Below are 53,121 nucleotides of genomic sequence, written 5' to 3'. Positions count from 1 at the left end.
GGCTGCCCAACGCCCTGCCCAACGCCCTGGCCGACGCCGGGGCCACCGGTGCCCGGTTGCACGCCCGGACCGGGCTGCCCAGGTTGACCGGAGCCCGGCTGTCCGCCGGCCTGGCCGGCGCCCGGGCCACCAGCGCCCGGCTGCCCCGAGCCCGGCTGGCCGGCACCCTGGCCTGCGCCGTGCGGGCCGGGGTGGCCGCCCGGCTGTCCCGGCGGGTACGGCTGCATGCCGGCCTCCCGTGTCGCGACCTGGGGCGGCCCCGGCGGCGTCGTCGAGGCGGCGGCCGGGCCGAGGGCCTTGCGCGCCGCCGTGATCAGCTCGACGCAGTTGTCGTAGCGGTCCGCCGGGGCCTTGGCCATGCCCTTGCGTACGACCTCGTCGACGGCGGAGGGCAGCCCGACCACGCCCGACACCGCGGGCGGTTCGACGGCGAGGTGCCCCTTGATGACCGTCGGCACGTCGCCGCTGAACGGGGGCTGCCCGGTGAGGCACGCGTACAGCACGCACGCCAGCGCGTACTGGTCGGTGCGCCCGTCCAGTGGCTCCCCGCGCAGGTGTTCCGGCGCGGCGTAGGTCGGCGACCCGAGGAAGTCGCCACCACGGGTGCGGTGACCGGTCGCGCCGCGCCGGGTCAGCCCGAAGTCGGCGACGTAGACGTGCTCGCGCGCCGACTCCCGGCTGGTGACCAGCACGTTGGCCGGTTTGACGTCGAGGTGGACCAGGCCGCGTTCGTGCAGGCAGTCCAGCGCGTCCGCGACCTGGTCCAGCAACCGCAGGGTGCGGTCGGGGGAGATTGGTCCGTCCGCGATGAGACTCGCCAGATCCGCCCCGTCGACGAGGCGCATGGCGATGTAGAGCATCCCGTCGAGCTCACCGAAGTCGTACAACGGCACGACGTTCGCGTGATCCACGGCGGAGGTGTTGCGCGCCTCGTCCACGAACCGTTCGCGGAACTCGGCGTCGGCACCGAGGTGCTCGCCGATCACCTTCAAGGCCACCTTGCGGCCGAGCCGCACGTCGGTGGCCTTGTACATGACGCTCATGCCACCCTTGCCGAGCACTCCGTCTATGCGGTAGTTGCCCAGCCGGCGACCGGTGAGGTCCCCCGACACATCGCCTGTCACACGGGGCAGCCTACTGCCGGCTTCCACAGCGACGCGAAGCGTCTCCGTTGAGGGTGGTGGCGGGGAAGCGGCCGCCCCCTAGGACACTTTGCGGACGTCCGCTGCCTGTGTCCGGCCGTCCCGGCCGGCCTCGATCTGGAACTCGACTTGATCGCCCTCGTCCAAAGTGCGGAATCCGTCCGACTGGATGGCCGAGTAATGCACGAACACATCAGGTCCCTCGGGGGACGCGATGAACCCGTAGCCTTTTTCGGAATTGAACCACTTGACCGTGCCAACAGCCACGGTTTCCTCCTTGCGAAAACCACCGAGAGCCGTGCCCGCCCGGCTCCCGAAGTGGAAGTCACGGTACCGGAGAAACGCGAAGGATCAATAAGATTCAGCGAGATTTACGCGCTTGCACCAAAAGCGTGCCCGGTCCCGCGAAGTCGATCATGAGCCCGTCGCCCGTCCGGATCGACTGTTGCCCCGAAGGATCCAACGCCCGCAGGCGGCACTGGACGCTGTCCGGGTAGGCCAGCAGGTGCCCCGGCCGGACGGAGATCAGCTCGCCCGCCGCGAGCTGGAACTGGTCCACCGGCCCGGCGCAGGCGAGCACGAGCGGGCCCGTCCCGCTGTAGTGCTCCAGGAACCCGTGCTCGGCGCCGAACATCGCCTGCAGGCCCGGCCACGAGTCGGCGCGCACCGACGCCGGGCGGGCGAGCACGGCCTGCCGCGCCACGCACCAGCCGGTGCGGCCGTCGAACTCCAGCGGGTAGACGTCGCCGGCTTCGGCGGGCGCGAGGTCGAGCCAGCCGCCTTCCTTGGGCGCGGTGAACACCGACGGCGACTTGCGGCCGCCGCCCACCTCGGTGAGTCCGAAGCTGCTCGCGAACATCGACTCGCCCCGTGCCTGCACGGCTTCGCCGGGACCCAGGATCACTCGGGCGACGCCGAACGCTGGCGTGTGCCGGGTGCGGACCTGCATGCCTCCCCCTCCAGATCAACGAGCGGGGGAAGTGTTGCACGGCCACCCCGGCGAGGCAGGATGGTCCGCGTGATTTCCGTCGACACCTACCGCGCCGCCGTCACCGAGCTGCTGGGCACCGCCCCGGCGACCGCGCTCCCGCTGGCCGAGTGCCCCGGGCTGGTGCTGGCCGAGGACGTCCCCGCCGGCGTCTCGCTGCCGCCGTTCGACAACTCGGCCATGGACGGCTACGCGGTGCGCGCGGTCGACGTCGCGTCCGCCACCGCCGCGACCCCGGTCGAGCTGCCGGTCGCCGAGGACATCCCGGCCGGGCGCACCGACGTGCCGCCGCTGCTGCCGGGCACCGCGCACCGCATCATGACCGGCGCGCCGATGCCGCCGGGCGCGGACGCGGTGGTGAAGGTCGAGGACACCGACGGCGGCACCGAGAAGGTGTCGATCCGGGAGCCGGCCGCGGTCGGCACGCATCTGCGCCGCACGGGCGAGGACGTCACCGCGGGCACGGTCGCGCTGCATGCCGGCACCGTCCTCGGGCCGGCGCAGCTCGGGCTGGCCGCCGCGGTCGGCCTGGACCGGCTGACCGTGCACGCTCCGCTGCGGGTGCTCGTGGTGTCGACCGGTTCGGAGCTGGTGACCCCGCCCCAGGAGCTGCGGCACGGGCAGATCTACGAGTCGAACAGCATCATGCTGGCCGCCGCGATCCGTGCGCTGGGCTGCCGGGTCGAGGTGGTGCGCAGCGTGGTCGACGACGTCGAGGAGTTCCGGTCGGCCATCGAGCCGCGGCTCGCGGACGCCGACCTCGTGGTGACCTCCGGCGGGGTCAGCGCGGGCGCCTACGAGGTGGTGAAGGACTCCCTGGCCGGCGCCGGCGTCGAGTTCGTCAAGGTGGCCATGCAGCCGGGCGGCCCGCAGGGCAACGGCCGGTGGCACGGGGTGCCGGTGGTGACCCTGCCCGGCAACCCGGTGAGCGTGCTGGTGTCGTTCGAGGTGTTCCTGCGGCCGGCGATCCTGACCGCGCTCGGCCACCGGCAGGTGGACCGGCTGCGGGTGCGGGCGCGGCTCACCGAGTCACTGCGCTCGCCTGCCGGGCGGCGTCAGTTCCGCCGCGGGTTCTACTCGCAGCACGACGGCGAGGTGACCGGCGAGGTCGGCCCGCGCGGCGGACCGGGCTCGCACCTGCTGGCTGCGTTCGCGCAGGCCAACTGCCTGATCGAGCTGCCGGAGGACGTGGTGGACGCGGCGGAGGGCAGCGAGGTGGACGTGCTCCTCCTGCCGACTGGTACCTCAGTGTGACTTCTTGTAACAGTTGGCCTACGACTGGTTACTGATTCGCTTGCGGAGGCTAAGATTCAGCCCCTACGGCACCAGCCCGTCACGCCGGGCCGCTGGGCCGTCGGGGGGTTCAGCGGCCCGGCGCGACGAATCGAGGGCTCGCGCGCAACGCACCAGCGCCACCGCGGTTTCGGTGGACACCAGCCGGGGTAACGGAACGCTGTCGATGTCCGCGCGCCATGCCTGGAACAGCTCGGAAAGGCGCTCTTCGCGGATGCGCTCCGGGGCCGACATGACGGTTCCTCTCTGCTGTTACTACGGTCTGCATCGGCCGTCACCACGAATCGTTAGCAACGCCCGCCCCGCACGGGGGCCCGTTCGGCGGGATGCGGAACGGGCCACGCGGACCTGGCGGTAGCGTGGATACCCGGATCGGCGAATCAGCACGCCTCGCCTGGCGTCACGGACCGGTCACACCTTGGACACGAACCAATCGGGACACCGCTTCGATGAGCAGCACTGCGCCGGACAAGGCGAGCAATCCGATCACCCATGCCCTGAACCTCGCGCGCGAGACGTTGCCGCCCATGCACCCCGCCGGGCGGCCGTTCGTCGCCGGCGGGGTCGCGGCCACGCTGCTGCTGCGGCGGGCCTGGAAGCCGCTGGGCGCTGTCGGCGCGCTGGCGACCCTGGCGACCGCCGCGTTCTTCCGCGAGCCCAAGCGCGTGCCGCCGGAGCGGGACGACCTCGTCCTCGCCGCGGCGGACGGCATCGTCTCGCTGATCGAGGAGGCCACCCCGCCCGCGGAGCTGGGCCTGCCGGCCGAACCGCGGATGCGGGTCAGCGTGTTCCTGTCGGTCTTCGACGTGCACGTGCAGCGCGTGCCCGCCACCGGGGTCGTGGAGCGCGTCGCCTACCGGCCGGGCAAGTTCCTCTCCGCCGACCTGGACAAGGCCAGCGACGACAACGAGCGCAACTCGGTGCTGCTGCGCACCGAGGCCGGGCACGAGCTGGTGGTCGTGCAGATCGCCGGGCTGGTCGCGCGCCGGATCCTGTGCCAGGTCGCCGACGGTGAGAAGGTCAGGGCCGGGGACACCTACGGCCTGATCCGGTTCGGCTCGCGGGTGGACATCTACCTGCCGCCGGGCAGTGAGGTGCTGGTGCGCAAGGGCCAGCGGACGATCGGCGGCGAGACGCCCCTGGCTTCGCTGCCGGAGCGAGGAGCCTGATCATGGTCCGGGTGATGACACCGTCGGTGCGGCTGCTGCCCAACGCGATCACCGTCCTCGCGCTGTGCGCGGGCCTGTCCGCCGCGCAGTTCGCGCTCAACCGGCAGTTCGTGCTTGCGATCGGCGCGATCGGCGTCGCGGCCGTCCTGGACAGCCTGGACGGCCGCATCGCCCGGCTGCTCGACGCGACGTCCAAGATGGGCGCCGAGCTGGACTCGCTGTCCGACGCCATCTCCTTCGGTGTCTCCCCGGCGCTCGTGCTCTACATCTGGTTCGGCGACACCTCGGGCATCGGCTGGATCGTGTCGCTGACCTTCGCCGTGTGCATCGTGCTGCGGCTGGCCCGCTTCAACACGCTCCTGGACGTGGAGAAGCCGCCGTACGCGAAGGAGTTCTTCGTCGGCGTGCCCGCGCCCGCGGGCGGCCTGTGCGCGCTGATGCCGGTGATCCTGACGCTGGAGTTCGGCGAGGGCTGGTGGTCGTCGGCGCCGGTCGTCTACGTGTGGACGGTGGCGATCGCGCTGCTGCTGATCAGCAGGCTGCCGACGCTGTCGCTGAAGTCGGTCAAAGTGCCGGCGAAGGCCGCCGCGCCCCTGCTGGTCGGGGTCGGCCTCGCGGCGGCGGCGATCATCCAGTATCCGCTGATCGCGCTGGCCGTCGCGCTGCTGCTGTACCTGGCGCACATCCCGTACGCCGTGCGGCGCTACCAGTGGCTGGCCAACCACCCCGAGGCGTGGGGCGTGCCGCTGCGCGAGCGCCGGGCGATCCGGCGCAGCACGAGCCGCCTGCGGCTGCGCCGGCCACGGATCCGGGTCGCGGGCAACCAGCGGCTCGGCGTGCGCCGGACGACGGACCACGTGGTGCGCGGGGTGCGCACGTACCCGGCGGCGGAGAGCCAGGACCGCTCGCGGCGCCGCAGCTGGCGCCGCATCGGCCTGCGCCAGCGCAACCGCTAGCTGTATCCGGTCAGGACGTTGGTAGCGGCGTGTCTGGCTGAGTAAACGAGAACCTCCGGTTGGGATGTGGCTTGTCTAAGGCCCACTCCGATCCGGAGGTTCTCGTGTTCCGCGGTAGTGCCCGGCTGACGGTTCACGGTCGGCGACTGATCGTTCAACGCCACCAGGCCGACTGGAAACAGGCCCACATCGCCGAAGCGATGGGCGTGTCCCGCACCTACGTCACCGCGAACGCCGCGGACAGGACTGGATCGGCCTCGAGCTCGGACTCCCACCCCGCACCGTGTCGCGGATCCTGCACCGCCACGAGGTGCCCTACCTGGCCGAGTGCGACCCGATCACCGGCGACGTCATTCGCGCCTCCCGCGCAACCGGCGTCCGTTACGAACGCGAACGACCGGGCGAGCTGGTCCACCTGGACGTCAAGAAGCTCGGCAAGATCCCCGACGGCGGTGGCTGGCGTGTCCACGGCCGCAGCGAACAGGTCCGTGCTCGCGGCATCGGCTACGACTACGTCCACTCACTCCTCGACGACCACTCCCGCCTGGCCTACTCCGAGATCCTGCCCGACGAGAAGGGCTCGACCTGCACAGCGTTCCTACTGCGTGCCGCCGCCTACTTCGCCGATCACGGGATCTCCCGTATCGAGCGCGTGATCACCGACAACCACCTCAGCTACCGACGATCACGCGACATGGCCGCCGCGGTCGCAGCACTCGGCGCAACACACAAGTTCATCCGACCCCACTGCCCCTGGCAGAACGGGAAAGTCGAGCGCCTCAACCGCACCCTGCAGGCCGAGTGGGCCTACCGGCACGCCTTCACCAGCAACGAGGCACGAGCAGCAGCACTTGCAGCCTGGATCGAGCACTACAACACTGAACGCCGCCACAGCGCACTCGGAGGACGACCGCCCATCAGCCGGCTACCAACCTAACGGCCGGATACCGCTAGCGCAGGCCCCGGACGAACAGGTCGAGCTGGTAGCGGAAGTCCTGCACGCAGTCGATCCCGGCCAGCGCGGGCATCACCCGGTGCAGGTTCGGGTGCCGCTGCGGCGTGACGGTGCGGCGGAACCACTCGACGGCCGGCTCCGCCCGTTCGGCGGCCAGTCCGCCCGCGCCGACCAGCACGGCGCCGAACACCATCCCGATCAGCGACCGGTAGCCGCGCGCCGCGTGGTGGTCGTCGAGCCCGGCGTCCAGCAGCGCGCCGAGGATCGCGTCCATCAACCGGACCGCGCCCTCGGACAGCGGGTTGGCCTGCTCGGCGGTGAGGGCGCGGACGACGGCCGGGTGGCGGTTGAGCGTCTCGAACGCGTTCAGCCCGAGGGCGCGCAGCCGCTCGTCCCACGGCAGCCCCGGGTCCGGTAGCTCGACCTGCTCGAAGACCCGCGCCGCGATGCCGTCCAGCAGGTCCTGCTTGTTCGCCACGTGGTTGTAGAGCGACATCGCCTCCACGCCGAGCTCGGCCGCGAGCTTCCGCATCGACAGGCCGGTGAGGCCGTTCTCCCCGACCAGCCGCAGCGCGGCGTCGAGCACCTTCTCCCGCGTCAGCGCCATGCCTTACAGTGTAAGTACTTACAGCGTAAGTCCCTGGGAGGACGCAGATGGACGCGGACGAACTGCTGACCACCACCCGCTCGGTGCGGCGCAAGCTGGACCTGGACCGGCCGGTCGAGCAGGAGGTGATCACCGAGTGCCTGCGCATCGCGATGCAGGCGCCCATCGCGGGCAACCAGCTGGACGCGATCCGCTGGCTCGTGGTCCGGGACCCGGAGCTGAAGGCCCGCGTCGCCGGACCGGTCCGCGAGGTGGGTGAAGCCGCCCAGCGCCAGTACGGCCACCTGGTCCCGCCCCGCTCGCTCGCGTCGGCGAAGTTCCTGCTGGACAACATCCACCGCGTGCCGGCGCTCGTGCTCGCCTGCCTGGCCGGACGACCGGACGGCGGCAACGCCGAGCTGACCGGGTTCTACGGGTCGATCTACCCGGCGATCTGGAGCTTCCAGCTCGCGCTGCGCGCCCGCGGCCTTGGCAGCACGATCACCGGCTACCACCTGTTCGGCCACGAGGCGGAGGTCGCGCGCCTCCTCGGCATCCCCGAGGGCTTCACGCAGGTCGCGTTGCTGCCGGTCGCCTACACGACGCAGAAGGACTTCCGGCCGGCCGCGCGACCACCGGTCGAGGAGATCACCTACCTCGACCGGTGGGGCGCCCGCGTCAGCTGAGTTCCAGGACGGCCTTGCCGCGCAGCCGGCGGCCGAGCAGCGCCGCGGTCGCCTCGGCGTGCCGGGACCAGTCGCCGCGCCAGGTGATCCCGGCGTCGAGGCGGCCCGCGGCCACCTCGGCGGCGAGCCAGGTGAGGTCCTCGGTGAAGTCGGTCCGCGGGTCGGCGAGCAGGAAGAACGTGCTGATCGACCGGTCGTGGCGGCCGTCGGTGGGCACGAACGCGCCGACCGGGAACACGACGTCCTCCCCCGCCGAGTGCCCGACGCTGACCAGCCGGCCGCCGGCGCGCAACGCCTTGAACGCGGCCACCATCTGCTCGCCCTCCACGTTGTCGAGCACGCCGTGGACGGGCCGGCTCACCTCGGCCGGGTGCTTGATCACCTCGTGCGCGCCGAGCGCTTCGAGCACGCTCACCTGAGCCGGGTCGGCGCTGACCGCGACGACCTCGGCGCCCGCCCGCGCCGCGAGCTGCACCGCGAAGCGGCCGACCCCGCCGGACGCCCCCGTGATCATGATCCGCTTGCCCAGGGTCTGCCCGAACCGCCGCAGCACGTGCAGCGCGGTCAGGCCGGCCACCGGGATCGTGCTGATCGCGCCACCGTCCGCCCCCTCCGGCACGGCGCCGATCGCGGTGGTCCGCACGGCCCGCAGTTCGGCCCAGGCTCCGGTCATGCCCAGCGTGATCACGCGGGTTCCGGCAGCCGGTCCCGAACCATCGTCGGCGGCCCGCACCACCACGCCCGTCGCGTCCCAGCCCGGCACGCTTCCCTCGGGCAGCTGGCCGGTGTCCACCATGAAGGCCTCGCCGTAGTTGAGCGAGACGGCCTCGACCCGCACCAGGGCCTCGTCCGGCGCGGGCACCGGATCGGGCGCCTCGGCCAGCGCGAGGCGGGATTCCGCGGATTGGTCGACGACGAGCGCACGCATGTTCTCTCCTCCGAAAGCGATCTTGCGACCATAGTGCCACTGAGTGGCACTTGCCATCAAGGCGCATCAACTAGACTGATCGTGATGACCACGACCGAGCAGTCGCTCCCGCTTCGGGAACGCAAGAAGCTGCGCACGCGCCAGGCGCTGGCCGAGACCGCCGTCGCCATGTTCACCGAGCGTGGCTTCGACGCGACCACGCTCGACGAACTGGTCGACGCGGTCGAGGTCTCCAAGCGGACCTTCTTCCGCAACTTTTCGTCCAAAGAGGACGTCGCGCTCACCGCGATCAAGCAGCTGTGGGAGACCTACCTCGATGTGCTCGCGGAGCAGCCGCCGTCCGGGCCGCTGCTCGGCGTGCTGAAGGACGCCCTGCTGACGACCCTCGGCAGGCTGGACGACCACTGGTACCGGCAGTTCCTGCCGACGGTCCGGCTGACCGAGGGGTGCGCGGCGCTGCACGCGCACTCGCTGCGGTACTGCGCGGAGGTCAAGGCCCAGATCGTCCACATCCTCGGCGGCGGCCCCGATCTCGGGCTGCGGCTGCTGGTCGAGGTCGTGATCGGGACGTGGAACTGCGCGCTGGCCGAGTGGAGCCCGTCCGGCGAGCGGGATCTGCTGCCGGTCCTCGTCAACCGCGCGTTCGACACCCTTCCGGCCGCGCTCGCCCTAGAGTGAGGGCGTGAGCGCGCCCCAGATCACGTTGACCATCCGGCACACGCCGTCCGCACTCGACACCCGGCGCGGCATCGTCCGCCTGCACCCGGAGGTCCTCGACGCGCTCGGCCTGCGCGCCTGGGACGCCGTGCATCTCACCGGCGCCCGGGTGAGCGCCGCGCTCGCCGCGCCCGGCGACGCGGCCGGGACGCCCGGGTTCGTCTTCGCCGACGACGTGACCCTGTCCAACCTCGGCGTCACCGAGGGCTCGGAGGTCGTGGTCGCGCCGGCGGACGTCACGCAGGCCCGCTCGGTCACCGTCGCCGGGTCGCGGCTGGCCAGCGCGTCGGTGTCGCCGAACACGCTGCGGCTCGCGCTCACCGGGAAGGTCCTGACGGTCGGCGACGCGGTGTCGCTCCTCCCGCAGGATTTAGCGCCGGCTCCGGGCTCGGACGTGACGACCGTCCGCGGCCAGTTGTCCCGCGCGATCGGCGCAGGCTGGACCACCGAACTGCTCACGGTCACCGCGACCGAGCCCGGCGGGCCGGTCGTGATCTGCCCGTCCACGGTGGTCAGCTGGCGGGACGGCGCCCAGTCGAACGCACAGTCGAGCGCCCACTCGAGCGCACAGTCGAGCGCACCGGCGACGGCAGCTCCGGTGGCCGCCCCGCGGGCGGAACCCGAGGCGACCCCCGAGCCGGAGGAGCCCGCCCCGCCGGTCAGCGACCTGTGCGGCGCGCACGACCAGGCCCGCACCCTGGCCGAGTGGGTCGACCTGACGTTCCGGCGCCCCGACCTGCTGGCCCGGTTGGGCACCTCCGCCCGGCTGGGGGTGCTGCTGTCCGGCGCGGAGGGCGTGGGCAAGGCGACGCTCGTCCGGTCGGTCGCGGCGGCCGAGGACCTCCGCCTGGTCACGCTGGCCGCGCCGTCGATCGCCGTGCTGGAGCCGAACGCGATCGCCACCCGGCTGCGTGAGGCGATCGACCAGGCCGCCGCGGGCGGTCCGGCGGTGCTGCTGATCACCGACATCGACACGTTGCTGCCGGCGACCCAGCCGCCGCCCGTCGCGACCGTGGTGCTGGATGAGCTGCGCGGCGCGCTGACGCGCCCGGATCTCGCGGTGGTCGCCACCACCGCCCGCCCCGAGGCGTGCGATCCGCGGCTGCGCGCGGCCGATCTGCTCGACCGCGAACTCGCCATCCCGCAGCCGGACGCCCGGATCCGCACCGAGCTGCTGCGCGTGCTGCTGCGGGACGTGCCGCTGGAATCCACTGTGGACCTCGGCGGGATCGCCGACCGGACACCGGGTTTCGTCGCCGCGGACCTGCTGGCGCTGCGCCGGGACGCCGCGGTGCGGGCGGCGCTGCGGCAGCGGGACGTCGAGGAGCCGCGCATCTCGCAGCAGGACCTGCTGGACGCCCTGCAGTCCGTGCGGCCGATCTCGATGTCCACTTCGGACAGCCTGGCGACCGGCGGGCTGACGCTGGAGGATGTCGGCGACATGACCGACGTCAAGCAGTCGCTGACGGAGGCGGTCCTGTGGCCGCTGCGGTACCCGGACTCCTTCGCGCGGCTGGGGATCGCGCCGCCGCGCGGGGTGCTGCTGTACGGGCCGCCCGGTGGCGGCAAGACGTTCCTGGTGCGCGCGCTGGCGGGCACCGGCGCCCTCAACGTGTTCGCGGTCAAGGGCGCCGAACTGCTGGACAAGTGGGTCGGCGAATCGGAGCGTGCGGTGCGGGAGTTGTTCCGCAAGGCCGCCGACGCCTCGCCGTCGCTGGTGTTCCTCGACGAGATCGACGCGCTCGCGCCGCGCCGCGGCCAGTCCGGTGACTCCGGGGTGTCGGACCGGGTGGTCGCCGCGCTGCTCACCGAGCTGGACGGAGTCGAGCCGATGCGGGACGTGGTCGTGCTCGGCGCGACCAACCGGCCGGAGCTGGTCGACCCGGCCCTGCTGCGCCCCGGGCGGCTGGAGCGGCTGGTGTACGTGCCGCCGCCGGACGCGCAGGCGCGGGCCGACATCCTCCGCGCCACCGCCAGGCACACGCCGCTGGCGTCCGATGTGGACCTGGACGCGGTCGCGGCCGAGCTGGACGGCTACTCGGCGGCGGACTGCGCGGCGCTGATCCGGGAGGCCGCGCTCACGGCGATGCGCGAGTCGCTGGAGGCCGCCGAGGTGAGCGCGGCGCACCTGGACACGGCGCGCAAGACGGTGCGGCCCTCGCTGGACCCGGCACAGCTGGCCGCGCTGGAGGCCTACGCGAAGAACCGGGCCTGACACGCGGAAGGGCGGCCGGGAGCGCCGGCCGCCCTTCCGAAAGCCCGGGTTCAGGAACCCTTGACCTGCGAGCCCTTGTAGTCGTTGGTGACGATCACGATGACACCGGGGCTCGCGTCCTGGATGCCCGCGAACCGCGGCTCGACCTTCATGCCGAACGCGATGGCCAGCGAGCGCGCCGCGGTTTCCTCGTCCGTGCCCGGCGTGAAGTACACCGTGGTGGTCGGGATGATGCCCTGCGGGTAGTTACCGACCTCGACGACGTTCCAGCCGTTCGCGCGCAGCTCGTCGGCGGCACGGGCGGCCAGGCCGTGGATGGTGCTGTTGTTGTAGACCCGCACCGGCACCCACTTGGCCGCGGTCTGGTCGGCTGGCACCCCGCCGTCACCCGCGCCAGGGGCTCCCGTCGTGCCGCCCGGCTGGGTCGCCGTGCCACCGGGCGCGCCGGGCGTCGCGGTGTCCGTCGGCTGCCCGGGCGGCGGTGTCTCGGAGGCCGGCGGGACCGGGCTCGACGGCGCCGGCTCCGTGGGGCTCGCGCCCGTGGTCTCGGTCGGCGCGGTCGTCCCGTCCGTGGCCGTCGGGCTCGGCGCCGCGGTCTGGCCGTTGTCCCCGTCGCCGTTCAGCGCGGTGATGCCACCGATCACGACCGCCACGAGAGCGACCCCGATCAGCACCACACCGGCCAGGCGCAGCGGGCGGGACAGGCCCTGCAGAAAGTTCATAGCGCCTCGATCCCCAGTCGCCGGGCGACCCGCTTGCGCTGCCGCGCGGTGCGCATCTTGCGCAGCCGCTTCACCAGCATCGGGTCGGCGCGCATCGCTTCCTCTTTGTCGAGGAGCTGGTTGAGCAGCTGGTAGTACCGGGTGGGCGAGAGGCCGAACTCTTCGCGGACGGCCTGTTCCTTGGCCCCCGCGTAGCGCCACCACTGGCGTTCGAACGCCAGCACCTTGAGCTCACGGGGCGTGAGCCCGCCCTCGTCGCCGGTGGGCTCGGGCGACGGCCGGTCGCCTCCGGCCATCGACTCCGCGGCGTCCATCTGACTCCTCAAATCGCAAACCACACGGTTGTGATCCCGCGGGCGTCATTCAACCACGGGTCGAGGGTCTGGTTGTGGGATCACGGCCCGGCGCGTCACGGCTCGTCCGCTGGGTACGATCGCGGATTGTGACCATCCACCCGATCCGGATCGCCGGTGACCCGGTGCTGCACAACCCCACCCGCGAGGTGGAGAAGTTCGACGACGAGCTGCGCACCCTCACCGACGACATGTTCGAGACCATGTACGCCGCCGAAGGGGTGGGGCTGGCGGCCAACCAGATCGGCGTCGACCTGCGCGTCTTCGTCTACGACTGCCCCGACGACCAGGGTGTGCGGCACAAGGGCCTGGTGGTCAACCCGAGGCTGGAGACCTCCGAGATCCCGGAGACCATGCCCGATCCCGACGACGACTGGGAGGGCTGCCTGTCCGCGCCCGGCGAGTCGTACCCGACGGGGCGGGCGAGCTGGGCCAAGGTCACCGGCTTCGACCTGGACGGCAACCCGATCGAGGTCGAGGGCACCGGGTACTTCGCGCGCTGCCTGCAGCACGAGACCGACCACCTGGACGGCTACATCTACCTGGACCGCCTGGTCGGCCGCCACGCGCGCGACGCGAAGCGCATGCTCAAGCGCAACAAGTGGGGCGTGCCCGGCCTGTCCTGGCTGCCCGGCTCGGAGTGAGCTTTCGCCCTCGGTGAACGAGAGGGCTTTCCGCGTGCCCGCGAGCGCACACTGGTTATTGATGTAAGTGTGTAATCGCGGGGTGGTGGTGGCGGTGGATGACGCCGATGCCCTCGACGCCTATTCACGCTCGGTGAGCACGGTGGCCGCCGAGGTGACGCCGCACGTGGCGAGTGTGCGGCTGTCCCGGGGCAGCGGTTCGGCGGTCGTGTTCGCCGACGACGGGCACCTGGTGACGAACGCGCACGTGGTCGGCGGCGGCACGCACGGCACGGCGACGTACTCGGACGGCACCGAGGCGCGGTTCACGGTGGTCGGCGCGGATCCGTTGTCGGACCTGGCCGTGCTGCGCGCGTCGGAGGCGCCGAGCGCGGCCCGGATGGGCGACGCGGACAAGCTGGTCGTCGGGCAGCTCGTGGTGGCGATCGGCAGCCCGCTCGGGCTCGCCGGTTCGGTGACCGCGGGTGTGGTCAGCGCGCTGGGCCGGTCGCTGCCGGTGCAGACCCGCAGCGCCGGGCGGGTGATCGAGAACGTGATCCAGACCGACGCTGCCCTGAACCCGGGCAACTCGGGCGGCGCGCTGGCGGATTCGGCAGGCCGGGTGGTGGGGGTCAACACCGCGGTCGCCGGGTTCGGACTCGGTCTCGCGGTGCCGATCAACGACACCACCCGGCGGATCATCGACACGCTGCTGGTGGAGGGCCGGGTGCGGCGGGCGTACCTCGGGGTGGTCGGGGTGCCGGCGCCGTTGCCGGACGAGGTCGCCGAGCACACCGGGCAGCACGCCGGGCTGCGGATCGTGGAGGTGGTGCGCGGCGGGCCGGCCGAACGGGCGGGGCTGCGGCCGGGCGACCTGGTGCTGACCGTGGGGCGGTCGCGGATCACGGACGCGCAGGACATCCAGCGGCAGCTGTTCGCCGAGGTGATCGGCACGCGGCTGGCCATCACGGTGCTGAGGAACGGCGCGATGGTCGACGTGTTCGCGACGCCGAGCGAGCTGGTGAGCTAGAAGGCCGCGGTGGCGAGCACGAGGTCGAACGGCGCGGGCAGGCGGATCTCCTCGCCGAAGGACACCTGCTCCGAGCGGCGGTAGTGCCCGTCGACGGGATCCGAGAACAGGGTGACCGACGGCTTCGGCTCGGCGTACCGGTCGATCAGGAGGTAGATCTCCACCACCAGTTCCGCGGCCTCCGCCGGAACGGGCACGTTGTCCGGACGGGACAGCAGTTCGTGGTGCGGAACCACGACCAGGCCGGGCACGTAGAGCCGGCTCGCGCTCCGAATGGAGACGCCGAGCTTCTGCAGGATGGCCCGATCCTCCGGGACCGACCGCACCAGGGTGCGATGGACCGACGCGGCGATCCTGCTGTGCCCGTTGTCGACGGGCGGCGTCAGTGTCACCCCTGCCGGGGTGATCTCCGCCCGCCAGCCCTCGGGCACGTCGAGGTTCTGCCACTCGCGAAGCCGAGTTTCCCAGTTGCCCATCCGCCGCAGCCTAGAAGGGCGTTTCCCGTGGTCAACCGCGGTCCGGCACGCCTGCCCGCGGCCCTCAGGCGAGCTTCAGCAGCAGCTCGCTCAGCTCCACCGGCATCGTGATCATGCAGTCGTGGCCCGTGGGCAGTTCCCAAACCTCCGCGGGCGTTCCGTTGGGCTGCACGGCGGGCACGGGGCGGCGGGAGAAGCCCTCGGGTTTGACGGTGCAGTGGATGTGCGTCCGCGGGATCGCTCGCGTCGCCGGGTTGTCCAGTCGCACCGGTTGCTGCAGGCAGCGCACCGGCTGGTCGGACAGCATCGTGCGCAACCAGGCGACGTCGTCGGGATCGGTGACGCCGAACAGGCCGGCCGGCGGGGGCAGCTCGGGCATCGGCGGAACGCGCCAGCCACTTTCGGAGGCCAGCGCCAGATCGATCAGCCCCTGGGTGACGGGCAGGACGTCCGCCGCGGATTCGCCGTCCTCCGGGACCATCGCGTCCAGGTACACCAGCCGCGCGATCCGGTCCGGCAGCTCGTTCGCCACCGACGAGATCACCAGCCCGGCGTAGCTGTGCCCGACGAGCACCACGTCGGTGAGGTCCTCCTCGCGGATCAGCCCGGTCACGTCCGCGACGTGCGTGTCGAGGCCGACCTCGGGGCCGGCCAGGTGCGCCGTGTCGCCGTAGCCGGTCAGCGTCGGCGCGAGCACGCGGTGCCCGGCCGCCTCCAGCAACGGCGTCACCCGCGTCCAGCACTCCCCGGTGTGCCACGCGCCGTGCACCAGCAGGTAGGTCGTCATCGTTCGCTCCGATCAGAAACGGGACACTGTCCCGGTTAACATACGGGACAGTGTCCCGCTTAGCTAGCACCGGGTGGGAGAATGGGGCCGTGGACGACAGCGCACCCAAGCGGGCCGACGCGCGGCGCAACCAGAAAGCCCTGCTCGACGCGGCGGCCGCGGTCTTCGTCGCGTCCGGGGTGGAGGCGCCGATCCGCGACATCGCGGCCAAGGCGGGCGTCGGGACCGCCACGATCTACCGCCACTTCCCCACGCGGGCGGACCTGATCATCGCCGTCTACCGGCACCAGGTGGAGGCGCTCGCCGAGGCCGGTCCGGCGCTGCTCGCCGCGAGCGCGACCCCGTACGCAGCCCTCGCGGAGTGGCTCGACCGGTTCGTCGACTTCGTGATCACCAAGCAGGGCCTGCCCGCGGTGCTGCAGTCCGACGACCCCTGCTACGACCCCCTGCACTCCTACTTCCTGGAGCGGCTCGTCCCGGTCTGCACGGGACTACTCGAAGCCGCGGCGGCCGAGATCCGCGGCGGCCTCGACGCCTACGAGCTGATGCGCGGCATCGGCGGCCTGTGCGCGGGCGCGAACAGCAAGCACCCCTACGACGCACGCCGCCTGGTCGGCCTGCTCGTCGCCGGGCTGCGCCGGCCGGACTGAAGGCCTCCGCCGCGGTGGAGGGCCGACACCGCCAGCCCGCCAAGCACGCCGACCGCGCCCAGCAACGGCAGCGCGCCCAGCGCGACGCCGGCCGACAACGCGCGCCCGCCCAGCCACGCGCCCGCGCTGATGCCCAGGTTGAAGATCGACGTGTAGACCGCGACCGCGAGTGTCGGCGCTCCGGCGGCGGCCACCACCACCCGCGTCTGCAGCCCGGGGACCAGCGCGAACGCCACCGCGCCCAGCGCGAACACGCCCACCACCGCCCCGGCTCGCACCGAAGCGATCACCGCGAAGAGGACCAGCGCCGCCGCCAGCACCGCGATGAGCACCCGCAGCGAAGCCCACGGCCACCGGTCCGCGAGCCGCCCACCGGCCAGATTCCCGCACAGCGCGCCCGCGCCGAACACCATGAGCAGCACGACCACCCCGCCGGGCGGGAAGACCCGGCCGAGGATCGGCGACAGGTAGGTGTAGGCCACGAAGAACCCGGTCTCCGCCACCAGCGTCACCGCCAGCAGCACCAGCACCGGCCGTGTCACGAGCGCCCGCAGCTCCGGCCCCAGCCGCGGCGGCTCCGCGGTCCGGGTGGCCGGCACCAGCAGCGCGACCGCCGCCATCGCGGCCAGCGCCACGACCGCCAGCAGCCAGAACGACGTCCGCCACCCGTACGCCTCGCCCACGAGGGTGCCCAGTGGCGCGCCGAGGACGGTCGCGAGGTTCAGTCCGGTCGACACGAAGGCGATGGCCCACCCGCGCTTCGACGGGTGGACCATCGACGCGGCCAGCACGAGCGCGATCGCGAAGAACGTGCTGTGCGTCAGCGCGGTGACCACCCGCGCGGCCAGCAGCACGCCGAACCCGGTCGCACTCGCCGCGAGCGCATTGCCCGCCGCGAACACCGCGACCAGCCCCAGCAGCGCCGCCTTGCGCGGGACCCGCAGGGTCGCGGCCGTCACGAGCGGACCGCCGATGGTCACCGTCAGCGCGTACCCGGCCACGAGCAGGCCTGCCGAGGGCACCGGCACCCGCAGGTCGGCCGACAACGCGGGGAGCAGTCCGATCACGAGCGTCTCCGCCGTGACGACCACGAAGAGACAGGCGCCGAGCGCGATCAGCGCGGCCGTGGTTCGCATGATCGTCAACCTAGGGGCTGACATCGGTGTGAATCTCCAGCGCGGGTGAGCGGTCTCACCGTCGTGCTCTTGAGGTCTGCCGCGGGACGTGGCATGGTCGGACGGACAACCGAACACGCGGGAGCTCGCGCCTTGGCGGGCTGAGAGGGCGGCTGGTGTCCGTTGGGACCCGGCGCCGCCGACCGCTGAACCTGACCGGGTAATGCCGGCGTAGGGAGTATTTCTAGTGACGACGCTGGAAAACGGCAAGAACGTCGCGCCGACCGTGACCACCGGGCCGATCACCGGGTCCCGGAAGGTCTACCACCACACCGAAAACGGGCTGAAGGTCCCGGCCCGCCGCATCGAACTCAGCAACGGCGACCACTTCGACGTCTACGACACCTCCGGCCCGTACACCGACCCCGACGTCGCGATCGACGTCCACAGTGGACTTGCGCCGCTGCGCGCCGAGTGGATCGCGAACCGGGAGCACAACACGCAGCTGGGCTTCGCGAAGGCCGGCGTGATCACCCGCGAGATGGAGTTCATCGCCGCGCGCGAGCGGGTCACGCCCGAGTTCGTGCGCGACGAGGTGGCCGCGGGCCGCGCGGTCATCCCCGTCAACCGCAACCACCCGGAGAGCGAGCCCGCGATCATCGGGAAGAACTTCCTGGTGAAGGTCAACGCGAACATGGGCAACTCGGCCGTGTGGTCGTCGGTCGAGGAGGAGGTCGACAAGATGGTGTGGGCGACCCGCTGGGGCGCCGACACGATCATGGACCTGTCCACCGGCAAGCGCATCCACGAAACCCGCGAGTGGATCATGCGGAACTCGCCCGTCCCGGTCGGCACCGTGCCGATCTACCAGGCGCTGGAGAAGGTCGACGGCGATCCGGCGAAGCTGTCCTGGGAGGTCTACCGGGACACCGTGATCGAGCAGTGCGAGCAGGGCGTGGACTACATGACCGTGCACGCCGGCGTGCTGCTGCGCTACATCCCGCTGACGGCGAACCGGGTCACCGGCATCGTCTCCCGCGGCGGTTCGATCATGGCCGCGTGGTGCCTGGCGCACCACAAGGAGTCGTTCCTCTACACGCACTTCGAGGAACTCTGCGAGATCCTGCGCGCCTACGACGTGACGTTCTCGCTCGGCGACGGCCTGCGCCCCGGCTCGATCGCGGACGCCAACGACCGCGCCCAGTTCGCGGAGCTGGAGACGCTCGGCGAGCTCACGCACATCGCGCGCGCCCACGACGTCCAGGTGATGATCGAGGGCCCCGGCCACGTGCCGATGCACAAGATCAAGGAGAACGTGGAGCTGGAGGAACGGCTCTGCGGCGAGGCTCCGTTCTACACCCTCGGTCCACTCACGACGGACATCGCGCCGGCCTACGACCACATCACCTCGGCCATCGGCGCGGCGCAGATCGGCTGGTACGGCACGGCGATGCTGTGCTACGTCACGCCGAAGGAGCACCTCGGCCTGCCCAACCGGGACGACGTGAAGGCCGGCGTGATCGCCTACAAGATCGCCGCGCACGCCGCGGACCTCGCCAAGGGCCACCAGTACGCCCAGGACTGGGACGACGAGCTGTCCAAGGCGCGTTTCGAGTTCCGGTGGACCGACCAGTTCAACCTCTCGCTCGACCCGGACACCGCGCGCTCGTTCCACGACGAAACGCTGCCGGCCGAGCCCGCCAAGACGGCGCACTTCTGCTCGATGTGCGGGCCGAAGTTCTGCTCCATGCGGATCACGCAGGACGTCCGCAAGTACGCCGAGGAGCACGGGCTGTCCACTGTGGATGCTATCGAGGCCGGGATGCAGGAGAAGTCGGCCGAGTTCGCCGAGAACGGCAAGCAGGTCTACCTCCCGGTGGTCCAGCCGTAATGAGCGTCACCCCGAAGACCGCGCTGACCATCGCCGGGAGCGATTCCGGCGGCGGGGCGGGGATCCAGGCCGACCTGCGGACGTTCTTCGCCTGCGGGGTGCACGGGATGACCGCGATCACCGCGGTCACCGTGCAGAACTCCGTCGGCGTGCAGGGCTTCACCGAGATCCCGCCGGACGTGGTGTCGGCGCAGATCAAGGCCGTTGCCGGGGACATGGGCGTGGACGCGGCCAAGACCGGCATGCTGGCGACGGCGGAGATCATCACCGCCGTCGCCAAGACGCTCGACGAGGTCCACATCGGACGCAACGCGGACGTGCCGTTCGTGGTGGACCCGGTGGCGGCGTCGATGCACGGGGACGCCCTGCTGCGCGAGGAGGCGCTGGAAGCCATCCGCACGGAGCTGTTCCCGCGCGCGACGCTGGTAACCCCGAACCTGGACGAGGTCCGGCTGCTCACCGGCGTCGAGGTCACCGACAGGGCCAGCCAGCGCGACGCGGCGCGGGCGCTGCTTGCTCTGGGTCCGATGTGGGTGCTGGTCAAGGGCGGGCACCTCTACGACGACCCGGAGTGCGTCGACCTGCTGTCCGACGGCGTGCAGTTCATCGAGCTGTCCGCGCGGCGGATCGACACGCCGCACACGCACGGCGGCGGGGACACGCTGGCCTCGTCGATCACCGCGTTCCTCGCCAAGGGGCTCGGGGTGCCGGACGCGGTGGACGAGGGCAAGCGGTTCATCGAGCGGTGCGTCGCCGAGGCGTACCCGCTAGGCGAGGGCGTCGGGCCGGTGTCCCCGTTCTGGCGGCTCGCTTGATCGGCGGGTTTGCGACACTGGAGGCATGAGCCAGAACGCGAGTCCGCCTGCCGCCCTGACCATCGCCGGATCCGACTCCGGTGGTGCCGCGGGGTTGCAGGCGGACCTGCGCACGTTCCTGACCTGCGGGGTGCACGGCCTGGTCGCGGTCACGGCGGTGACCGTGCAGAACACGCTCGGCGTGCACGACCGGTCCGACATCCCGGCGCGGATCGTGGCCGGGCAGATCGAGGCGGTCGCCGCGGACATGGGCATGCAGGCGGCGAAGACCGGGATGCTGGCCTCCGCCGAGATCATCGAGGCGGTCGCGGAGGCGTGCGACCGGGCGGAGATCGGGCGGGACTCGAAGGTGCCGTTCGTGGTCGACCCGGTGGCCGCGTCGATGCACGGGCACCCGCTGTTCGACGCGGCCGGGTTGGCCGCGCTGCGGGACCTGCTGCTGCCGCGGGCCGCGGTGATCACGCCCAACCTGGACGAGGTGCGCCTGCTGACCGGGATCGAGGTGACCGACCGCGCGGGCATGCACGACGCGGCGGTGGCGCTGAAGGAGCTCGGGCCGAAGTACGTGCTGGTGAAGAGCGGGCACCTGACCAGTGACCCGGAGTGCGTGGACCTGCTCTACGACGGCCGCACGTTCGTCGAACTGCCCGGGCCGCGGTTCTCCACGCCGCATACGCACGGCGCGGGGGACGCGATGGCGTCGGCGCTGACGGCGGGCCTCGCGCGGGGCATGCCGGTGCCGGAGGCCGCGCGGTTCGGGAAGTGGTTCGTCAGCAACGCGGTCGCGAACTCCTACCCGATGGGCGCGAAGGTCGGTCCGGTGTCCGCCTTCTGGCGGCTGGCGCCGGAGGATCGCTGACTCGCGGGCCACGCCACGGGCCGCCGGGCACGGTCAGGCCCGCGGTTCCGCGCTCCGGCGCGCGAGTTCCGCGCTCCCAGGCGCGAGTACGCACTCCGAGGCGGTAATTCAACCCGCCCGGGCGTGAGCGGCGCCTCCTCGCCACCGCCAATCCCGGGCGTGGTCAGCTCTCGTCGCCGGCCAGCAGTGCTTCCAGCGCCGGCAGCGCCTGCCCCAGCGCGGCCTGGTGCTCCGGCGACAGGCGGTCGATCCGCTTCTGCAGTTCGTGCACGCGCGTGGACCGCAGGTCGAGCAGCATCCGCTCGCCCTGCTGTGTGGCCGTCGCCAGCCAGGCGCGCCGGTCGATGGGATCCGGCTCGCGGCTCGCCCAGCCCGCGTCGACCAGCGAGGCGACAATCCGCGACATCGTCGCGGCCGCCACGCCCTCCTTCGCCGCCAGGTCGCCGAGCCGCATCGGCCCGAAGGCGACCAGCGTCGACAGCGCGGAAATGGAGCCGTGGCCGGGCCCTGGTGTGCCTGCCTGCCGCAGGGACCGGGACAGCCGGCCGACGGCGAGGAACAACCGCCCAGCGACATCCTCGGTTGACTCAACCACTCTTGAGCTCCTTCGCCTCGCCGACCGCTCGGGTGCGGTAAACCATACGTGCTCGCCGCGGCAAACCGAGGTGAAGCCGGGTTTTTCAGCGCGGCGGGCTGGACGCGTGCGCCCAGAACCGCTGCGGGATCCGGCCCGCCTGCCGCGCCAGCCGCCCGGCGACCACCGCCGAGCGCATCGCGTACGCCATCCGTTCGGGGTCCTGTGCCCTGGTGACCGCCGTGGACAGCAGCACCGCGTCGCACCCCAGCTCCATCGCCAGCGCCGCGTCGGACGCCGTGCCGATACCCGCGTCGAGGATGATCGGCACGCCCGCGCGGGCCACGATCAGCTCGATGTTGTGCGGGTTGCGGATGCCCAGCCCGGTGCCGATCGGCGCGCCCAGCGGCATCACCGCGGCACAGCCGGCCTCCTCCAGCCGCAGCGCGAGCACCGGGTCGTCGTTGGTGTAGGCGAACACGGTGAAGCCGTCGGCGACGAGCTGCTCGGCCGCGTCGAGTGTTTCCACCGGGTCGGGCAGCAGCGTCCGGTCGTCGGCGTGCACCTCGAGCTTGATCAGGTCGGTCTCCAGCGCCTCGCGGGCCAGACGCGCGGTCAGCACGGCCTCCGCGGCGCTGCGGCAGCCCGCGGTGTTCGGCAGGAGCCGGATGCCGAGGCGGCGCAGCAGGTCCAGCACGCCGGAGCCGCCCTCGGCGTCCGCGCGGCGAAGCGCGACCGTCGTCAGCTCGGTGCCGGACGCGACGAGCGCCCGTTCCAGCACCGACAGGTTCGCCGCGCCGCCCGTTCCGATGATCAGCCGTGAGCCGAGCTTGTGCTCGCCGATCACGAGCTGGTCGCCGTCGAACATGACCTCACCCACCTTGCACCGCCGTCAGGATCTCCAGCCGCGCGCCCGCGGGGACGGCCCTGGCCGCCCACTCGCCGCGCCGCACGACCTCGCCGTTCATGGCGACCGCGACGCCGCGTTCCGGCGCGTCGACCGCCTTGAGCACGTCGGTCACCGTCGCGTCGTCGGGGACCTCCCGCCACTGCCCGTTGACCTGCACTTCCATCAGACCCCTCCTGTTCCGAGCCGGGCCGGGTCCGCCGCGAGCGCCTCCTCGGGCGGTTTCTCCCCGGCCAGCCAAGCCACGACGGCGTCGGCGGTGACCGGCGCCATGAGCAGACCGTTGCGGTGGTGGCCGGTGGCGGCGAGGACGCCGTCGCCGAGGTCACCGATGAACGGGAGCGTGTCGGTGCTGGCCGCGCGCAGCCCGGCGGCGGTCTCGACCAGCTCGTACTCGTCGATGCTGGGGAAGATCCGCTCGGCGCCTTCGAGCAGCTCGCGCACGCCGCGGGCGCTGACGGTGTCGTCGAAGCCGGCCTCGTACTGGGTCGCGCCGAGGACCAGCTCGCCGCCTTCTCGTGGCACGAGGTACACCGGTCGCCCCTCGACGACGGCGCGCACCGTGCGCGTGGGCGGCGGCAGGCTCGTGCGCCGCGCGCGCAGGCGGAGGATCTCGCCCTTGAGCGGGCGGACACCTCGCGCGAGCACCGGGTGCAGCCGGGCGCTGTGCGCCCCGGCGGCGATGACCACGACGTCGCACCGGACCTCGCAGTGGGCTGTGCGGACGTGGCCGGGTTCGACCGCCGTCGCCTCGTCGCCGGTGAACTCCGCGCCGTGCCGGAGCGCGGCGGCTTCGAGCGCGCGGAGCAGCTTGCGGTTGTCGACCGCCAGGTCGCCGGGCACAAGCAGGCCGCCGCGCACCGCGCCCAGCCCGGGTTCGAGCGAGCGCAGCCTGCGGCCGGTGACCTGTTCGACCTCGCGGCCGACCGACCGCAGGTAGGCGGCGACGATGTCCAGCTGGTCGGCGTCGGCCCGGTCCAGTGCCACGACGACCGTGCCGGCCTGGGAAAGCCCGGGGTCGCCGCCGTCCGCGGCAAGCGCTTGCGCGAACGCCGGCCAGCGCCTCAGGGACTCCTCGCCGAGCGCGAGGGACTCCTCCTCGCCGGGCCAGGCCTCGGTGACGGGGGCCAGCATGCCGCCGGCGACCCAGGACGCGCCGCGGCCGGGCGCGGGATCGACGACGGTGACGCGGTGCCCGGCCGCCGCGGCGCGCCAGGCCACGGACAGGCCGATGACCCCGCCGCCGACGACGGCCACGTGCTGGTTGCTCATGAGAATCACGCTCCCTGCGCCGGCATGATCCGGATCAGGTTCCACGGTCGGAGCGCTGGCAGCTCCCTCTCAGCCCGTGGCTCGGGCTCCCGTGCGGACACCCCTACCCTAACGTGCGAGATAGGGTTCAGGCCATGCCAGGGCTCAGTGGTGACGAGATCAGGAAACGCCTCGACGCGGCGCGGCTCTACCTGTGCACCGGGGACCGGCCGGACCTGGCCGAGTTCGCGGACGCCGCGCTGGCCGGTGGCGTGGACATCGTCCAGCTGCGGGACAAGCGGGACGGGGCACCGCTGGAGGCCCGTCAGGAGCTGGCCGCGCTGGAGATCCTGGCGGAGGCGTGCGCGCGGCACGGGGCGCTGCTGGCGGTGAACGACCGGGCGGACATCGCGGCGGCCGTCGACGCCGACGTGCTGCACCTCGGGCAGGACGACCTGCCGGTGCCGCTGGCGCGGCGGGTGATCGGCGACGAGCCGGTGATCGGCCGCTCGACGCACGACCGCCCACAGGCCGAGGCCGCGGCTGTGGAAGAAGGTGTGGACTACTTCTGCACCGGCCCCTGCTGGCCGACGCCGACGAAGCCCGGCCGCCCGGCGCCGGGCCTGGACCTGGTGCGCTCGACCGCGGCGCTCGGCACCGTGCGCCCGTGGTTCGCCATCGGAGGCATCGACGCGGACCGGCTGCCGGAGGTGCTGGCGGCGGGCGCGTCGCGGATCGTGGTGGTGCGGGCGATCACCGAGGCCGAGGACCCGGCTGCGGCTGCCCGGGCACTGCGGGCACAGCTCGACTGAGCCGGGCCTTCGTGGCCGCGCCGAGGCCGCCGTCCGGCATCAACGCGACCAGCTGCTCAAGGTGCTGGTGGCGGGTCCCACCGGGGGCGAGGATCCCGCCGCAGCCGCCCGCGCGGTGCGGGCCAGCTGGACCGACCCGGCCTTCGTGGCCGTGGCGGGCCGTAACGGCAAGTGGTGGGGTGGCCCGCGACAGTCAACCCAGCCCGGCAAATCGAGGCGGCCGGCTCTCCGGCTGGCAGACTGTCGAGCCGTTCGTGCAACATCGCCCGCGCCGTCGAGGCCGGCCCCCACTTGGCTGGCCTCAAGAATCAGGCCCTCCGCGAAAACTCGCGAAGGGCCTGTGGTCAGTTTCGGATCAAGGGCTGCTCGGCGCCGTCGTCGCTGTTTCGGATGCGGCGGACGGTGTCTCCTGGACGCTGGTGCTCGGCGTCGTCGTCACGGGGGACTCGGTCTGCTCGGCGCTGGACGACGTCGTCGGCGCGCTGCTCGTGCTCGCCGGCGCCCGCTCGTCCTCGCTCGTCGAGCTCTCGGTGACCGTCGTGACCTGCGTGGTCGTCGGCTCGGCGCCGCCGGAACCGCCGACCACCCGGCCCAGCGTCGTCCCGGTGCCGCCGGACACGGTGCTCCCGGTCGCCGCCTCGAAGCCGGTGATCGCCAGCATCCCGACCACGAACGCCGCCACGCTGGTCGCGACCGCGAGCGTCCACCGGCTCTTCCACCAGGGCTTCGCGGCGGCGGGCGGGGCGGCCTCCTCCTCGACCGGCTGGTCCACCGGCTTCGGGATGAACACCGTCTTCTCGCCGCCCCCGGATCCGCCCTGCCCGGCGACCGGCATCCGGCGCGTCGTGCCGGACAGCGGTGGCGTGATCGGGTGCACGACCCTCGTCGGCATCTCGGTCAGCTGCGTGGCCGGTCTTCGCTGCGCCGCCCCGTTCTGCTGGTGCCTGATCAGCGGGTGCGTCGACCGCGGCGCGACCGCCGGCGGCACGACCTTCGTCTGCTGCCGTGTCTCGGCCACCGCCAGCAGCTCGGCCGTCTTGCGCGCGGCCGCCCGCGTGCTGCGCAGCGACCGCAGGTAGATCTCGCCACCCACGGTCGTCACGATGCTCGCGACACCGGCGCCGATGACCGTGCCCGCCACCCCCAGCGTGGAGCCCAGGAAAGCAGCCGTCACCGCGGCCAGCGCCGACGCCACCACCTGCGCCGGAGACAGCCCGGACTTCTTCTCGGCGCTCTCTTCCTTCTCCTCGGTCATGATCGCGGTGTGTTCGCTCTCCCTCTCGTGTTAACCCCATCGTGTCCAACGTGTTTGTCGATTGAGATGCTCCCAGCGTTGCCGGATGGTGACGCAGGCCACTCTCAACGTCCACAGTGGACACGACGGGCTTAACAATCCCTTGACAACGCAAGGGATCTTGGAGAGTTACGGGCGCCGCAGCGTGGTCACGAACTTGTACCGGTCGCCGCGGTAGATGGACCGCACGAATTCGACCGGTTTGCCGTCCGCGGCGAACGAATGCCGCGACAGCAGGAGCATCGGGGTGCCGACGTCGGCGCCCAGCAGGTCCGCCTCCTGCGGACCGGCAAGCGCGGTCTCGATCGTCTCCTCCGCGCTGTCCATCTCCACGCCGTAGTGCTCCCGCAACACCGCGTACAGGGAACCGCCCGCCGACACGTGTTTGCGCAGGCCGCGGAACCGCCCGAGCGGCAGGTGCGTGGTCTCCAGCGCCATCGGCTCGCCGTCGGCCAGCCGGAGCCGGCGCATCCGCAGCACCTTCGCGCCGTTGCGGATGCCGAGCAGCTTCGCCAGCTCGGGCTCGGCCGTCAGCTCCTCGACCTCCAGCAGCTTCGACGACGGCTCGCGCCCCTTCGCCCGCATGTCCTCCGTGTAGGACGACAGCTGCAGCCGCTGCGCGAGCTTCGGCTCGGCGGCGAACGTGCCCTTGCCCTGCACCCGGTGCAGCCTGCCCTCGGCGGTCAGGTCCGCCAGGGCCTGCCGCACCGTGGTGCGGGAGACCGCGAACTCGGTGGCCAGCGAGCGTTCGGTGGGAATCGGCGAACCCGGCGGCATCGTCTCCAGCAGGTCGAGCAGATGCTGCTTCAACGCCCAGTACTTCGGTTCGCGCTGACCGCGCGTGGCTGACTCCAACATGACCGACTCCTCCTCGAACCGCGCCTCCGGCGCAGGATGAAACTACCCTTTCCGGATGGGACCGCGCCCGGGGTAGCATTGGTCTAGACCTCCGAAGGGACCCAGCATGAGCAACCCCGGACAGCACATGGCCGCGGAAATCGCCGAACAGCCCGCCGTTCTGGGCGGTCTGGTGGCCCGCCGCGGGGAGATCGCCGACGTCGCCGCCGCCATCTCCCGGCGCCCGCCGCGGTTCGCCCTGCTGGCCGCGCGCGGCTCCAGCGACCACGCGGCGCTGTACGCGAAGTACCTCATCGAGGTCCTGCTCGGGCTGCCCGCCGGGCTCGTCTCGCCCTCCACGGTGACCCTCTACGGCGCGCGTCCCGACCTGCGGGACGTGCTGCTGGTGTCGGTCAGCCAGAGCGGCGGCTCGCCCGACCTGCTCGAGTTCACCCAGACCGCCCGCAAGCAGGGCGCGCTGACCGTCGCGGTCACGAACACCCCGGCCTCGCCGCTGGGCGGCGCCGCCGAGCTGGCCGTCGACATCGGCGCCGGCACCGAGACCGCGGTGGCCGCCACCAAGACGTACTCCGCGACGCTGCTCGCGCTGTACCTGCTCGTCGACGCCGTCCGGGGCGGCGACTCGTCGGCCGCGGCCGAGATCGAACCGCTAGCGCGGCAGGCACTGGAGGTCGACGTGCAGCGCGCCGTGGACCGGTACCGCTTCGTCGACCGGATCATCACCACCGGACGCGGCTACTCCTACGCCACCGCGCTGGAGTCCGCGCTCAAACTCGCCGAGACCAGCTACCTCGCCGCCCGCGCGTACAGCGGCGCCGACCTGCTGCACGGGCCGGTCGCGGCCGTCGACGAGGAGACCGCGGTGCTGGCGATCACCGGCACCGGCCGCGGCGGGGCCGCCCTGCGCGACGTGCTGACCACGGTCGCCGAACGCGGCGCCGACGTGCTGGCGCTCGGGTCGTCGGCGGGCGAGGTGCCCGCCGCGGTCCGCATCCCGGTACCGTCCGTGGCCGAGGAACTCGCGCCAGTGCTGGAGGTGCTGCCGGTGCAGCGGATCGCGCTCGGGCTGGCGCTCGCCCGCGGCTTCGACCCGGACCGCCCGCGCGGCCTGAACAAGGTGACCAGGACGCGATGAAGTTCGTCCTCGGGGTCGACGCGGGTGGCACGTCCACGCGTGCGCTGGCGGTGGCCGCGGACGGCACGGTGCTCGGCGCCGGGCGCGCGGGCGGCGCCAACCCGAACTCGCACCCGCCCGCGGAGGCGGTCGCCAACCTGGCGGCGGCGATCCGCGCGGCCACCGAGGTCCCCGGCCGGGCCAGCGCTTGCGTCGTCGGCATGGCCGGCACCGCGAAGCTGACGGACCCGGCGGTCGCGGCCCTGTTCGAGCGCACCTGGCGCGACCTGGGCCTGGACCGCGTGGTGGTGCTGACCGACGCCGAGGTCGCGTTCGCCGCCGCCACCGACGCGCCGGACGGGACCGTGCTGATCGCGGGTACCGGCTCGATCGCGGGCCGGATCCGCAAGCGTCGCATGGTCGCCACCGAGGGCGGCTACGGCTGGCTGCTCGGCGACGAGGGCTCCGGGTTCTGGCTGGGCCGGGAGGCCGTGCGTGCCACGCTGGCCGCGCTGAGCCGGGACGGCGACCTCGGCCCGCTGGCCACCGCGGTGCTGGCCGAGGCCGGGGTCGACGCGACCGACCGGAAGTACGCGTGGCGGCGGCTGATCACGGTCGCCAACGCCGAGCCGCCGGTCCGCCTCGCCCGGTTCGCGCCGTTGGTCGCGGTCGACGACCCGGCCGCGGCGGACATCGTGGAGCGCGCCGCCGACCTGCTGGTCGCGACCGCGCTGGCGACCCGCGAGCCGGGCGAGGACACCCCGGTGGTGCTGGTCGGCAGCGTCCTCGGCGATGGCTCCCGGGTCGGCGAGCGGGTGCGGGCGAAGCTGGCCGGGCTCGAGGTCCGCACCAGTTCGGACGGTGTGCTGGGCGCGGCCTGGCTGGCCGCCGTCGAGGCGTTCGGCGAAGCCGCGGCGCGCCGTCCAGGCTGACCGACCAAAGATCCGGGCGTTTTTCGTGCGCGGAGCACGAGTGCCGGGTCCGCCGCCGGGCGTACGGTTTGGGCGGCCCCCGGACCTCCCCCTCGCCGGGGGCTCTTATTCGCGCCCGGAACCCGACACGACGCGCAGCCCCGGGTGCTCCCTCGGCAGCGTCCGGTACAGCACCCAGCCGCTCACCGCGATCGTCAGCGCCTGCAGCGGCCAGGTCATGACCGTGCGCGCGACGCCCAGCGCGACCAGTTCCCCCGCCCACCACAACGGCAGGTAGACGACCACGCGCAGCACGTACTGCAGTGACCACACCAGACTCGCCCGCGAGTAGGCGCGCAGCAGGTCGGGATCCTTGCGCCAGCGGGTCTTCTGGCCGAGCAGTAACCCGACCACGACACCCAGGAGCGGCCACCGGACGACCACACTGGTCACCCACAGCAACGCACTGGCCACGTTGGACAGCACCTGGATCAGGAAGAAGTCCTGCGCGCGACCGGTGTGCAGCGCGATCAAGGCGGCCACGATCACCGCGGCGAGGCTGACCACGACGGCCCGCGCCTTGTCACCGCGGGTCAGGCGGACGACGCCGACCACCACGGCAGTGGCGATCGCCGCGGCCGAGCCCCACGCGATCGACGAACCCGTGGCCAGCCAGCCGACCACGAACGCCAGCGGCGGCAGGCTCGCGTCGATCGCACCCTTGCGACCACCCAGGATGCTGCCCAGCGACTCCCTCTGCGGCGTGGCTTGTCCGGTCACCCCTACAGCGTGCCCCAAAACTGTCGGTGCGGGCAGCTACCATCGAGATCTTCGCCACACGATCCGGGCGGACGGCGGTAATGGAGAAGCTCAGGAGGCCGACAACGTAAGAGACTGTGACCTCGCGCTGAACCGACGGTGGCGTAGGTCGGGATTACAGGTGCATCCTGCTGAGTTGTTCGAGGGGCGATCAACACAGGTGCTGGCGAAAGGGGACGGCAGCGTGCGTGAGTACGACAGCTATGTCGCACTGGGTGACAGCTTCACCGAAGGTCTCAACGACTTCAACCCGGACGGGACCTTCCGCGGCTGGGCGGACCGGCTCGCCGAGATCCTGGCCGAGGGCCAGCCCGGTTTCCAGTACGCCAACTTGGCGCTGCGCGGGAAGATGCTCGCCGAGATCATCGAGGAACAGGTACCCATCGCCCTCGAGCTGAAACCCGATCTGGTGACCCTGTGCGCGGGCGGCAACGACGTGATCGTGCCCGGCTCCGACGTGGACGAGATCGCGGCGCAGCTCGACGAGGTGATCGGCAAGCTGCGCGCGGCGGGCATGGACGTGCTCGTGTTCAACGGGCCGGACACCAAGCACCTGCCGGTGATGAGCGTGCTGCGCGGCAAGATCGGCATCTACAACGCGCACCTGTGGACGAGCGCGGTCCGGCACGGCGCCAAGATCGTCGACCTGTGGGCGATGGACCCGCTGCACGACCCGCGCGCCTGGAGCGACGACAGGCTGCACTTCACGGCCGAGGGCCACCGGCGGATCGCGTTGCGGGCGGCCGAGGTGCTGGGCGTGCCGACGTCGGAGGACTGGCGGGAGCCGTGGCCGGTCGTCGACGCGCGGGCGGACTGGATCACCAACCGCCGGTCGGACCTGGCGTGGACGAAGACGCACCTGCTGCCGTGGATCCGGCGGCAGCTGCGTGGCGAGTCGATGGGCGACGGGCTGTCGCCGAAGCGGCCGCAGCTGGCGCCGTTCGCGGTGCACCCGCCGGTGTCGGACGACCGCGCCCCGGCGAGCTGAGCGTCACACAGCTGTTGGTAGGCCCACCCGTCGCCCACCGCCACCCTCAACGGACACGCTGCGCGTCGCTGATAACTTCATGACATGCCGCTGCCCCATTGGACCCCGGAGGGGGTTCTGCCGACTGGGCGGCTTCCGGCGGACGTGGCCGACATCTACGAACGTCTCGTCTTCGACGCGCCGCACCAGAACGCCCGCGAGATCCTGTTCAGCGCTCTGAACAGCTATCTCGGCGCGGTCGCCCGGATCATCCCGAGCGGCCGCGCCTGGATCGGCGGGCAGTTCATCACCCGCACCCCCGACGTGCCCAGCGGGCTCGACGTCGTGCTGATCCCGGACGACTGGGGCAGCCTCAAGCGCATGACGGGCCGGGTGCGGGACGCGCTGTACGGGCTGCTGACCCTGCGCGGGGTCATCGTCGGGCAGCCCGCGATGTACCTCGATCAGGTACAACCCGTCGGCGGTCTGCTCGACGGGTTCCTGTGTTTCCCCGGTGACGAGGAGACGTGGGCCAACACCTGGTCGTACGAAGGGCGCCGCGGGTTCCCCGAGGTGGTGTGGTGATGATGGACTTCCGCCGGATCGCCGACGAGATCCCGGGCGGCACGTGGCTGGACGATCTGGCGCGCGCGTCGGCGATGGCCGCGCACGCGAAGTTCGAGCGCACGTCCCGGTCGCCGTTGCTGCGTGTGTCGATGCTCGGGTCGACGAACCTGGACGCCTACACGTTCTCCGACATCAGCCGGGCGCTGCAGGACGCGACGGCGAAGGTCGGGCACATCATCCGCAACCCGCAGGGCGAGATCACCTACGTCCAGCAGACCGACCGCGACAAGGCGCCGCTGATCCAGCGCGGGCAGGCGGGCAACACGATCTTCTTCGGCTTCCCGGAGCCGGCGCCGGACGACGCGTTGATCCACGACGGGATCGAGACGCTGTCCGAGCGCGCGGTGAAGGAGCTGTGCGACTTCCTGCCCGCGAACGGCTCCGACGACGGCGCACTGGACGCGGTGCTGCTGCAGCGGGACACGGTGCGCAACGCGGTGAGCGACATCGTCAGCGCGGTCGTCAAGAACACCGGCATCGGGCTGCAGCTGACGCCGACGGCCGGCGAGGACGTGACCCGCAGCATGACGACCGACCAGGCGAAGGTGCTGCACAACAGCCTGCGGGAGTCGCGGGAGGAAGTCGGCTACGAGACGGTGACCGGCCGGCTCGACGGTGTGCGCACGCGCCGCCGGATCTTCTACCTGGAGCGCGAGTCCGGCGGGACGATCCAGGGTGCGGTGGCGCCGGACCTGCTGGACCAGATCAAGGAGAACCTGGACCGCCCGGTGACCGCCCGGCTGAGGGTGGTCCGCACGACGACGATCGACGGCCGCCGCGGCCGCCCGGTGCACGAGCTGCTGGAGATCACGCCGGAAGTGAACCTGTTCGACCAGTGAGTTGGTCGGTGCTGCCGGCTCGGGGCGGCGCGATCGGGCACCGCGCGACATGGCGCGGCTCGGCCCGGCACTGCGCAGCTCGCTGCGGCGCGGCTTAGTGCAGCGCGGCCGCGCAGGGTGCGGCTCGCTTCCTGCGCGGTGCGGCTCGCGGTGCCAGCGCGGCCCGGCACGGCGCGGCTCGGCACGGCCGCGCAGAGTGCGGCTCGGCAGCACGGCACGCCTGGGCGCGGCCCGGCACAGCGCGGTCTGGCACGGGCGGGCTCACGGCGGATTCGGTGCGCCCCGGTGCGGCACAGCCGCCCGGCGCGGCTCGCTTCCTGCGCGGTGCGGCTCGCGGTGCCAGCTCGGCCCGACACGGCGCGGCACGGCACGGCCGCGCAGAGTGCGGCTCGACAGCACGGCACGGCACGGCCCGGCCCCGCACGCCATGGCGCGGCCCAGCACAGCGCGGCCTGGCACGGGCGGGCTCACGGCGGATTCGGTGCGCCCCGGTGCGGCACAGCCGCCCGGCGCGGCTCGCTTCCTGCGCGGTGCGGCTCGCGGTGCCAGCGCGGCCCGACACGGCGCGGCACGGCGGCACGGCGGGCCATGGCGCGGCTCGGCCCGGCACGGTGCGGCGCGGTCCGCCACGAGGCGGCTCGCCGCGGCGCGGCGGCGCGCGGCGGCGCGCGGCGCCTTTCAGCGCGTCTGGAGCAACCCCCACGGCCAACCAGCCGAAACGCGAAGCGGCCGTCTGACGCTCCCCCACTGCGCCAGACGGCCAAGCCGGACCATACGCCCTCCGCAAGATCCATCGCTAAGAATTCGCTAAGTGCGGGGGCACCTTGTACTCGAAAGCGTCAACCCTCGTCACCCCGCGCAGGGGCAGCCGGTAGCCCCAGCTCCGCCATCTCCGCGAGCACCTCCGCGGGCGGCCGCGGGCTGACCCGCGAGTGCAGCTCCGCCGCCAGCCCGACCTGCAGTCGCGCGCCGGCGAGGTCGCCGTCGCGGCGGGAGAGCCGTCCGAGCGTCAACCGGCCGACCGCCTCCTGCAGCAGGAAACCCCGCAGCGACGCCAACTCGACCGCGGCGGACGCGTGCTTCCACGCCGCCCCGTCGTCGCCGAGGCCGAGGTACGACTCGGCGAGGTTGTTGAGCGACACCACCACATAGCTGTCGTCCCCGAGGCGGCGGTCGATCTCCAGCGAGGACAGCTGGTGCGCGATCGCCTCCGCGTACCGGCCCCGCGCCTTCTCCGCCTCCGCGCAGTTCGCCAGGGCCTGGCCCCGCAGCTCGTCCGTGCCCGCCGCCGAAGCCGCCCTCATAAGGCACTCCACCGCTTCGTCGTGACGGCCACAGCTGTTCAACGCGCACCCCAGGTGGATCAACGCGCAGGTGCGGCTCCCCTCGTCCGCCGCGATCGCCAGCGCCGCGGACGCGTCCGCCAGCGCGTCGGCCCCCACGTCGAACGTCAGGAACATCGCGCAGCGCGAGATCAGCATCCAGAACCGCGCCCGCGCGTCCCCGCACGCCTCGGCCGCCGCCAGCCCCAGCGCCACCAGCCGCTGCCACTCGTCCCACCGCGGGCGCACCACCCGGTACGTGTGCGCCACCCGCGCCAGCCGCCACACGTCGTCGTGCAGACCGGCCGCCGCCGCGCCCTCCAGCACGGCCAAAAGGTTCGGCCACTCAGCCACAAACCACGCCAGCGCGTCGTCGAAACCGGACAACGCGGGCACCGACACCTCGACAGACGAAAAGTCCAGCGGGTCCACGATCCGCAGCAGCCGGCGGCGCGCCACGTCAGCAGCCGCCTGGTAGTACCGCACCGCCGGCCGCAGACTCGACGAACCAGCCAGTTCGCGCGCGTACAACCGCACCAGGTCGTGCCGCGTGAACACCTCCGGCGCGCTCTCGGTCAGCAGGTGGTGGGCCGCCAGCACCCGCAACCGCCGCCGCGCCTCGGCCACCGGCACCCCACACAAAGCCGCCGCGACGAACGGACCGACCGCGGGCCCGGGAAACGCCCCCAGCGCCCGGAACATCGCCCCGGCCTCGGCGGGCAGCCCGCGCACCGACACGTCCAGCGCCGCCCGCACCCCGGCGTCGTCCACGTCCAGCGCGGCCAGCCGCGTCCGCTCGCTCGCCAGCTCGGCCACGAAGTCCGGCACCGTCCACGCCGGACCGGCCGCCAGCCGCGCGCCCGCGATCCGCAAGGCCAGCGGCAGATCCCCGCACAACCCCGCCACCTGCGAGTGGTACTCCTCGAACGCACCGCCCGCGACGTCGGCGAGGAGCCGCACCGAGTCCCGCCGCGCCAGCGGCTCCAGCGCCCGCACCCGAGCGCCGTGCGAAACGGTCAGCCCGTCCAGCCGCGCCCGCGACGTCACCACCGCGACCGAACCCGGCCCCGGCGGCAGCAACGGGCGCGCCTGATCGGCCGACCGCGCGTCGTCGAGCACCACCAGGATCCGCCGGCCACCGCTCAGCGACCGGTACAACGCGAGCCGCTCCCCCTCCGGCTCCGGCACCTCGTCCGCCGGCACGCCGAGCCCGAGCAGGAACTGCGCCAGCACCTCCGCCACCGGCACCGGCGCCTCGAACCCGCGTAACGCGGCGAACAGGACCCCGTCCGGGAACCTCGTCACCGCTCCGTGCGCCCACGACACGACCAGCGCGCTCTTGCCGATCCCGGGCGGCCCGGTGATCACGCCGACCGGCGCCACCTCGTCCAGCCAGGCCAGATCCACCGACCGCCCGGCCAGCGGCACCGCGGGCGGCAGCTGTCGCGGCACCACCCGGCTCACGTCGATCCCCGGCACAACCGGCGCCAAGTCGTCGTTCAACACGTGCGCGTGCAACGCCCGCAGGTCGGGCCCGAGGTCGAGGCCGAGCTTCTCCGACGCCGCCCGCGCCGCCTCGCGATACACCTCGAGCGCGTCCGCCCGGCGCCCCGAGTGGTAGAGCGCCCGCATCAGCTGTCCGACGGTCCGCTCGCGCCGAGGCTCCGCGCGGACGATCGTGGTCAGCTCGGCGATCAGCTCTTCGTGCCGTCCGAGCGCGAGGTCGGCGTCGACGCGGGCGCCGTGCACCGCGATCCGCAGGTCCGCCAGTTCGGGCGCGTGCACCGACTCCGGCACCCCGCCCAGCTCCGGCCCCTGCCACAGCGCCCACGCCTCGCGCAGCAACGAGGCGCGTTCGAGCAACGGCGCGGCCTCGGCGCGCTCGAACAACGCGCGGGCGCGGTGGACGTCGACCAGCATCGGGTCGACTGTCAGCCGGTAGCCGGGCGCGGCCGTGTCGATCCGGGCCTCCGGCGTGCCGGCCGACCGCAGCACGCGCCGCAGCTGGGAGACGTTGCCGTGCACGATGGTCCGCGCCGTCGGCGGCGGGTCGTGGTTCCACAGCGCGTCGATCAGGTCGTCGAGCGCGACGATCCGGTTCGGCTGGAGAGCCAGCAGCGCGAGCAGCCCGCGCACGCCGGGACCGCCGATCGGCACCGGCCGGTCACCGGCGCACAGCTGCACCGGGCCGAGCAACTGGACGCGCAAACCCTTGAGCACAGGCCCCTCCCCGAGCGCCGCGCCGGAGGAAAACGAGTACGGCCCCGCACCATCAGTCCCGATCTGATGGTGCGGGGCCGCACTCGGTGAAACAAGTGACGGGGCCGGGTGCGCCTCGCCATCGCTACCGGCGTCACACGGGATTCACCCCGAGCAAGGAAGACCCATGCTGCCGCCGTTCGCAGTGGCGGCACTGTAACAGGGCGCGATGAACCGGCTACACCCGACCCGCACTTCTTCCGGCGTCTATCGCGTCACAGGCGTGAAGTCCCGGCTGCCGATGAAGGTCGGCCGCGGCTTCGCCGCCGCGAACGGCTCGACGAGCGCGTTCTCGACGCTGTTGAACACCAGGAAGATGTTCGAGCGCGGGTACGGCGTGATGTTGTTGCCGGACCCGTGCATGATGTTGGAGTCGAACCACAGCGCCGAGCCCGCGGGCCCGGTGAACTGGTCGATCCCGTACTCCGCGGCGAGCTTGGTGATGTCGTTCTCGCTGGGAACGCCGATCTCCTGCTCCTTCAGCGACGACTTGTAGTAGTCGTCCGGGGTCTCGCCGACGCACGGGACGAACGTCCGCTGCGAGCCCGGCATGACCATCAGGCCGCCGTTGAAGGGGTAGTTGTCGGTCAGCGCGATCGAGCAGCTCACCGCCCGCGGACGCGGCATCCCGTCCTCGGCGTGCCAGGTCTCGAAGTCGGAGTGCCAGTAGAACCCGGTGCCCTTGAAACCCGGCATGTAGTTCACGCGGCTCTGGTGGATGTACACCTCGGAGCCGAGGATCTGCCGGGCGCGGTCGAGGACACGGGGGTCGCGCACGAGTTCGGCGATCAGTTCGCTGATCTTGTGCACCTCGAAGATGGACCGGACGCTGCCGGTCTTCTTCTCGGTGATGACCCGCTCGTCGGCCTTCAGCTGCTCGTCGCCGGAGAGCCGGACGAGCTCCTGCCAGTAGCCCTGCACTTCGGCGGGCGAGAGCAGGCCCTCGACGATGTGGTACCCCTTCGCGTCGTGCGAAGCGAGTGTCGCCGCATCGATCGGGCCGTCGGCCTCACTGCCCCAGACAGTCGGGTCGACGCGATCGAAGGGCTCGGCCGGGGCAGGAACCCTGGTCGGGTAACTGTCCTCGACACCGGTTTCCATGATCGTCAAATCGGTTCGCCTCCTTTTATGCGTTGCCTTTCGGTAGGGGCCTCGCTCCGTGGTGGCTCAGGCGGACTTCTCGTCCGCCTCGTCCTCCTCGACGACGAGCGGGTACACGCCGTTCTCGTCGTGCACCTCCCGGCCGGTGACCGGCGGGTTGAAGACGCACACGGTCTTCATGTCGGTCTTCGGGCGGACCTGGTGCTTGTCGTGGTCGTTGAGGAGGTACAGGGAACCCGGCTTGAGCTGGAACGTCTCGCCGGTCGCCTTGTTGGTGATCTCGCCTTCGCCCTCGTAGACGAAGACCGCCTCGATGTGGTTGGCGTACCAGAAGTCGTTGACGGTCCCCGCGTACAGCGTGGTCTCGTGCACCGAGAAGCCGACCTTCTCCTTGGCCAGGATGATCCGCTTCGAGCGCCAGTTCGGCGTCTTGATGTCGGCGTCGGTGTCGGTGATCTCGTCGAGGGTCCGGACGATCAAAACTTTTTCCCCTTCTCGTTCTTCTCTACTTACCGAGCACGGCCTTGACAGAGGCGTCGATGATCTCCAGCCCCTCGCCGACCTCGGCGTCCGTGAGGGTCAGCGGCGGCAGCAGCTTCACCACCTCGCTGTCCGGCCCGGAGGTCTCCATGAGCAGGCCGCGTTCGAACGCGGCAGCGCAGACCCGACCGGCGAGTTCCCCGTTCTGGAACTCCAAACCGCGGGCGAGGCCGCGGCCCTTCGCGGTCAGCTGCGCTTCGGGGTAGGCGTCGACGAGACCCTGCAGCGCGGCGCCGATGCGCTCGCCCTTGGCGCGGACCGACTTCTCCAGCTCGTCGTCGCTCCAGTAGGTGCGCATAGCCTCGGCGGCGGTGACGAACGCCGGGCTGATGCCGCGGAAGGTGCCGTTGTGCTCGCCCGGCTCCCAGACGTCGAGGTCGGGGCGGATCAGGGTCAGCGCCATCGGGATGCCGTAGCCGGACAGCGACTTGGACAGGCACACCATGTCCGGCTTGATGCCGGCTTCCTCGAAGCTGAAGAACGGGCCGGTGCGGCCGCAACCCATCTGCACGTCGTCGACGATCAGCAGGATGTCGTGCCGCTTGCACAGGTCGGCCAGGCCGCGCAGCCACTCGATGCCTGCCGCGTTGATGCCGCCCTCGCCCTGCACGGTCTCGACGATCACCGCGGCGGGCTCGTTGAGCCCGCTGCCGGAGTCGTCGAGCAGCCGCTCGAAGTACAGGAAGTCCGGGTAGACGCCGTCGAAGTACTGGTCGTAGGGCATCGGCGTGGCGTGCACCAGCGGGATGCCGGCGCCGTGCCGCTTCATCGAGTTGCCGGTGACCGACAGCGCGCCGATGGTCATGCCGTGGAAGGCGTTGGTGAAGTTGATGACCGACTCGCGGCCGGTGACCTTGCGGGCCAGCTTCAGCGCGGCTTCGACGGCGTTGGCGCCACCGGGGCCGGGGAAGATGACCTTGTAGTCCAGGTCGCGCGGCTTGAGGATCTTCTCGTCGAGCGTCTCGAGCAGGTCGCGCTTGGCGACGGTGAACATGTCGAGCGCGTGCGTGACGCCGTCGCGCTCGATGTAGTCGATCAGGGCCTTCTTGAGCACGGGGTTGTTGTGCCCGTAGTTCAGCGCGCCGGCGCCGGCGAAGTAGTCGAGGTACGGGCGGCCGTCCTCGGCGTAAAGGCGGCTGCCCTGCGCACGGTCGAACACGACCGGCCATCCCCGGCTGTAGCTGCGCACTTCGGATTCGAGCTTTTCGAAGATGCTCACTTTGGGTTTTCCCCTCACTGGTGCTTGTCGACAGCTAATCGCACGGGCGTCCTCGCCCATTTCCGCCGTTATCTCGGGAGCAGCGGCCCGATTCGGTAAAGGTCTTCCGGCTCGTGCCGCGTGCCATCGTCCGGAAAGTCGGCCGAGCCGAACAGCTCAGCGCGCTCCAGCTCCGCTCCCCACCGTTCCGCGAAGGAGGTGAACAGGCGGATGGACGCTTTGTTGTCGGGCGTGATGGTGGTCTCCAGGTGACGCACCCCGTCGGCCACCAACCGCGTGAACAGGTTGTCGAGCAGGGCTCCGGCCAGCCCCTGCCCACGTTGCGACGCGTCGACGGCGACCTGCCAGACGAGCGCGGTGTCCGGCGCCGAAGGACGGCGATAAGCGATCACGAATCCGACCGCGTCACCGTCCACCCGCGCCACCACCGAGGTGTCGGCGAAATCGCGGCACCACAACAGATATGCATAAGGCGAGTTGAGATCGAGCTTCTGCGAATCGCGTGCGATTCGCCAAAGCGCAGCCCCGTCGGCCTTGGTCGGATTTTCGATCAAGTGCTTTCCGGACATGTCAAAACAACCTAACAGAGTTGTTTCGGTCGTTCAGCGCATCGTCGTGCGCACAGCCTGGCTACCTGCAACAACGACGAAACACACGTGAGAATGACAACAGAAAGCTGGCGCTGCGGAGCCCAGGTGTGCTATGGCCCCTTACCTGGGTGAGGCCTTATCACGTAGAGCGCTCGTCCGGCGCTGCGCGTTACACGGTAGTGGCAGCGCTCACAGGACGCGAGTCCACTCGCCGGGATCGCACGCCGCCCAGAACCGGACACCGAAGCGCGACAGGCGCACGGTCCGGCGCACCAGCCGCGCCCGGCGCGCGGATTTCGCGGCCGACCGGACCAGGTCCTCGGTCGCCAGGATCTCGTACTGCGACTCCAGCTCGGCGGACTCGTCGTCCAGCTCGACCAGGCCGAACCCGGCCAGCCGCGTCAGGTAGCCGGGCACCTCGTCCGCCAGCGTCACGCCGGCCGCCTTGCCGACGGTGGAGGCGTTGCGCAAGATCGTGCGGCCGCCGCCGAACCCGCGCTCAGTGACGTCGATCACAGGGAAGGCCGCGCCGGTGGCGAGCGTGGCGATGATGCGGGCCTCGTCGGGGGTGAGCTGGCGCAGCACGGTGGCGTAGAGGTACTCGCGGGCCTGCTCGCGGCCGAAGCCGACGGACCGGTCGAGCAGCTCCTTCATCGCGGCGCGCAGCGGCTCGCGCGCGGGAACCAGCTCGCCAGTGCCGTTCGGGGCGTGCTCGGCGCCGGCCGCGCTGAGCGCGACCACGTACGGGTCGTCGACCTCGTCGAGGCGGCGGCGCAGCCCGGTCAGGACCTGCCGCTCGACCTGCCGCAGCCCCTCACCGGCCAGTTCGAGGCCCGGCAGCGGCAGCCGCTTGCCGATCGTGAACCCGGTGCGTGCGGCCCACCCGGCGAACCGGCCCGCTCGGCGCAGCAGGTTCTCGTCGCCGCCCTCCGGCGAACTCGGCAGGTTCTCGCTGGTCAACCACATCACCCCGTTTCCCAGGATGATGTTACGGCCGGGTCAGCGGAGTGCCTTGTTCGCCTTCCGGGTCGCCTTGCGCAACTGGAAGATGCGCGCGCCGCCGACCAGGGCGACCAGGACGGCGCCGGCGATCGCGGAGAACAGCATGGCCACGGCCAGCGGCAGACTGCCCTCCATCCCGAGGAAGGCCACCGTCGTCGAGTCCAGGTTCTGCAGGATGAAGATCAGCAGGAAGACCAGGATGATCAGGGCGACGATGATCGCGACCCAGGTCCCGCTCACCCTGGTCCGTTTGATCTTGACCGGCTTCGCGGGCGCGGGTTCCGTCACGGGCGGCTGGGGTGGGGTGCCGGTGGCCGGCTCGTCCCCCTGCGCGTGAGTCATACGCCGATTGTGCGCGGGTGGGTGGATTCGCGCAGGTCGAAATCACACGGACCGGCTAACCGGCCAGCTGAGCGTGACCACATCGCGACCCGAGGAGCCCAGGTCGGGCGGCGTCCGCTCGTCGACACCGAGACCACGCAGCGCCTCGGCGACCTCACCGGCCCGGTCCGCGGGCAGGCAGAGCCGTCGCCGGGTGACGTCGACCAGCTCATCGAAGCGGGCGTACTCCGGCCTGGCCGGCTTGTGCCAGCGCACGACCGCGGGCTCCAGGCCGAGTTCCCGCAGCGCGTCGACGGCGTCGTCGGCCGTCGGACCGTCCGGGCGCTCGATGCCGTGGAAGTGCCGCCACAGTGGGTTGAGGGTGGTCAGCGGGTGGGCCTCGGCCAGTTCGACGACGACCTTCCTGCGCGCGTGGGCGGTCAGCGCGTCGGCGAACGGCGCGAGGTCGGGGGCGTTGTAGAGGACGTGCGCGCAGACCACCACGTCGGCGGGCTCGACGTCGACGTCCGGCCACCGACCCTCGACCGTGTGGTGCGGCAGCGACAGCGCCTCGGCCCGTCGCTGGAACTCCGCGAGCAGCCCGGCGCTGGTGTCGACGGCGGTGACCCGCGTGATGGACCGCGCGCACGGCAGGCTCGCGGCCCCGGCGCCCGCGCCGACGTCCAGCACGGTGCCCGGCAACGCGTCCAGCACGGCCTGGTGGGTCGGTGTCGCGGGCGCTGCCAGCTGGCGGTCCGCGCGGCGGGCGAACACCTGCTTCGGCACCACCCACGGCGACTCGGGCGCCGCGGCCAGGATGTACTCGGGGATCGCCCAGTCCGCCAGCTGCTCGGACCACCTGCGCAACGCGTCGGCCATGCCCTCATTGTGCCGGTCAATCAGTGATTGATTCGGTGATGGATCCGTGCTTCCCTTGACGGGTGCCGAGCACCGACGCTTCCACCCGCGAGCGACTGCTGACCGTCGCCGAACGGCTGCTGCTCGAATCCGGCTACGACGCGGTGTCCGTGCGGGCGATCAACAGCGCCGCCGGCATGAACCCGGCCGCGGTGCACTACCACTTCGGGTCGAAGGACGCGCTCATCGCCGCGCTGCTGGAGGCCCGGCTCGCGCCGGTGTGGCAGCGCAGGCTGGACGAGGTCACGCAGCGGCGGCGCGGCGGCTGGACGCCGACGGTGCCCGAGCTGGTGGACCTGGTCGTCACCCCGCTGGCCGAGCTGGCCGCGGACCCGGTCGGGGCGCTCCGGCTGCGGCTGCTGGCGCGGTTCGTGCTGGGCAGGCGGGAGCCGGCGTGGACGTCGCGGTGGTTCGGGCTCGGCCCGTGGATCGAGCTGCTCCGGGACGCGCGCCCGGAGCTGGCGAAGGCGGACGCGGCGCAGCGGTGGCTGCTCGCGTTCGGCCTGGTGCTGCAGTTCTTCGCCGACGGGATGCCCGGCGAGGTGCCGGTGGACACGCTGCGGGCGTTCGTCGCGGCGGGATTGGCGGGGTCATGACCGACGTCTTCGCGCCCGCGCGGCTGGGGCCGGTCGAGCTGCGCAACCGGATCATCAAGGCGGCCACGTTCGAGGGCGCGACCCCGGACGCCCTGGTCACCGACCGGCTGATCGAGTTCCACCGGCGGCCGGCGCGCGGCGGGGTGGGGATGACGACGGTGGCCTATTGCGCGGTGTCGCCGGAGGGGCGCACCGACCGGCACCAGATCTGGATGCGCGAGGAGGCGCTGCCCGGGCTGCGGCGGCTCACCGACGCCGTGCACGCCGAGGGTGCGGCGGTGAGTGCGCAGATCGGGCACGCGGGGCCGGTCGCGAACGCGGCGTCGAACCGGCTGCCGGCGCTGGCGCCCGGCCGGTTCCCCAACCCGCTGGGGATGCGGATGACGCGAGCGGCCACTGTGGACGATCTGGCTCGCGTCGTGCGCGCGCACGCGTCAGCCGCACGGTTCGCGGTCGAAGCCGGGTTCGACGCCGTGGAAATCCACTTCGGACACAACTACCTGGTGAGCTCGTTCCTCAGCCCGCGGTTGAACCGGCGCCGCGACTCCTACGGCGGGTCGCTGGCCAACCGGGCGCGGCTGGCGCTGGAGGTCGCGCGGGCGGTGCGGGACGAGGTCGGGTCGCGCATCGCCGTGACGGCGAAGCTGAACATGGACGACGGTGTGCTGGGCGGGTTCTGGCTGGACGAGAGCGTGCAGGTCGCGCGGTGGCTGGAAGCGGACGGGACCGTCGACGCGCTGGAGCTGACCGCGGGCAGTTCGCTGCTGAACCCGATGTACCTGTTCACCGGGGACGCGCCGGTGCGGGAGTTCGCGGCCGCGTTCCCGCAGCCCCTGCGTGCCGGCATCCGGGCGGTGGGCGGGGCGTTCCTGAAGAGCTACCCGTTCCAGGAGGCCTACCTGCTGGACCGGGCGCGCCAGTTCCGCGCGGCGGTGGAGCTGCCGTTGATCCTGCTGGGCGGGATCACGCGGCTGGAGACGATGGAGCGGGCGATGGCCGAAGGGTTCCAGTTCGTGGCGATGGCGCGGGCGTTGCTGCGTGAGCCGGACCTGCCGCTGCGGTTGCGGGCCGGGGCGCGTTCGCTGTGCGTGCACTGCAACCGCTGCATGCCGACGATCTACCGGGGGACGCGATGTGTGCTGACGTGATCGCCGTGACCGGATCCGCCTCGGGGATCGGGGCGGCTGTGGTGGCGGCGTTGCGGGCGGACGGGCACGAGGTGGTCGGCGTCGACCTGCGGGACGCGGAGGTGTGCGCGGATCTGTCCACTCCGGACGGCCGTCGGGCGGCGGTCGACGGGGTGCTCGGAGTGGCGCCTGTTTTGGCCGGGCTGGTGGTGTGCGCCGGACTCGGGCCGCACGTGCCGGATCCGATGCAGATCGTCGAGGTCAACTACCGGGGCGCGGTCGAGGTGCTGGACGGACTGTTCCCGGCGCTGCGCGGGGCGGCGGTGGCCGTGTCGTCGTCGGCCTCGACGATGGTGAAGTGGGCGGACAACCCGATCGCGCGCGGCGAGGAGGCGGCCGCGCTGGCGGAGGCCGGTGAGTACGCGGGGCACCTGGCGTACTCGTGGTCGAAGAACGCGCTCACCGTCGCGGTGCGGCAACGGGTTTCGCAGTGGGGCGCGGCGGGCGTGCGGCTGAACACGGTGGCGCCCGGGGCCGTCGACACGCCGCTGCTGCAGGCCGGCCTGGCGTCCCGCTTCGGCGACGCGATCCGGAACTACCAGGCGCCGATCCCACGCCGGGGGCGGCCCGAGGAGATCGCCTCGCTGATCCGCTACCTGCTCGGCCCGGACGCCGGTTACATCCACGGCGCGCAGCTGATGATCGACGGTGGGTCGGACGCACTGCTGCGGCCGACGGAGTTCTGACCTGGGACTCCTGGTACCGGCAGGACAGGCACCGTACCGCGGCGCGGATTTCCGGTGGCCGGGCTCGGCCGGGGCTTCCGCTGCGCGGGATCAGCTCGCGCCCGGCACCGGCCCGGCACCCCGCAGCGGCAGCCGACCGCCACCACGGCAGCCGCCGCCCGGTTCAGCTCACGTCGGGGGCGTCAGGCTGTCGCCAGCACCTCCCGCAGCCGGTCGAGCTCCGCCAGCCACGACGGGCGGTCCGGCTCCTCCCAGAGTTCGTCCAGTTCGGACTTCTCCGCGAGCACACGGTCGATCGCGCGCACCGCCAGCGCTCTCAGCTCCGCGGGCAGCACCGGGATCGGCTCCTCCGGCCCGTAACTTTCGTCCACCGGATCGCCGCCAGGAAGCTGGGAGGCCACGAGCGCTGCCGCGGCCACGGCGAGCATGCCCTCCGGCGCCTCCAGGTACCCGGAGTTGCCCGCCGCCGCCTCCAGCGTCGTGCGGATCAGCGCCCCACGCTCACCCGCGGGCAGGTCGTCCAGCTCGTTCGCGAAGTCGGCGGCCTCGTCGTTGTCGAAGTGACCGGTTCCCCACGTTCCCATTCGGTGCCTCCTCGAAGTCGCCGTGATCTTGTCAGGAGGCACCGACAAAAACTAAGCAGCCAACCAGTCCTTCGCGGCCTGGAGGGCGTCCAGCGTGATCTGGTGCCCACCGTGGTGGCGGTGCACCGTCACCGAAGCCGACCGCTCCCGCAGCAGCTGGATGAACTGCTCGTTCGACGGCAGCGGCGCCATCGGGTCGCGTTCCCCATTGGACAGGAACACCCGCGTGGCGCTCAAGTCATGCCCGGGCGGGTCCGGCACCGGCAGCATCGACGCGAACAACGCCGCCTCCCGCACCACGTCCGGGCGCAGCAGGGTGAGCGCGCCGCCGATGTTGGCGCCGTTGGAAAACCCGACCGCGACCAGCCGTCGTCCGTCCAGTCCGTACTCCTGCCGCGCGTCGAGCACGAACGACGCCAGCTGGTCGGTTCGGGCGCGGACGTCGTCGTAGTCGAAGACACCCTCCGCCAGCCGCCGGAACCACCGCGCCGCGCCATGTTCGGACACCGGGCCGGCCGGGGCCAGCAGCGCGGCCGACGGGCTCAGCTCCCGCGCGAGACCGACCAGGTCGTCCGGCCCGCCGCCGGTGCCGTGCAGCAGCAACAGCACCGGCGCGTCCGGCGAGCCCTCGATGAACTTGTGCTCCAGCGTCATCGGTTGTTCTCGCCCGGGATGTGCAGCTTCGGCAGGGCGCGCTCGATCTGCTCGCGGTCCGGCTCCAGCCACGGCGGCAGCTTCAGCGCGCGGCCGAGTTCCAGCAGCGGCTCGTCGATGGCGAACCCGGGCTGGTCGGTCGCGATCTCCAGCAGCGTGCCGCCCGGCTCGCGGAAGTAGATCGAGCGGAAGTACTGCCGGTCGAGGATCGAGGTGACGTTCACGCCCCGGTCGACGAGCTCCTCCCGCCACGCGGCCTGGCTTTCCTCGTCGGGCGCGCGCCAGGCGACGTGGTGCACGGTGCCCGCGGCGACGAGCCCGCGCGGGGCGTCGGGCGTGACCAGGACGTCGACCATCGCGCCCGGCCCGCCCTCACCGGCGGTGAAGCGCAGGCGGTTGCTGTCCTGGCTGCTGAAGGTCAGGCCAAGGTCGCCGAACATCTCGGCGGTCGCGTCCTCCTCGGCGACCGAGAGGGTCACCGAGTGCAGGCCGCGGATCGCGTGCTCGGCCGGGACGTGCCCGTTGTCCCACGGGTCGCGCGGGTCGCCCTGGGGGTGCGCGACGAGCGCGAGCTGGAGGCCGTCCGGGTCGCGGAAGGTCAGGACGTCCTCGCCCTCCCGGTTGGCGATGCGGCCGGTGGTGACGCCGGCCTCGGCGAGGTGGTCCTTCCACCAGCCGATCGAATCGGCCGGCACGGAGAACGCGGTGGTGGTGGCCTGGCCGGTGCCGAGGCGCCCGCTCGGCGCGTCGCGCCACGGGAAGAAGGTCATCAGCGTGCCCGGCTTGCCGGACTGGTCGCCGTAGTACAGGTGGTAGGTGCCCGGATCCTCGAACGTCAAGCTGGGGCACTATCAAAATCCTGCCAACACCTGCTGGGGGTATCCGTGGCCGAATCGCCACGCCCGCCCGCCACCTTCACGCCGTGGCGCGCCTGGGTCCTGCTGCTCATCTTCCCGCTCACCGTCATCGCAACCGGCCTCCTCATCCAGGCCGGCGACAACGCCTGGATGCTCAACATCGACGCCGGGTCCGTATGGACGCCGCAGGGTGAGCAGTCCGTAGTCCGCTGCATCGGGGACTGCCGATGAGGGCCGCCATCGTCGCCATCCTCGCGATCGCCGCCATCGTCATTGCCGCCTGGCTCATGCCGACCGAGGATCACGAGCGCTGCGAGATCCCCGGCCACCTGCGCACCAGCGTCGTCGAATGCGAGACGCGATGACCACCAGCGGCGCGCACACCATCACCGTCACGGAACTCACCGAAGACACCGCCGACGCGCACCGGCCGGTCCGCGTCGAGTGCTCCTGCGGCGACCTCAGCGAGGAGGTGAAGGCTTTGCTCGCTGACAGCATCTCCAAGGTGCACGTCGACCGGGCGACCCGGCCGAACGCGGATCGCGCCTACAAGATCGGCAACGTACTGATGGGAAGCGATCTCCCTGCAGAACAGGCTCTCGCCGTCTCGGTCGCGCTACTGGAGGCCGCCGACCTCGCGGACGGGATCGGGTCGTCGAACGTCAGCGACTCCATCATGAAGAACCTCCTGCGCGCCGTGCGAGGCGAGCAGTGACGCAACGCATCCGGGCGGCTGTGGACGCCGCACTCGACCACGTCGTGATGCTCGCTGCGACGGCGGTGCCCGTCCTGGCGCCACAGCTCAACCCGCCGATAACCGATCGAGCTGGCCGACGCTGCCTTAGGCTGGCGACCCCCAACAACCGAGGGAGCAATGCCCGTGTTCGAACCGGAAGAGCACTCGTCGCGGACTCGGAAAGTCCTCGCCGGGAAGGTGACCTTGGACAACCTTGAACCGCTGGTCAGGTGGGTAAACGGCTTGCCTGGCGGCGAAGTGACGTGGTCGGGGGTCGACGCTCTCGGCTATCCCGCCCTCTCGCTGTACACGGCCGATGGCGAGGTCAATGCTCCCGTCGACAGCTACATCGTCTTCGAGCCCGACCGGCCAGGGTCACATCCGTCCGCGCAGATCCGCGTCCTCACCGAGGAGCAGTTCCGCTACGAGTTCGACTGAGCCCGGGACATCACAGCCCGCCGAACCAGTCGGCCGTGCAGTAACGCCGCGGCTCACACACACGACACCTGAGCTGATCAGGAAGGGACGGGTTCCGGGAATGGCGAACAAGCCGGGGATATCGAACAAGTACACGCGGGTGCTCGGGTACGCAGCGCTCGTGCTCATCGCAGTGGGGGTCTTCTCCGTGGTCATCCAGACCACCCAGGCCGACCCGAACAGCCCGACGCACACCAACAACACGGTGCTGTGGATCGGCCTCGCCGTCGGCGTGGCGTGGCTCGTCGTGAAGGCCTTGCTGCGCGAGCGGAAATCCTAGGCGCGGCCACCAGCATCGAGCGACAGAAGGCCCCGGCGCCCTACTGCGACGCCGGGGCCTTCTCGCGGCGCGGGCTCAGTCGAACTCGCCGGCCTTCACGCCCACGATGAACGCCTGCCACTCGCCCTCGGTGTACGTCTGGGTGATGCCGGTCTTGCTGTCGAGGACAACCCGGCCGCCGCCGGGTAGATCCTTGACGTAGACGCAGTTGTCGTTGTTCGTGCTGAAACTCGACTTTCGGAATCCCCCTGGGATGTCGGGGGTCGGGTCTAGACTCATGCCGTCGTCTCCATCTCGTTGGCGATTTCGGCGATGAGCTCGGCGGATGCGGCCGGGCTCATCGCCACCTTCCTCCCCTGTCCCGGCTCGCCGCGCTTGCGCTCGATCTCGCCGCCGAGCATGAAGCGCACGGCGTCCCGGTACAGCTCAAGGTCGGCCTCTTCGTGCAGGAACAGCCCCGACCGGCGGTTCTCCAGGTTCACGACGGGCTGCTCGCCCTCGATCAGCGTGAACGGACCTTCAAGGGCCGGATGCCAGCCGGAGGTGAACGGCAGCACCCGGATCTCGACGTTCGGCAGCGCACCCAGCTCGTTGAGGTAGCGCAGCTGGCCGACCATGATCTCGCGACTGCCGATGACTTGCCGCAAGGCAGCCTCGCCGATGATCGCGGTCAGGTTCGCAGGGTTGCGGCGGGTGATCACGTCGCGCCGGCCGACACGCACAGCGACTCGGGTTCCCAGCTCGTCGGCTGGGACGCCACCTTCGACCATCAAGGCCCGGATGTACTCGGAGGACTGCAGCAGACCAGGGATCAGCAACGGTGAGACAGCGACGATCTCCTTCGCCGTGGACTGGAAGTCGATCAGCGCCGACAGCATCGCGCGCTGCTCAGGGAGCGTGATCGCCAGCCACCGCGGCTCGTCCGTGCCGTTCGCGTAGGCGATGACCTCCTCGCGCCGCTCGCCCTGCACCTCCATCGCGTCCAGAAGGCGCCCGACATCCTCAAGCTGCGGAGTCCGCTGCCCCGTCTCCCAGCGCTGGATCGTGCCGGCGTGCTCATAGCCGGCCTTCTCCGCGAGGGCGCGCAGCGTCAGCCCCTGCTCCTCACGCAGATTCTTCAGCGCGGTGCTGAGCGCGTGCCGCTTCGCCGTCTTGTTTCCAGCCACGGCAATCAGCATATGGCACGTCAACGGCGGAATGCACGACCCCTGAAGCCGAGGTTGCGCGATCTGTTTCCACGTGTTTCCATTGAACCGGAAACAACGGAGACGGTTGGAAACATCCGCTCCGGCCAGCACTTTACTACTGGAGGCGCGCGGTGGACGGCCAAGGATGGGTCACGAAGCTCCTCACCGCAGCCGTGACGGAATCCGGGGAAGCCACCCAGGTCGCCGCCGGGGTCATCGACACGCAGGGCGGCGCGCAGCTCGCATTCCAGATCGACGGCGCCGACGAGGTGATCCTGCCGGGCCTGCAATCCGGCGGCGAGCACATCAACAACGTGCGCGAGGCAGCGACCGAAGCCATGCGCCGCCAGCGCGGCGCGAACACCACCCGCGGGGAGCTTCCGTTCCCGACCGCGGCGCGGACCAAGGCCGGCGCCACGACCCGTGTCATCGCTGGCGTCGTCGACATCCGCGTGTTCTTCCAGGTCGGCGGCGGCCCCCGTGTGTTCCTCCCCGGTCTGCAGAGCGCCGATGAGCACATCGACAACGTGCGTGAGGCGATGGCCGTGAAGTACGCCCTCGATCGGAAGCGGCCATGAGCGCGCGCCTGTGGTTCCCGCTGCCCTCGTACCGGCCGGTCGTCGGCGGCTACAAGCACCGCACGCGCCTGCACCGCAAGCCCCGCGCGGGAACAGTCGTGCAGCTGCTGTGCGGCGCCAGCTACATCGTCGCCCGCGAACGGCGCAAGCCCCCGATCAGCGTCTGCCAGGGCTGCGAAGCCGCCCACCAGGGAGCCGAGTGATGAACGACCGCAACGAGCTGCTGGCCCGCGAATACACCGACGGGCTCCGCCACCGCTACCTCGCCCAGCAGCTCGGCGACCCGCGGCTGACCTTCGTCTCGCCGGTATGCGAGCTGGACAAGCCGAACCCGGAGAAGCACCTGCGCGAGCAGGTCGCCAACGCCTACAACAGCGGCCCATGGTGCCCGCGCTGTGCGCCCATCGTCGTCTACGTGGAGAAAGGAGCAGGCTCGTGAGCCACGACCCCACCGACGAGGAGCTGGTGCACGCCATGCACGCCCTCGGGAAGCGGCTCGCCACGCTGGTCAGCGTCTACGGCCAGGTCGGCAGCTTCGAGGCGGTCCCCGGCCCCGAGATGCTGCGCGCCGTGGCGACCGCGAACGACCAGCTCGCCACCGCCCTCCGCACCCGCGCCGACCAGCTCGACACGCCCGTCATCGACGGGCACCTCACCGACCAGGTCCCGGCGTTACAGCGTCGGTGACCGGCCCGCGCTCCCCCACCGCCCCCTTGGGGTTGAGCGCGGGCCCCCAAGCCCCCGGCCGGCGCGCCCTCCCCCAAGGAACCTCCCCACGCGTCGGCCGGGCCCGTCCCCACCGAAACCCAGGAGGCACGAATGCCCTGCGTGAGCTGTAAACAGCCGATCTCCGGCGGCAGCTGTCAGAACCCGACCTGCCCCGCATCCGACAAGTACCGGCCGAAGTGATCGCGGCGAGCGGCGGACGGTCACTCGCACGTCCGCCCGACGGCCCACCACGAAACGAAGGAGAACACGCCGTGAAGGAGACCGTGAAAAACGCCATCGAGTCCGCCAAGGAGTACGCGCGCGAGACCAAGCGCGCCTGGCGCGAGACCGCGCCCCAGTCCAGCAAGGACATCCGCAAGCTCGAAGGAACCGATCGCCGCGGAAAGCGGTGACCCCCGGCCTGGGTGGGCGACCCAGCTCGCCAACCCACGCCGTCCGACCAGGAGGTCGCGATGTCTCTGTTCGACGTGCTCCAGACCAAGGGCACCTGGGCGCTGATCAAGGTAGTCGCGGCGCTCAACCTGTTCCTGTTGCTGCACCTGCTGCGGCTCCCGTTCGTTCTCGTCGCGCGCGTCATCGAGGTCGCGGCGCGGCGGGTGGACCGCTCGGTCGCCCGGCTCGCCAACACCGTTCCTGCGAGGCCGGTGAACCAGTTCTTCGCCGATCCGACCACACCCGCCAAGGAATCCTGCAATGTCTACGCCTGACCCCGTCCCGACCCCGAGCGCGCCGGACCACGCCGTGCAGCCGCGCGGGCAGCTCGTCACCCGCCCCGCGGCGGCCCCCGGCCCCACCCGCACGACGAGGGTGGTGGCGTGGGTCGGGTACCACCTGCTCGAGCTGAGCGGCGTGGCCGTGCCGACGGTGCTCGCCGTGTTCGTGTCGCCGTGGTTCGCCGTGGCGGCCGTGCTCGCGGCTGTGTTGTGGGCCGTGCACGAGCTGCGCCCGGCCGGTGGTGATGCGCAGTGAGCACCCCGGTGGTGGAGCTGGAGGACGCTGTCCAGCTGGTCCAGGTGGAGATCCAGCAGGCCACCAAGGAGGGCAGGAAGGCGCCCGGGCGGCCGACGCTGATCGAACGGACCGGGCTGAACGAGTACTGGGTCCGGCGCGCCCTGGAGGAGCTGGCGCGGCGGGCTGGAGACGACGCCCCGGCTGGATCCAGCGAGCCGCCATCCGATCCTGACGAGCCGCCAGGCCGGGGGCCCGACAGCGAGGACACGGCGGGCCGGCCAGCCGTCGCCGACGGAACCTCGGGTCGAGGAGTTGAGCCTGCTGGCGAGCTGGATCCAGCTGGAGAACGAGCACACCAGCCGGTCTCCAGCGCCCGGCCGCGGGGCGGTAAGGCAGTCGCGTGGTGCGGGTTCATCGTCGGCTCGGTGGTGTCGATCGCCGCGAACGTTCTGGCCGCCCGGATCCCGCCCGAGGGCGCCGGGCCCGACTGGTCCCCTCGCCTCGACACGCAGCTCGGTGCCGCGGTGTGGCCGGTCCTGCTGATCATCGCCGTCGAGGTGCTGTCCCGCACCCGCTGGCCAGAGGGCCTCGGATGGGCGCTGGCGCGTTACTGCGGCGTCGGCCTGGTGGCGGTGGTCGGGGCGGTCATCTCCTACGGCCACATCCACGACGTGCTGCTGTCGTGGAACTACGCCCCCCTCGGCGCGCTCGTGGGCCCGCTCGGGGTCGACGGGCTCATGGTGGTGTGCGGCTTCGCGATGCTGGCTCCAGCCGACACCAGGCGCACACCAGCAGGGTCCAGCGCGGGCTCCAGCGAGGTCGGCCCGGCATGACCAGCGACCGCGAGGAGCCCGGCGAGGCGCCGCTCGCGGAGGTCCGGCACCTGCCGCTGCGGCGCGCTGGAGACGAGCTGGAGCCAGCGGACACCAACGTGCTGGAGGGCGAACTCCTATCCGCGGAGGAGTACGCCAGGCTCCAGCGCGCCAAGGCGCTCGAGCGGCTGCAGGGCTACCGGCAGGACGTCGTCACCGTCGCCCGCGTCGCGCGCACGGTCGCCACCCACGAACGCACCAGAGCGGCCGGGCGCGTCCTTCTCCGGCACGGCACCTACGTCGTGGCCGGCGCGAGCGTGGTGGCGAAGCGCGCGTGGGAGGCCCGCAGCAACAGCCGGTACGAGCGGATCCTGGCCCGGCTGGAGGCGGCCGGGGACCTCGACCGGCTGGAGCTGTGGGAGGCGAAGGCCGAGCAGGCGAAGCAGCGCCGCCACGACCGGCGCATGGACCTGCTCGGCGCGCCGAAGGAGCTGGCGAAGTCCGCCGCGATCGCGTTCGGCACCGTGGCGGGGCTGCTCCTCGTGCTCGGGGTCGTCCTCGCCGTGCACGCCGGCGACGCCGGGCTGATCGTCGCGCCGCTCGGGCGGGTGGTCGACGCGATCACCTGGACGTACTGGCTGGTCGTTGCCTACTTCGGCCTCATCGCCGGGCTCGTCACCGCGGGTGGCCTGCTGTACCTGTGGAACCAGGGCCGGATGCACTCGACCTGGAACCTGCCGGCCTGGACGGACCCGCCCGAGCCGCGCGGCGAGGTCGTCAACATCACCCCGACGATCGTGGCCGCCGCGCTGCGGGATCTCGGGATCACGCCGCTGCGGAAGGCGATCGAGGCCGACCCGGATCACGGGGCGCGGATGCTCGGGATGATCCACCGGCGCGGGCCCGGCGCGCAGGTCGAGATCACCCTGCCGCCGCAGGTGACCACCCAGAAGATCCTCGCGGTGCGCGAGACGCTGGCCGGGAACCTGGACCGCAAGGCGCACGAGGTCCACATCGAGGGCAGCCCGGACTCCGAGCGCGTGTTCACGCTCTGGGTCGCGAACAGCGGTGCCCTCGACCAGAACGTACCGCCGTCCCCGCTGCTCGATCCGGACTTCGGGCCGGTCGACATCTACCGCGACCGGATGCCCTGGGGCGTCGGTCTCAAGGGCGACCCGGTCGAGCTGAACCTGCTGCAGCAGCACTTCCTGCTCGCCGGCCTGTCGAAGCAGGGCAAGACCGCCGCGGCCCGCGCGCTGGTGCTGTGGCTCGGCCTGGACCCGAGCACCAGGATCCGGATCGCCGACCTCAAGGGGTTCGGCGACTGGTCGATGTTCGAGGGGCTCGCCGAGGAGCTGATCGAGGGCGCGGGCGACGAGAACTTCATCGCGACCTGCGACATGCTCGAATGGGCGGTCGCGGAGATGCAGCGCCGTTACGACCGGTGGCGCGCGATGGGTCGCAAGGGCGACATCGACCGCGCCTCGTCACTGCCCGGCTCCGGGTTCGAACCGCTGTTCATCGTCGTCGACGAGATCCAGAAGCTGTTCACCTGCGCCACCGTCCACCCCGACGGCGGGGAGATCGGCGGCGACGGGAAGAAGTC

65 protein-coding genes, 2 pseudogenes and 2 riboswitches (2 of these 69 running past the window's edge) are annotated in these 53,121 nt (G+C 71.8%); of the genes and pseudogenes, 36 read left to right on the top strand and 31 right to left on the bottom strand.

Annotated elements, in window-relative coordinates:
- From AMYTH_RS0132945 to AMYTH_RS0132935, 3 genes are all read right to left on the bottom strand, one after another.
- A protein-coding gene (locus tag AMYTH_RS0132945) for a serine/threonine-protein kinase (RefSeq protein ID WP_209440807.1) crosses the window boundary here: on the bottom strand, positions 1-1,124 show its 5' portion. Its footprint begins 544 nt before the window's first position; the window shows 1,124 of its 1,668 coding nt (coding positions 1-1,124); the start codon lies at positions 1,122-1,124; the stop codon falls past the left edge of the window.
- 78 nt (positions 1,125-1,202) lie between these two features.
- Positions 1,203-1,409 (bottom strand): cold-shock protein, encoded by a 207-nt coding sequence (locus tag AMYTH_RS0132940; protein WP_017985292.1) that lies wholly within the window; start codon positions 1,407-1,409, stop codon positions 1,203-1,205.
- 94 nt (positions 1,410-1,503) lie between these two features.
- Complete coding sequence (locus AMYTH_RS0132935) at positions 1,504-2,091, bottom strand: AIM24 family protein (protein ID WP_027933798.1); 588 nt, start codon at positions 2,089-2,091, stop codon at positions 1,504-1,506.
- Between the two features lie 69 nt (positions 2,092-2,160).
- On the opposite strand from AMYTH_RS0132935, the gene moeA reads away from it, so the two are divergent.
- Positions 2,161-3,384 (top strand): molybdopterin molybdotransferase MoeA, encoded by a 1,224-nt coding sequence (gene moeA, locus AMYTH_RS0132930; protein WP_027933797.1) that lies wholly within the window; start codon positions 2,161-2,163, stop codon positions 3,382-3,384.
- 63 nt (positions 3,385-3,447) lie between these two features.
- On the opposite strand, the gene AMYTH_RS46195 is transcribed toward moeA, so the two are convergent.
- On the bottom strand, positions 3,448-3,657 hold the full coding sequence (locus tag AMYTH_RS46195) for a hypothetical protein (protein ID WP_037322861.1): 210 nt from the start codon (positions 3,655-3,657) through the stop codon (positions 3,448-3,450).
- Positions 3,658-3,872: 215 nt separating this feature from the next.
- Between AMYTH_RS46195 and AMYTH_RS0132920 the strand changes: the two genes are divergently transcribed.
- The 3 genes and pseudogenes from AMYTH_RS0132920 to AMYTH_RS46190 all read left to right on the top strand — a co-directional run.
- Complete coding sequence (locus tag AMYTH_RS0132920; RefSeq protein ID WP_017985295.1) at positions 3,873-4,592, top strand: phosphatidylserine decarboxylase; 720 nt, start codon at positions 3,873-3,875, stop codon at positions 4,590-4,592.
- Between the two features lie 2 nt (positions 4,593-4,594).
- Positions 4,595-5,548 carry a CDP-diacylglycerol--serine O-phosphatidyltransferase gene (gene pssA, locus AMYTH_RS0132915; RefSeq protein WP_027933796.1) on the top strand — a complete coding sequence of 318 codons (954 nt, stop codon included), beginning with the start codon at positions 4,595-4,597 and terminating at the stop codon, positions 5,546-5,548.
- 124 nt (positions 5,549-5,672) lie between these two features.
- Positions 5,673-6,485, top strand: a pseudogene (locus AMYTH_RS46190) (IS481 family transposase); the annotation flags it as partial.
- A 13-nt stretch (positions 6,486-6,498) separates the two neighbouring features.
- Here the strand turns inward: AMYTH_RS46190 and AMYTH_RS0132905 are convergent.
- Positions 6,499-7,110 carry a TetR/AcrR family transcriptional regulator gene (locus AMYTH_RS0132905; protein WP_027933795.1) on the bottom strand — a complete coding sequence of 204 codons (612 nt, stop codon included), beginning with the start codon at positions 7,108-7,110 and terminating at the stop codon, positions 6,499-6,501.
- A gap of 47 nt (positions 7,111-7,157) precedes the next feature.
- Here AMYTH_RS0132905 and AMYTH_RS0132900 point away from each other — a divergent pair, with 47 nt between their 5' ends.
- Entirely contained in the window at positions 7,158-7,775 is a 618-nt protein-coding gene (locus tag AMYTH_RS0132900) for a nitroreductase family protein (RefSeq protein WP_027933794.1), read from the top strand.
- Here the strand turns inward: AMYTH_RS0132900 and AMYTH_RS0132895 are convergent.
- A complete protein-coding gene (locus AMYTH_RS0132895) occupies positions 7,768-8,703 on the bottom strand; it encodes a zinc-binding dehydrogenase (protein WP_027933793.1) in 936 nt (311 codons plus the stop codon). The genes AMYTH_RS0132900 and AMYTH_RS0132895 overlap by 8 nt on opposite strands.
- 84 nt (positions 8,704-8,787) lie before the next feature.
- On the opposite strand from AMYTH_RS0132895, the gene AMYTH_RS0132890 reads away from it, so the two are divergent.
- The gene (locus AMYTH_RS0132890) at positions 8,788-9,381 is read left to right on the top strand and encodes a TetR/AcrR family transcriptional regulator (RefSeq protein ID WP_027933792.1); all 594 of its coding nucleotides are present in this window, start codon (positions 8,788-8,790) and stop codon (positions 9,379-9,381) included.
- A gap of 4 nt (positions 9,382-9,385) precedes the next feature.
- Positions 9,386-11,635, top strand: coding sequence for an AAA family ATPase (locus tag AMYTH_RS0132885; protein ID WP_027933791.1), 2,250 nt, complete (start codon positions 9,386-9,388; stop codon positions 11,633-11,635).
- Between the two features lie 50 nt (positions 11,636-11,685).
- Here the strand turns inward: AMYTH_RS0132885 and AMYTH_RS0132880 are convergent, their stop codons facing one another.
- Together AMYTH_RS0132880 and AMYTH_RS0132875 are read right to left on the bottom strand one after the other, a co-directional pair.
- Positions 11,686-12,357, bottom strand: coding sequence for a LytR C-terminal domain-containing protein (locus tag AMYTH_RS0132880; RefSeq protein ID WP_027933790.1), 672 nt, complete (start codon positions 12,355-12,357; stop codon positions 11,686-11,688).
- Positions 12,354-12,671: a DUF3263 domain-containing protein gene (locus AMYTH_RS0132875; protein ID WP_017985306.1), complete on the bottom strand. Its 318-nt coding sequence runs from the start codon at positions 12,669-12,671 to the stop codon at positions 12,354-12,356. The genes AMYTH_RS0132880 and AMYTH_RS0132875 overlap by 4 nt, the downstream gene beginning before the upstream one ends.
- 128 nt (positions 12,672-12,799) lie before the next feature.
- Between AMYTH_RS0132875 and AMYTH_RS0132870 the strand changes: the two genes are divergently transcribed.
- Positions 12,800-13,354, top strand: a complete 555-nt coding sequence (locus AMYTH_RS0132870) for a peptide deformylase (RefSeq protein ID WP_027933789.1) — start codon at positions 12,800-12,802, stop codon at positions 13,352-13,354.
- Positions 13,355-13,448: 94 nt separating this feature from the next.
- Positions 13,449-14,363, top strand: coding sequence for a S1C family serine protease (locus tag AMYTH_RS0132865; RefSeq protein WP_037324196.1), 915 nt, complete (start codon positions 13,449-13,451; stop codon positions 14,361-14,363).
- Here the strand turns inward: AMYTH_RS0132865 and AMYTH_RS0132860 are convergent.
- Both AMYTH_RS0132860 and AMYTH_RS0132855 read right to left on the bottom strand, forming a co-directional pair.
- Positions 14,360-14,839: a PDDEXK family nuclease gene (locus AMYTH_RS0132860; protein WP_027933787.1), complete on the bottom strand. Its 480-nt coding sequence runs from the start codon at positions 14,837-14,839 to the stop codon at positions 14,360-14,362. The genes AMYTH_RS0132865 and AMYTH_RS0132860 overlap by 4 nt on opposite strands.
- A gap of 64 nt (positions 14,840-14,903) precedes the next feature.
- Positions 14,904-15,626 (bottom strand): alpha/beta fold hydrolase, encoded by a 723-nt coding sequence (locus AMYTH_RS0132855; protein WP_027933786.1) that lies wholly within the window; start codon positions 15,624-15,626, stop codon positions 14,904-14,906.
- A gap of 89 nt (positions 15,627-15,715) precedes the next feature.
- Between AMYTH_RS0132855 and AMYTH_RS0132850 the strand changes: the two genes are divergently transcribed.
- Positions 15,716-16,276 (top strand): TetR/AcrR family transcriptional regulator, encoded by a 561-nt coding sequence (locus AMYTH_RS0132850; protein WP_027933785.1) that lies wholly within the window; start codon positions 15,716-15,718, stop codon positions 16,274-16,276.
- Here AMYTH_RS0132850 and AMYTH_RS0132845 read toward each other — a convergent pair.
- Positions 16,219-17,412: an MFS transporter gene (locus AMYTH_RS0132845; RefSeq protein ID WP_037322858.1), complete on the bottom strand. Its 1,194-nt coding sequence runs from the start codon at positions 17,410-17,412 to the stop codon at positions 16,219-16,221. The genes AMYTH_RS0132850 and AMYTH_RS0132845 overlap by 58 nt on opposite strands.
- A gap of 107 nt (positions 17,413-17,519) precedes the next feature.
- Positions 17,520-17,646, top strand: a riboswitch (TPP riboswitch).
- On the opposite strand from AMYTH_RS0132845, the gene thiC reads away from it, so the two are divergent.
- The 3 genes from thiC to thiD (AMYTH_RS0132830) all read left to right on the top strand — a co-directional run bounded on the left by thiC (position 17,639) and on the right by thiD (AMYTH_RS0132830) (position 20,956).
- Positions 17,639-19,282, top strand: coding sequence for a phosphomethylpyrimidine synthase ThiC (gene thiC / locus AMYTH_RS0132840; RefSeq protein WP_084022725.1), 1,644 nt, complete (start codon positions 17,639-17,641; stop codon positions 19,280-19,282). (Overlaps the previous riboswitch by 8 nt.)
- Positions 19,282-20,097, top strand: coding sequence for a bifunctional hydroxymethylpyrimidine kinase/phosphomethylpyrimidine kinase (thiD, locus tag AMYTH_RS0132835; protein WP_027933782.1), 816 nt, complete (start codon positions 19,282-19,284; stop codon positions 20,095-20,097). The genes thiC and thiD (AMYTH_RS0132835) overlap by 1 nt, the downstream gene beginning before the upstream one ends.
- 25 nt (positions 20,098-20,122) lie before the next feature.
- Positions 20,123-20,956, top strand: a complete 834-nt coding sequence (gene thiD, locus AMYTH_RS0132830; RefSeq protein ID WP_027933781.1) for a bifunctional hydroxymethylpyrimidine kinase/phosphomethylpyrimidine kinase — start codon at positions 20,123-20,125, stop codon at positions 20,954-20,956.
- 163 nt (positions 20,957-21,119) lie between these two features.
- Here the strand turns inward: thiD (AMYTH_RS0132830) and AMYTH_RS0132825 are convergent, their stop codons facing one another.
- The 4 genes from AMYTH_RS0132825 to thiO form a co-directional block, all read right to left on the bottom strand.
- Positions 21,120-21,551 (bottom strand): MarR family winged helix-turn-helix transcriptional regulator, encoded by a 432-nt coding sequence (locus AMYTH_RS0132825; protein ID WP_027933780.1) that lies wholly within the window; start codon positions 21,549-21,551, stop codon positions 21,120-21,122.
- 85 nt (positions 21,552-21,636) lie between these two features.
- Positions 21,637-22,398 carry a thiazole synthase gene (thiG, locus tag AMYTH_RS0132820; protein WP_051123488.1) on the bottom strand — a complete coding sequence of 254 codons (762 nt, stop codon included), beginning with the start codon at positions 22,396-22,398 and terminating at the stop codon, positions 21,637-21,639.
- Between the two features lie 4 nt (positions 22,399-22,402).
- Positions 22,403-22,603: a sulfur carrier protein ThiS gene (gene thiS / locus AMYTH_RS0132815; protein ID WP_017985319.1), complete on the bottom strand. Its 201-nt coding sequence runs from the start codon at positions 22,601-22,603 to the stop codon at positions 22,403-22,405.
- Positions 22,603-23,709 carry a glycine oxidase ThiO gene (gene thiO / locus AMYTH_RS0132810; protein WP_027933779.1) on the bottom strand — a complete coding sequence of 369 codons (1,107 nt, stop codon included), beginning with the start codon at positions 23,707-23,709 and terminating at the stop codon, positions 22,603-22,605. The genes thiS and thiO overlap by 1 nt, the downstream gene beginning before the upstream one ends.
- Positions 23,704-23,812: riboswitch (TPP riboswitch) on the bottom strand. It overlaps the preceding gene by 6 nt.
- 31 nt (positions 23,813-23,843) lie before the next feature.
- Between thiO and thiE the strand changes: the two genes are divergently transcribed.
- A complete protein-coding gene (gene thiE, locus AMYTH_RS0132805) occupies positions 23,844-24,500 on the top strand; it encodes a thiamine phosphate synthase (RefSeq protein ID WP_027933778.1) in 657 nt (218 codons plus the stop codon).
- A gap of 355 nt (positions 24,501-24,855) precedes the next feature.
- On the opposite strand, the gene AMYTH_RS0132800 is transcribed toward thiE, so the two are convergent.
- Together AMYTH_RS0132800 and AMYTH_RS0132795 are read right to left on the bottom strand one after the other, a co-directional pair.
- Positions 24,856-25,755: a hypothetical protein gene (locus AMYTH_RS0132800; protein ID WP_027933777.1), complete on the bottom strand. Its 900-nt coding sequence runs from the start codon at positions 25,753-25,755 to the stop codon at positions 24,856-24,858.
- Between the two features lie 168 nt (positions 25,756-25,923).
- Positions 25,924-26,652, bottom strand: coding sequence for a GntR family transcriptional regulator (locus tag AMYTH_RS0132795; protein ID WP_017985323.1), 729 nt, complete (start codon positions 26,650-26,652; stop codon positions 25,924-25,926).
- Positions 26,653-26,779: 127 nt separating this feature from the next.
- Between AMYTH_RS0132795 and AMYTH_RS0132790 the strand changes: the two genes are divergently transcribed.
- Together AMYTH_RS0132790 and AMYTH_RS0132785 are read left to right on the top strand one after the other, a co-directional pair.
- Positions 26,780-27,787, top strand: a complete 1,008-nt coding sequence (locus tag AMYTH_RS0132790) for an SIS domain-containing protein (protein WP_051362891.1) — start codon at positions 26,780-26,782, stop codon at positions 27,785-27,787.
- Positions 27,784-28,698 (top strand): N-acetylglucosamine kinase, encoded by a 915-nt coding sequence (locus tag AMYTH_RS0132785; protein ID WP_027933775.1) that lies wholly within the window; start codon positions 27,784-27,786, stop codon positions 28,696-28,698. The genes AMYTH_RS0132790 and AMYTH_RS0132785 overlap by 4 nt, the downstream gene beginning before the upstream one ends.
- A gap of 105 nt (positions 28,699-28,803) precedes the next feature.
- Here the strand turns inward: AMYTH_RS0132785 and AMYTH_RS0132780 are convergent, their stop codons facing one another.
- Entirely contained in the window at positions 28,804-29,457 is a 654-nt protein-coding gene (locus AMYTH_RS0132780) for a DUF3159 domain-containing protein (protein ID WP_027933774.1), read from the bottom strand.
- A 223-nt stretch (positions 29,458-29,680) separates the two neighbouring features.
- On the opposite strand from AMYTH_RS0132780, the gene AMYTH_RS0132775 reads away from it, so the two are divergent.
- From AMYTH_RS0132775 to AMYTH_RS0132765, 3 genes are all read left to right on the top strand, one after another.
- Positions 29,681-30,484 (top strand): SGNH/GDSL hydrolase family protein, encoded by an 804-nt coding sequence (locus AMYTH_RS0132775; protein WP_167344624.1) that lies wholly within the window; start codon positions 29,681-29,683, stop codon positions 30,482-30,484.
- Between the two features lie 84 nt (positions 30,485-30,568).
- The gene (locus AMYTH_RS0132770; RefSeq protein WP_027933772.1) at positions 30,569-31,048 is read left to right on the top strand and encodes a DUF6932 family protein; all 480 of its coding nucleotides are present in this window, start codon (positions 30,569-30,571) and stop codon (positions 31,046-31,048) included.
- A 2-nt stretch (positions 31,049-31,050) separates the two neighbouring features.
- On the top strand, positions 31,051-31,929 hold the full coding sequence (locus AMYTH_RS0132765) for a hypothetical protein (protein ID WP_027933771.1): 879 nt from the start codon (positions 31,051-31,053) through the stop codon (positions 31,927-31,929).
- Positions 31,930-32,768: 839 nt separating this feature from the next.
- Here AMYTH_RS0132765 and AMYTH_RS46185 read toward each other — a convergent pair.
- The 8 genes from AMYTH_RS46185 to AMYTH_RS0132725 all read right to left on the bottom strand — a co-directional run bounded on the left by AMYTH_RS46185 (position 32,769) and on the right by AMYTH_RS0132725 (position 41,162).
- Positions 32,769-35,471, bottom strand: a complete 2,703-nt coding sequence (locus AMYTH_RS46185; RefSeq protein ID WP_037322856.1) for an AfsR/SARP family transcriptional regulator — start codon at positions 35,469-35,471, stop codon at positions 32,769-32,771.
- Positions 35,472-35,717: 246 nt separating this feature from the next.
- Positions 35,718-36,611, bottom strand: a complete 894-nt coding sequence (gene thpD, locus AMYTH_RS0132755; protein WP_378333633.1) for an ectoine hydroxylase — start codon at positions 36,609-36,611, stop codon at positions 35,718-35,720.
- A gap of 66 nt (positions 36,612-36,677) precedes the next feature.
- Positions 36,678-37,091: an ectoine synthase gene (locus tag AMYTH_RS0132750; protein WP_020416992.1), complete on the bottom strand. Its 414-nt coding sequence runs from the start codon at positions 37,089-37,091 to the stop codon at positions 36,678-36,680.
- A 25-nt stretch (positions 37,092-37,116) separates the two neighbouring features.
- On the bottom strand, positions 37,117-38,370 hold the full coding sequence (gene ectB, locus AMYTH_RS0132745; protein ID WP_027933769.1) for a diaminobutyrate--2-oxoglutarate transaminase: 1,254 nt from the start codon (positions 38,368-38,370) through the stop codon (positions 37,117-37,119).
- A 68-nt stretch (positions 38,371-38,438) separates the two neighbouring features.
- Positions 38,439-38,939: a diaminobutyrate acetyltransferase gene (gene ectA, locus AMYTH_RS0132740; protein WP_037322854.1), complete on the bottom strand. Its 501-nt coding sequence runs from the start codon at positions 38,937-38,939 to the stop codon at positions 38,439-38,441.
- 210 nt (positions 38,940-39,149) lie between these two features.
- Positions 39,150-39,926 (bottom strand): Abi-alpha family protein, encoded by a 777-nt coding sequence (locus AMYTH_RS0132735; RefSeq protein ID WP_051362890.1) that lies wholly within the window; start codon positions 39,924-39,926, stop codon positions 39,150-39,152.
- Positions 39,927-39,959: 33 nt separating this feature from the next.
- Positions 39,960-40,304 carry a LapA family protein gene (locus tag AMYTH_RS0132730; protein WP_027933766.1) on the bottom strand — a complete coding sequence of 115 codons (345 nt, stop codon included), beginning with the start codon at positions 40,302-40,304 and terminating at the stop codon, positions 39,960-39,962.
- Positions 40,305-40,346: 42 nt separating this feature from the next.
- On the bottom strand, positions 40,347-41,162 hold the full coding sequence (locus tag AMYTH_RS0132725; protein ID WP_027933765.1) for a class I SAM-dependent methyltransferase: 816 nt from the start codon (positions 41,160-41,162) through the stop codon (positions 40,347-40,349).
- A gap of 62 nt (positions 41,163-41,224) precedes the next feature.
- Here AMYTH_RS0132725 and AMYTH_RS0132720 point away from each other — a divergent pair, with 62 nt between their 5' ends.
- From AMYTH_RS0132720 to AMYTH_RS0132710, 3 genes are read left to right on the top strand one after another with little or no spacing between them, the layout of a single operon-like run.
- Complete coding sequence (locus tag AMYTH_RS0132720; protein WP_027933764.1) at positions 41,225-41,797, top strand: TetR/AcrR family transcriptional regulator; 573 nt, start codon at positions 41,225-41,227, stop codon at positions 41,795-41,797.
- Positions 41,794-42,945: an NADH:flavin oxidoreductase gene (locus AMYTH_RS0132715; protein WP_027933763.1), complete on the top strand. Its 1,152-nt coding sequence runs from the start codon at positions 41,794-41,796 to the stop codon at positions 42,943-42,945. Before AMYTH_RS0132720 ends, AMYTH_RS0132715 begins: the two co-directional genes overlap by 4 nt.
- A 5-nt stretch (positions 42,946-42,950) precedes the next feature.
- Positions 42,951-43,670, top strand: coding sequence for an SDR family oxidoreductase (locus AMYTH_RS0132710; protein ID WP_267283909.1), 720 nt, complete (start codon positions 42,951-42,953; stop codon positions 43,668-43,670).
- Between the two features lie 182 nt (positions 43,671-43,852).
- Here the strand turns inward: AMYTH_RS0132710 and AMYTH_RS0132705 are convergent, their stop codons facing one another.
- The 3 genes and pseudogenes from AMYTH_RS0132705 to AMYTH_RS46180 form a co-directional block, all read right to left on the bottom strand.
- Positions 43,853-44,254 (bottom strand): DUF4259 domain-containing protein, encoded by a 402-nt coding sequence (locus tag AMYTH_RS0132705; protein WP_027933761.1) that lies wholly within the window; start codon positions 44,252-44,254, stop codon positions 43,853-43,855.
- Positions 44,255-44,305: 51 nt separating this feature from the next.
- Positions 44,306-44,908, bottom strand: coding sequence for an alpha/beta hydrolase (locus AMYTH_RS0132700; protein WP_027933760.1), 603 nt, complete (start codon positions 44,906-44,908; stop codon positions 44,306-44,308).
- Positions 44,905-45,750, bottom strand: a pseudogene (locus tag AMYTH_RS46180) (ring-cleaving dioxygenase); the annotation flags it as partial. The pseudogene AMYTH_RS46180 and the gene AMYTH_RS0132700, both read right to left, overlap by 4 nt.
- 42 nt (positions 45,751-45,792) lie before the next feature.
- Here AMYTH_RS46180 and AMYTH_RS0132690 point away from each other — a divergent pair.
- The 5 genes from AMYTH_RS0132690 to AMYTH_RS0132670 all read left to right on the top strand — a co-directional run bounded on the left by AMYTH_RS0132690 (position 45,793) and on the right by AMYTH_RS0132670 (position 47,258).
- Positions 45,793-45,996 (top strand): hypothetical protein, encoded by a 204-nt coding sequence (locus AMYTH_RS0132690; protein ID WP_027933759.1) that lies wholly within the window; start codon positions 45,793-45,795, stop codon positions 45,994-45,996.
- Positions 45,993-46,130, top strand: a complete 138-nt coding sequence (locus AMYTH_RS49205; protein ID WP_157360701.1) for a hypothetical protein — start codon at positions 45,993-45,995, stop codon at positions 46,128-46,130. The genes AMYTH_RS0132690 and AMYTH_RS49205 overlap by 4 nt, the downstream gene beginning before the upstream one ends.
- Entirely contained in the window at positions 46,127-46,480 is a 354-nt protein-coding gene (locus tag AMYTH_RS0132680) for a hypothetical protein (protein WP_027933758.1), read from the top strand. The genes AMYTH_RS49205 and AMYTH_RS0132680 overlap by 4 nt, the downstream gene beginning before the upstream one ends.
- Positions 46,481-46,645: 165 nt before the next feature.
- A complete protein-coding gene (locus AMYTH_RS0132675; RefSeq protein WP_157360700.1) occupies positions 46,646-46,939 on the top strand; it encodes a hypothetical protein in 294 nt (97 codons plus the stop codon).
- 100 nt (positions 46,940-47,039) lie between these two features.
- Positions 47,040-47,258, top strand: coding sequence for a hypothetical protein (locus tag AMYTH_RS0132670; RefSeq protein ID WP_027933756.1), 219 nt, complete (start codon positions 47,040-47,042; stop codon positions 47,256-47,258).
- Positions 47,259-47,333: 75 nt separating this feature from the next.
- On the opposite strand, the gene AMYTH_RS0132665 is transcribed toward AMYTH_RS0132670, so the two are convergent.
- Both AMYTH_RS0132665 and AMYTH_RS0132660 read right to left on the bottom strand, forming a co-directional pair.
- The gene (locus tag AMYTH_RS0132665) at positions 47,334-47,537 is read right to left on the bottom strand and encodes a DUF397 domain-containing protein (RefSeq protein WP_037322852.1); all 204 of its coding nucleotides are present in this window, start codon (positions 47,535-47,537) and stop codon (positions 47,334-47,336) included.
- Positions 47,534-48,424, bottom strand: a complete 891-nt coding sequence (locus AMYTH_RS0132660) for a helix-turn-helix domain-containing protein (RefSeq protein ID WP_228685044.1) — start codon at positions 48,422-48,424, stop codon at positions 47,534-47,536. Before AMYTH_RS0132660 ends, AMYTH_RS0132665 begins: the two co-directional genes overlap by 4 nt.
- Before the next feature lie 152 nt (positions 48,425-48,576).
- Here AMYTH_RS0132660 and AMYTH_RS0132655 point away from each other — a divergent pair, with 152 nt between their 5' ends.
- The 9 genes from AMYTH_RS0132655 to AMYTH_RS46165 all read left to right on the top strand — a co-directional run.
- Positions 48,577-49,023 (top strand): hypothetical protein, encoded by a 447-nt coding sequence (locus AMYTH_RS0132655; RefSeq protein WP_027933753.1) that lies wholly within the window; start codon positions 48,577-48,579, stop codon positions 49,021-49,023.
- A complete protein-coding gene (locus AMYTH_RS0132650) occupies positions 49,020-49,226 on the top strand; it encodes a DUF3039 domain-containing protein (protein WP_027933752.1) in 207 nt (68 codons plus the stop codon). The genes AMYTH_RS0132655 and AMYTH_RS0132650 overlap by 4 nt, the downstream gene beginning before the upstream one ends.
- Positions 49,226-49,462: a hypothetical protein gene (locus tag AMYTH_RS0132645; protein WP_027933751.1), complete on the top strand. Its 237-nt coding sequence runs from the start codon at positions 49,226-49,228 to the stop codon at positions 49,460-49,462. The genes AMYTH_RS0132650 and AMYTH_RS0132645 overlap by 1 nt, the downstream gene beginning before the upstream one ends.
- Positions 49,459-49,710 (top strand): hypothetical protein, encoded by a 252-nt coding sequence (locus AMYTH_RS0132640; RefSeq protein ID WP_027933750.1) that lies wholly within the window; start codon positions 49,459-49,461, stop codon positions 49,708-49,710. The genes AMYTH_RS0132645 and AMYTH_RS0132640 overlap by 4 nt, the downstream gene beginning before the upstream one ends.
- Before the next feature lie 293 nt (positions 49,711-50,003).
- Positions 50,004-50,144: a hypothetical protein gene (locus AMYTH_RS49200; protein ID WP_157360699.1), complete on the top strand. Its 141-nt coding sequence runs from the start codon at positions 50,004-50,006 to the stop codon at positions 50,142-50,144.
- 60 nt (positions 50,145-50,204) lie between these two features.
- A complete protein-coding gene (locus tag AMYTH_RS0132630) occupies positions 50,205-50,459 on the top strand; it encodes a hypothetical protein (protein WP_027933749.1) in 255 nt (84 codons plus the stop codon).
- Positions 50,446-50,721 carry a hypothetical protein gene (locus AMYTH_RS46175; protein ID WP_157360698.1) on the top strand — a complete coding sequence of 92 codons (276 nt, stop codon included), beginning with the start codon at positions 50,446-50,448 and terminating at the stop codon, positions 50,719-50,721. The genes AMYTH_RS0132630 and AMYTH_RS46175 overlap by 14 nt, the downstream gene beginning before the upstream one ends.
- Complete coding sequence (locus AMYTH_RS47285) at positions 50,718-51,536, top strand: DUF2637 domain-containing protein (RefSeq protein ID WP_051362888.1); 819 nt, start codon at positions 50,718-50,720, stop codon at positions 51,534-51,536. Before AMYTH_RS46175 ends, AMYTH_RS47285 begins: the two co-directional genes overlap by 4 nt.
- Positions 51,533-53,121: the 5' portion of a hypothetical protein gene (locus AMYTH_RS46165; RefSeq protein WP_051362887.1), read on the top strand. Its footprint extends 643 nt past the window's final position; 1,589 of the gene's 2,232 nt are visible here — the first part of the coding sequence; the start codon lies at positions 51,533-51,535; the stop codon falls past the right edge of the window. Before AMYTH_RS47285 ends, AMYTH_RS46165 begins: the two co-directional genes overlap by 4 nt.

This window comes from Amycolatopsis thermoflava N1165, from assembly GCF_000473265.1.
Lineage (GTDB): Bacteria > Actinomycetota > Actinomycetes > Mycobacteriales > Pseudonocardiaceae > Amycolatopsis_E > Amycolatopsis_E thermoflava.
The sequence above is the reverse complement of the archived record's forward strand: the minus strand, read 5'-3'. Positions and strand labels throughout refer to the sequence as shown.

Coding starts and splice junctions, on each gene's coding strand:
- AMYTH_RS0132935 (WP_027933798.1), bottom strand. CDS start 2,091: ATGCAGGTCCGCACCCGGCACACGCCAGCGTTCGGCGTCGCCCGAGTG.
- AMYTH_RS46195 (WP_037322861.1), bottom strand. CDS start 3,657: ATGTCGGCCCCGGAGCGCATCCGCGAAGAGCGCCTTTCCGAGCTGTTC.
- AMYTH_RS0132920 (WP_017985295.1), top strand. CDS start 3,873: ATGAGCAGCACTGCGCCGGACAAGGCGAGCAATCCGATCACCCATGCC.
- pssA (WP_027933796.1), top strand. CDS start 4,595: ATGGTCCGGGTGATGACACCGTCGGTGCGGCTGCTGCCCAACGCGATC.
- AMYTH_RS0132905 (WP_027933795.1), bottom strand. CDS start 7,110: ATGGCGCTGACGCGGGAGAAGGTGCTCGACGCCGCGCTGCGGCTGGTC.
- AMYTH_RS0132900 (WP_027933794.1), top strand. CDS start 7,158: ATGGACGCGGACGAACTGCTGACCACCACCCGCTCGGTGCGGCGCAAG.
- AMYTH_RS0132895 (WP_027933793.1), bottom strand. CDS start 8,703: ATGCGTGCGCTCGTCGTCGACCAATCCGCGGAATCCCGCCTCGCGCTG.
- AMYTH_RS0132890 (WP_027933792.1), top strand. CDS start 8,788: ATGACCACGACCGAGCAGTCGCTCCCGCTTCGGGAACGCAAGAAGCTG.
- AMYTH_RS0132880 (WP_027933790.1), bottom strand. CDS start 12,357: ATGAACTTTCTGCAGGGCCTGTCCCGCCCGCTGCGCCTGGCCGGTGTG.
- AMYTH_RS0132875 (WP_017985306.1), bottom strand. CDS start 12,671: ATGGACGCCGCGGAGTCGATGGCCGGAGGCGACCGGCCGTCGCCCGAG.
- AMYTH_RS0132860 (WP_027933787.1), bottom strand. CDS start 14,839: ATGGGCAACTGGGAAACTCGGCTTCGCGAGTGGCAGAACCTCGACGTG.
- AMYTH_RS0132855 (WP_027933786.1), bottom strand. CDS start 15,626: ATGACGACCTACCTGCTGGTGCACGGCGCGTGGCACACCGGGGAGTGC.
- AMYTH_RS0132845 (WP_037322858.1), bottom strand. CDS start 17,412: ATGCGAACCACGGCCGCGCTGATCGCGCTCGGCGCCTGTCTCTTCGTG.
- thiD (WP_027933782.1), top strand. CDS start 19,282: ATGAGCGTCACCCCGAAGACCGCGCTGACCATCGCCGGGAGCGATTCC.
- thiD (WP_027933781.1), top strand. CDS start 20,123: ATGAGCCAGAACGCGAGTCCGCCTGCCGCCCTGACCATCGCCGGATCC.
- thiG (WP_051123488.1), bottom strand. CDS start 22,398: ATGTTCGACGGCGACCAGCTCGTGATCGGCGAGCACAAGCTCGGCTCA.
- thiS (WP_017985319.1), bottom strand. CDS start 22,603: ATGGAAGTGCAGGTCAACGGGCAGTGGCGGGAGGTCCCCGACGACGCG.
- thiO (WP_027933779.1), bottom strand. CDS start 23,709: ATGAGCAACCAGCACGTGGCCGTCGTCGGCGGCGGGGTCATCGGCCTG.
- thiE (WP_027933778.1), top strand. CDS start 23,844: ATGCCAGGGCTCAGTGGTGACGAGATCAGGAAACGCCTCGACGCGGCG.
- AMYTH_RS0132800 (WP_027933777.1), bottom strand. CDS start 25,755: ATGACCGAGGAGAAGGAAGAGAGCGCCGAGAAGAAGTCCGGGCTGTCT.
- AMYTH_RS0132795 (WP_017985323.1), bottom strand. CDS start 26,652: ATGTTGGAGTCAGCCACGCGCGGTCAGCGCGAACCGAAGTACTGGGCG.
- AMYTH_RS0132790 (WP_051362891.1), top strand. CDS start 26,780: ATGGCCGCGGAAATCGCCGAACAGCCCGCCGTTCTGGGCGGTCTGGTG.
- AMYTH_RS0132785 (WP_027933775.1), top strand. CDS start 27,784: ATGAAGTTCGTCCTCGGGGTCGACGCGGGTGGCACGTCCACGCGTGCG.
- AMYTH_RS0132770 (WP_027933772.1), top strand. CDS start 30,569: ATGCCGCTGCCCCATTGGACCCCGGAGGGGGTTCTGCCGACTGGGCGG.
- AMYTH_RS0132765 (WP_027933771.1), top strand. CDS start 31,051: ATGGACTTCCGCCGGATCGCCGACGAGATCCCGGGCGGCACGTGGCTG.
- thpD (WP_378333633.1), bottom strand. CDS start 36,611: ATGGAAACCGGTGTCGAGGACAGTTACCCGACCAGGGTTCCTGCCCCG.
- ectA (WP_037322854.1), bottom strand. CDS start 38,939: ATGTCCGGAAAGCACTTGATCGAAAATCCGACCAAGGCCGACGGGGCT.
- AMYTH_RS0132735 (WP_051362890.1), bottom strand. CDS start 39,926: ATGTGGTTGACCAGCGAGAACCTGCCGAGTTCGCCGGAGGGCGGCGAC.
- AMYTH_RS0132730 (WP_027933766.1), bottom strand. CDS start 40,304: ATGACTCACGCGCAGGGGGACGAGCCGGCCACCGGCACCCCACCCCAG.
- AMYTH_RS0132725 (WP_027933765.1), bottom strand. CDS start 41,162: ATGGCCGACGCGTTGCGCAGGTGGTCCGAGCAGCTGGCGGACTGGGCG.
- AMYTH_RS0132715 (WP_027933763.1), top strand. CDS start 41,794: ATGACCGACGTCTTCGCGCCCGCGCGGCTGGGGCCGGTCGAGCTGCGC.
- AMYTH_RS0132705 (WP_027933761.1), bottom strand. CDS start 44,254: ATGGGAACGTGGGGAACCGGTCACTTCGACAACGACGAGGCCGCCGAC.
- AMYTH_RS0132700 (WP_027933760.1), bottom strand. CDS start 44,908: ATGACGCTGGAGCACAAGTTCATCGAGGGCTCGCCGGACGCGCCGGTG.
- AMYTH_RS49205 (WP_157360701.1), top strand. CDS start 45,993: ATGAGGGCCGCCATCGTCGCCATCCTCGCGATCGCCGCCATCGTCATT.
- AMYTH_RS0132680 (WP_027933758.1), top strand. CDS start 46,127: ATGACCACCAGCGGCGCGCACACCATCACCGTCACGGAACTCACCGAA.
- AMYTH_RS0132670 (WP_027933756.1), top strand. CDS start 47,040: ATGGCGAACAAGCCGGGGATATCGAACAAGTACACGCGGGTGCTCGGG.
- AMYTH_RS0132665 (WP_037322852.1), bottom strand. CDS start 47,537: ATGAGTCTAGACCCGACCCCCGACATCCCAGGGGGATTCCGAAAGTCG.
- AMYTH_RS0132650 (WP_027933752.1), top strand. CDS start 49,020: ATGAGCGCGCGCCTGTGGTTCCCGCTGCCCTCGTACCGGCCGGTCGTC.
- AMYTH_RS0132645 (WP_027933751.1), top strand. CDS start 49,226: ATGAACGACCGCAACGAGCTGCTGGCCCGCGAATACACCGACGGGCTC.
- AMYTH_RS0132630 (WP_027933749.1), top strand. CDS start 50,205: ATGTCTCTGTTCGACGTGCTCCAGACCAAGGGCACCTGGGCGCTGATC.
- AMYTH_RS46175 (WP_157360698.1), top strand. CDS start 50,446: ATGTCTACGCCTGACCCCGTCCCGACCCCGAGCGCGCCGGACCACGCC.